Origin of the sequence: Chitinophaga sp. NPDC101104 (assembly GCF_050277495.1) — a bacterium.
Lineage (GTDB): Bacteria > Bacteroidota > Bacteroidia > Chitinophagales > Chitinophagaceae > Chitinophaga.
This window is the reverse complement of the sequence record NZ_JBNNSF010000001.1, coordinates 3,146,401-3,204,071: the sequence shown is the minus strand read 5'-3', so window position 1 is coordinate 3,204,071 and position 57,671 is coordinate 3,146,401. Positions and strand designations below refer to the sequence as shown.

Below are 57,671 nucleotides of genomic sequence, written 5' to 3'. Positions count from 1 at the left end.
TTAAAGTCTTCCTTCAGCTCCCTCAAGTTGCCGATGGCGTTGTTAAGCGCAGAAATGGCTGCGCTGATGGGCTGATCGTCGGGGATCTTGTTCCGGAAGCCAGGATAGGCGTACCGCGGATAATCGAGCCGCATCCGCTGCCAGGCTGCGGCGGCGAAAGGATTGTATTCGTTCCCGAACACCTGCGTTCCGGCGAACGAGACTTTGATGTTCCCTCCGGACGTTTGAACGCCGGTCACTTCCGCATAACAGGGCACCCAGTCGAAATGATCGAGCTGGTCGCTGTGGGGCTCGTCGGTCAGGTTCACGAACACTTTGCCATACAGGTATTTTCCGCCGTTGAGATATTTCTCCCGGAAAGACGCGAGGTCCGTAGCGTTCGCGGTATTCTCCATGACCAGCTGTTTCATCTCGAGGAGGTCTTGCGTAACGGCGTTATTACTATCCAGCATTTGTACCTGCGACCAGCTCCGCATTTCCATGGCCTGCCGGTTTTGCACGAATCGGTAGGAATCCGGCTCGTATTCGATCTCGATGGTGCTGCCCGTCGGCAATTCGATGGCAGACAACTGGAACAGCCCGGGCTTGGTGTTGCGGCTGTAGGCGAACTCGTCGTTCAGCATCCCGCCGGGGTTATCGTCTTTCGACTTGTAAGTACCCCAGCGGTCGGCCCCCAGAATCTCGTAATTGCCTTTCCCGTCCTGGGTTTCGTTGTACCGGAATTTGTACGGGAAATTCTCTCCCATTTTGGAGGAGCCGTAGGTGAAGTGGACGGATTCCAGCGTCAGCTTCCCTGTTCCGCCAATACCGGTATGGTTCGGCACGCCTTTGCAGAGGTTGTAGTTATGCTTGAGGTAAACCGTTTTAATGGGTGTTGTCAGATCGCTTTTGCTGTACAGGCGGATTTCCCGCAGCCTGCGCTGCTTCACGGTCGTGCTTTTGTTGCCGTCTATCCCGTCTACGCCCAGTGCGTCTTCGCGCACGTCTGTGATGAAATAGGCGATCTTCGTTTTGGTTTCGATGGAATGGAGGTACCATATCTCCTTCTCGCCGTAAACGATGCTGGCCTTGTCGTCGTCCGGGTCCGCGAGGTTGCCCTGGTTCAGGGTGGCCATATTGGGAGCGGAAGCCATAGGCGAACGCCATTTGAATTTATCAGACAGCCGGGAATAGTTGAACTTCACGGCCGTGCCGCGATCGTCTTCCGTTATTCCGTTGTTGGTAACGTCTACATAATCCGGCGACAGGATAGCCGAGAGCAGATACGACGTCGCGTATCCGGGCTGGGTCTGCTCGTTGTAATATTCGTCGGTGCCGGCGTGCCTGTGCTTGATCTGCCCGCCGGTTTTTTCGTACGTCACGAGATTGCTCGTCCTGGTTGCAGGCGGTGCGCCTTCGGGCTTCTTGTACGCGAACGATATTTCCGTCTGGAAATTGTTGTACACCGGCACGCCATACACCAATCGTTTCCCATCATTCCCCATCACGCTGATCTCGGAAATATGGTGCCCCATACGTGCGCCGCCGACCCGGTTTACAGAGTCGAACGGCTGGGCGCAGGGCCCCTGCGTGGAGAACGTATTGATATCGAGGATCGAATAATTGGGGATCCTCGTATTCAGGCTGCCTCTCGACGCCTGGCTGGCCGTGAGGTACTGGATGGTATTGTTGCGGACCTGGCGGCCGGAACGCTTGTATTTGCCGTCGGGCACCAGGTTGTTGTCTGTTTTTTGCAGCTTGCTGCCCGCGGATTTCTGGTGAATGGGCACGCGTACCGGCTCTTCGCCGTTGATCCTGCTGGCGAAAGTGGCGTCTTCCATCGTGTTTTCGCCAATAGACTTGAAATAAGTCTGCTCTTCATCTACCGTTGCAGGCTCCGGAAAATCGCCGTTGGCGAGGAATGCGTTGTCACGCTCCCATTTCTGGGAACGGTCGTCGATTTGCTGGTTGTATAACGATACCCCTCCATGGAAGAGCGCGCCGACGCCGAAGTCGCTGCCGAACGACGTATTGTGGGATTCATCTACTTTCCGGTTATTGAAAAACACGCCGGACCCGCCGTTGTAAACCTTGAACTGTCCGCCGCCGGCCTGGCTGCTGTAAGTAAAATTATCCGGAGTTGCCACGGGCAGGGCGATGTGCTGCATATCAGGTACCACGATGTTATCCTTCTCCCGCATGAAATCCATCAAAGCGTCCCCATTATTTTTCGCATTGGCGCCATATAGCGATCCGTACGCCAGGTGGGTCATTTCCGGCTGCTTCACTTCCCGGGTGCTGCGGTAGCCCGAGAACCCCGCCGCAACGCTCACCGTGTATGCCGTAGCGCCCAGGTCAACGGAAAAGGTATGGCTGGCGTTTTTGAAAGGAATTTGGGCGGAAGGATAGAACACCGGCGTATTCAGCTCAAATGTAGCCGAAGAGCTCAGTCCCGATTTGCCCGAGGTATTCCCGTAAGACACGCCCAGGGTCAACGATTTCATGCCTTCCCGGCTGTTATAGCTTTGCGAGATATTGGCGCCGATCGAGTTGCTGCCGTAATCGTTCATTTTCGAGCCGATGGAAAGCGAAGCGCCCAGTGTTTTGGATACGCCCGACGAGGTGTTCGAGCTCACGTCCGACCGCAGGCCCACCGTCAGCGATCCTGAGTTGGAGGATGAGAGCGACAAACCGGCGTTGTATCCGTATCCGGCTTCTGCTCCATATCCTGTATAGTTATCGTAAAACAGGCCTGCAGATATCGATCCGCCTACCTTCAGCACTTCCCAACCGGTCAGCTCCAGGCGGCCGGAAACTTTAGCGCCCGTCGTCACCTTTTTCTTCATGTGGTATTTGGTGGTCACCTTGTCGCCGTTATGATCGTCGGGAACACCGCGCAACTGCCGGGTAACCGAGCCAATGTTCAGGTTCCAGCCCAATCCCACCCAGGATGCTTCGTCTTCCATGCCTGAACCTTGCGCATACGAAAGATTGACCGGGTAACCGTCTACATCCAGCAGCGGTAAATTGTATTTGAAATCCCCCGTGAATAAATCCACCATATCGCTCATGCCGGCCGGTTGGAACTGGGTCATTTCCGGCTGGGCAGGCCCGCTGGTCAAAGCCAGGCCTTTCATCGGCAACAATGTTTCCAATGTCATGAGACAGAGAAAGAAAACGGCAATGTGCTTCTTTGTTGCGGCTCTTCTAATCATATCCGGGTGTAGATTGAATCAAGTTGATAAATGGAAGCTACGTTCAGGGGAAAGTACAGATCGCGCTGCGAAAACAGCCAGTCCCTGAACCGGAGCTGCACACCGGTAGACGGGCGCAGCTTTGAACGGTCGAACGTCAGCAGGTATTCCGCCCCGTCCGTTTGTCCGTTCGCCACGCGCACCACCATCAGCGGCGCCAGCGTATCGCCCGGAACGATCACTTCGAAAAGACTGTCGGTCCCGTAACTGAACCGGGGATCGTTCAGCTCCCGCTGCGGCAGTTTGCTGACATGTTCCACATGCAGCACGAGCGTCCAGGCGCTGGTGTCCCTGTTTTGCGCGGGTAAATAGCGCAGGCGCATGTTCCAATTGCCGGCGCTCTTTTCATCGAGCAACGACAATTCTTTCATTTTCTCCACCCGTTGTTTACGGGAGTTACAGGCTATCATCACTACTCCGGCAAGGAGCATCACGACCATTCGCATGGGCTATTCGTTTTCGGTTTTGTACAGGAATCGCAATTGTTTCGTTTCGCCGCCGGGCATGCGCACGGAAAGCAGGTAATAATGGCCATCGGTCATACCTTTCACGCGCTCCAAATCGATGAGAATATGGTTGCGGCCGGTTGCCAGCGTGAGTTTCGGGAGTTTTTTCAGTTTCGCGTCCGGGGCGGAAATGCTGACGATACTGTATTCCAGCGGCTGTCCATTGTGGGGGTTGTCGATCGCAAAATGGATGCTGCCTTCGGCGATGTAAAAGTTCCCTTTTGCGAGGTCGTCGATATTCCGGTAGCTGTCGGCGGGTTTCTGCGGCACGGTATCTTCACATTTCACCGTAAAATCCCACACCTCGCTCCTGGCCAGCACCATTTCGTTGCGAACGGCCGTCACCTGCCAGGCGTATTTCTTTCCTTCGGTAAGCTCCCGGCTCAGCGGCGGGTACAGGAGCATCGGCGCCTGGATGCCCGCCTGGCGAATGACGGGCATATTGTAGTGAAGGGCTTCGGCGCGCGCCTGGCCTTCTTTCACTTCCACGAGCAGCAGCCGGTATTCCATGCCCGGAATGGCCGGCAGCAGCGGCTGCCAGAAGAGCGGCGGCCGTTTATCGCAGATCTGGTCGCCTTCGTAGGGCTCCGTGAGCATAAGGGGGCTCAGCGGCTGCAGGTCGTAATCGAAGCACTGATCGGCCACCAGTTCTCCCGGCGCGCCTTTCACGTTCTCGTACAGCTCGAAACAGTATTCATATTCGCCTTCGGGGAATTGGTGGCTTTGCTTCACCACTACTGCTACTTTCCCGCTCCCGAATTTCCAGGCGGCGTTATAGGCCGCGTGTTGCGGGATGAGGTTCATGCCGGGCTGTACGTCGAACGCGGGAGTTTTGGCTTCAGCAACCAGTCCGCCGCCGGCAACGGTGATGCGGACCACCATATAGCAGCTGCGGCGCTGCTGGCTATTCATCAGTTTGGCCGACATCACGCCTTCCAGCGTCCGGCCCTGCACTTCCGGCATAAAATTGACCGTCAACTGGGCATGTACCAACGCGGGAAACACAAGTATCAACAGCAACGAAAAATATCTTTTCATAAGGCTTTAGTTCAACATGTAAAAGAATGACACCTCGCTCCGGAAGTTCCCGTAGAGATAATTCTGCGGAGAATCCATGAAGCTTTTGCGCGCGTCCAGGCTCAGGTTCACCTGGCAGCGGCGGAGCAGCGTGGCGGCCACCTGCTGCCGGATGCCGGCCTGGCTCACGACGTTCCTGTTATCGAGGAAAGTGAGGCTGCTGCCGCATTGCAACACTTTCAACAGGCGGTAATGATACCCCGCATCTATGGTGAGCAGGTTACCATAAATAGCCGCATTGCGCACGTCGCGGTTGTAAAATATGTTGGCGGAGATCATCCGTTCGCCGATGGGTATGGTGTGACTGACCTGCGTATTGAGGAACAGGCTCTTCAGGGGACCGGCGGCGGTGAGGTAATGCAATTGCTGCATCCCGAGGGCGGATTGGTTGAAAAAGCGCAGCCCGCCCATTTTCGCGTTCCATTGGGAATTGAAGGAAACCTTCCGGTTCACGAATACTTCGTCGCGGCCATGTTCTCCCGTGGAGCGCATACTGCTCTCATGGATGCGGGCGCCCAGCGTGAGCTTCTTCGACAGGCGGTAACGCCCGTCCAGCGCCAATGTCCGGTTCTTCCACTGGCTACCCGACACGGCGGAGCGGGCCATGTCCCGGAAATCAGTGCGCAACTGCACGCTGGCTTTGTTTTTCAGCCAGGAACGCTTGAGCTGGAGGCCATAGGCCAGCATGCCCCTGCGGGCATACGGGTTCCCGGGGTTGTTGTAGCCGAGGCCGGAATAATTGAAATATACGCTGTGTGTGGTGCCCCAGTCCTGCACCTCGCCGCTGTAGCGAAGGCCTGTGGAAAGCGTCACGAAGAAATCATCGAAGAAATGCGCGATCGCGGCTTTGGATATGGCGGCATGGTCGCCCGTGGGCCCGGCGCCGCCGGTGGAGCTGTTCGATTTGGAGATTTCGAAATCGAGCTTGCCGTAATCGCCGAAGGAAAACTGGTTCGACAGTGCACCGGCGAATATATTCTGTTTGAGGACGCGCACGTCCGGCATGCGGGGATCGCGGCGGGTGTTCGCGTTCACCATCGACACGTGTTGGTGCGCGGCACCCAGTTCTCCCCTGCCCATCCGGAGGAATTGCAGGCTGCTGGACGGAGCGTTCAATCCACCTTCCAGCCCCATATCGTATGGCAGCGCCTGCCGGGTTTTACCGGCTCCCAGCATGAGGAATTTGTCTTTGTTGAGCATCGAGCCGGCGGCACCGGTCATGAACAGGTCGGATACGGAGCCTTTGCTGGCGTTGGCGGCGATGTTGCCCACATTCAGTTCGCGGATCTTGAGGAAGAGGCGCTGCAAGCCGCTCATGGGGATGAGATTACCGGCCATGTCGGCCACGGAAGCGGGATTGTCGATAATTTGATCGATCTGGCCGCGCACCGCGTGCTGGCGGTTCAGCATCGAATTGACGTCCAGGCTGCCGCCGAGCTCTTTTTGCAGCTGTAATAATTGGGAAAGATGCGCGTCCAGGTCTTTTTCAGCGAAACGATGGAGGCTGTCGGCCGCCGCGTTTGCCAAGAGCTGGTTGCGGAGCTGGGCGCTGTCGAAATAGATGAGATCCTCCGGCCGGATGAGCCTGGCGAGGCTGTCGCCCGCACCTGCAAGGGATTTCATGCGGGTATCTGCGAATTGTTTGAGTTGGGATTTGAAATCGATATCGTCGAGGAAATATTTCTTCAGGTCGTAGTTTTTGCGGACGTGGGCCGAGACCTTTTGCAGATACGCCTCCCGGTCGAATTTAAAGTTGCCCAGGTTTTCGCCCGACAAATCGTGACCGAACCGGCTGTATCCCGAAACATTGGCGTATTGGAGATTGACGGGAATGGAGCCAAGTGCGAAACGGTCCCGCACTTCCACGTTAGACCACCATCCGGAGGAATTGCCGGTGGTATCACCGAAAGACGTTTGTGCACCGGCTTTCTGAAGTTTATTCTCCGGTTTGCCAGGGAGCTTGAGCTGGCTCGCGGCGGGATGGTCTTTGACCAGGGCGTAGAAGCCGCGGAGTTTGTTATCGAGGAACTGTTCCATGCGGGCGGAGTCTTTCAGGACGCCGAATCCCTGTTGGAGCTGGTTGAACTTCGCGGTGCCGGAGGAAGCCTGGATGTAAGACAGGAATTGCCCGCGGAGGGGGTCTTTGATATCCTTGAATGCGGGCGATGGCAGTTGGCTGCCGGGAATAGCTGGCAGTTGCCTGGCGTTCGCAGGAAGGCGGTTCAAAGATTCCACGAGGGCTTGCCGGATGAGGGGGCTGCTATTACCAAAACCACTTTTGAGTGAATCTTTGGTAAGGGGTAAACGGGCGGGTACCTGTTGCGCGCGCGCAAAGGTGACCAGACCGAGGCAGCAAACGGCTGCAAACAATCGGTACACAGGCATAAGGACTCCTTAAAAAGTCTTGAAGATGTGGGAATAACTGTCTAATGAAAATCTGCACTCACCGGGTCAACTGGGCAGGGATTCCCCTATTTTACTCATGTCGATCGAACATTTCACATTTCATAGGTGGAAGCGGTTCAATTCTGTTCAAATATAAAAGTAAATTTCAAATTACAAAAACTGTTTTTGCTAACTTTTTTCGCAAGAAGTGAATTGAGGGTGAATGGGTTGATGCGTTCTGATACAAAAATCCCCGTTAAAACTCAGAGCTGCAAATGAAGTGGCAATCCTGTTTTAAATCCAAATCAGCCAGGCAGTTTTCATAACTATTCAGATAATATGTGCACTTACTCCACGACATCAGGACAAAGTATTTGAAAAATCTTTCCCAAAAGTTGGAATCAAGCCTAAAAATCAGGGCCCCTGCTTCGTCGAAACAACCCGCTTCCCTGGCGCCCTTTTCCGTGGTGAACATGACCTGCAAGCCTTCACCCACATTTTCAATATAGTCGAGTCGAAGAAGATCGATCGCAGCACTATCTATCCCGCCTGTCAAACCTACAACATCTCCGGCCAGCCGCCTGAAATCCTGCTCATTGCCCAGCAGACAGAGATTAGGCCCGGTGAAGCCGAAAATCATATTATTTGTGAATTTGAGTTTCATTGCTATTTCGTATAGTCATAAAAATATTTAAACACATTATCAGTCAGTCCAGCGGTATATCTACCGTGTCACTATTAACGTAAGTGCCCATTCACTCTCCGTTTAAATACCATCTATTCAAAAATCGATTATTTACTGGAAGCACTTCATGCCCTTTGAAATGCTCAAAGAACTTTCTCCGATTCAATTCCTTAATTGCATTAATAATTTTACCGGCTGATATTTCATGATAGCCTCCTTCATTTCATATTGGAATTTAATGATTATCAATTATGCAGATCGACTTATCTCCCGACAATCGAAACCCGGAACAATTCCCGCGGAATCCTCAAAGTCACGATATCGCCTACTTCCAGCATCCCAACCTGCTGCGAAAAAATAATGATGCAATCCGGCGAAAGCCGCAGGCATACATCTTCATCCTGATCGATTGATTCCACCCTGCCGCAGATGATGTTGTGCTGCCCATTCCAGTTGATGGAAGGATCGGGATGGCCCTTGCTGATAAAATGCTCGGCAATACTCAATACCACATCAACATCAAACTCGACGCTATATGTACCACCTACTTCGATTCCTGCATCCTGGCACCTGGCTACGCCATTCCCCAGGGGCGAATTGAAAGCGGTGTATCCGTCGGCGATAGCTGTGATCTGAATATTCATAAGGTTAGATGATGCGATAAATTCGGATTAATCATTGGATATATGGTCAATTGCGCAATATAAATATCCCAAAACATCGGCTTCGCCTCCCACCTGACGATCGCTCTTAATGATCAGTTTCAATGCCGGGAATATCGTTTCTTCATGATCGGTCACCCGAGATGCGTCGATCGTCAATAACTTGTTCGACACCTCATCGAACAGGTCGTTAAAAGTAAATCGAACACCGGAAACAGCCACAGTTTCACATTGATGCAGCTCCAGCGATTCCAGCTCATCGTTTGCATTGTACCCGGTAAAAAAATAGTTCGTAGTTCCATTGATGTCGCGGTAGATGTCCCGCCGCTGAACAATAGTAATATCCTCGAACTCAAATTCCAGATCATTAGCCGTAAATCTCTCACCAATCATTTCGCGTACGCTGGCCCTTTCCGTTCCGAAATTTATAGGAATGCCGTTTAGGACAATTTTCTCGCCAGGGAAATATTCAAAATTCATAGGCTAATTACTGGATTGATAGTTTATCATATTGAAACCTTTCAGCTGATAACCTGTTCAAAATCGATCTTATTCAAAGCGGAAAAGATAGCGCCTTTGCCCGGATTGCCAAACCCGGGCTCGAAGAGCCCGGCTAGCGTCATCAGCGCCACGGATTTCCAGTCCTTTGCAACGGCAAAGCCGTCTATTTCTTCTAAGTTGTCATATCGGGCTCCGACAAAATCATCGCCAGCAGGAAATACAATTCCAGTTCCGGCGAGCCGCTCAGCTCCAACTGATACTCGAACGGCGCGAAAAACTTTCGCATGTTCATGTCTGCGAAACCCATTCTTTCGCCATTGAGCCAGAAAGTCCGGACCGGGTTCCTGAGCACCGCATGCTTCACTTCGATCACCCCCTCCGGCACCCGGAACTTCCCTACCCCATTGCCTTCCCGGGCAATGGAATAAGCAGGGTCAAGGTAGGTGATCCGCAACCGCCACGACCAAAGGAACTCCGACAGGCTGGCCGCCATGATGCGCTTTTCGCCCAGGAAGTATTCCGAGCGCAGCACAGTGTCCCACCCGCGCCGGCGGCGGACCGTCAGCAGCAGCACATCTTCCCGGTACACCAGGAAGCTTTCATCAGAGTGGTGCTCCATGTAGAAGTGGGCCATGTTATTGTATCACACTTACAAGAATTATTAAAGACATGGTTATCATAAACAGCAGCAAAGTCTACCATTTCAACCGCTTCACGAGCTGTATCTGCCCTGGCAGCCATGTATCCCGGGGTAATCGGCCAGTAATACCCGGTAATCTATCCGTTTGAACAGCCATAAGAACCCGTAATTGGAAAACGCATCCCACGGGCTGAATGGAATGTCCCGTTCGATGTACCGGTGATATAATTTCCCGATCTCATACCTGAACCACCAGCAACTAAACTTGCTCCCGATAAACGCAAGCCCGCACGAAATCGTCAAAACGGCCTTCAACATGCTATTCGGATAAAACGCGGCTGCCGCAGCCTTCGGTCAGCAAAACGATGCCGGCAACTTCCAGCGCGAACGACACAGCGAACAGCCAGCGGGCTTGCGTGTTTTCCGGGTTTCTGCGCACCTTCCGGAACGTAATGAACCATAGGCCCAGCCCGGCGAGCAACAGAATTAATCCAACGAGTTTAGCACCTGTCAACATGATGATATCCAGTTAAAATGGTAATTTACAGTAAAGCAAACTTCCAGCCCATGCCCGCCGCCAAATCACTCCGCACCTGCCCGAAAGGGCACCGGTACTACAAATCGTCCGACTGCCCCACCTGCCCCCAATGCGAGGCCGAAGCGCGGCCGCACGACGGGTTCCTGGCAGCCTTTTCCGCCCCGGCGCGCCGGGCTTTGCAATCACTTGGCATCGATACACCCGGAAAGCTTTCGAAATATACGCAAAAGGAAATAATGTCGTTGCATGGTATGGGGCCGGCTTCGCTACCTAAAATGAAGGCGGCGCTGCAGGAAAAAGGGCTCGATTTCAAAAAAACTAATTCGCGTATTTGATCAGCCACAATACCCCGTTGCTCCAGAGGCTCACCGTTTTGAACTGAGTGGCCAGCGACACGGAAGTACCGCCATTGATCTTGTCGCTCCCGCTGGCGACTACCGTTACCGCTGCGGCAGACGAGGAAGTTTTCACGATCGAATATTCCCTTCCGCCGCAACTGTTTGCCAGCGGCAGGGTGATCGTTGCCGCTGCAGCATTGTCTACCGCCACGTTGCAATGTTCCTCGGTAAGACTGAGGCTGCCGGTAACCGTGGTGGACCTTGGCGCGAAGGAACCCATCAGCTGCAAAGTGGAATGCGGGACATTGGTAGCGATGCCGACGCGCCCTGCGCCTGTGATCCGCATCCTTTCAGGTTGCTGCGCGCCGTTGATGACAATGCCCGTATGGAATGTAATCCCGCCGCGGGCGGTACTGGCCGTATCTCCACCGCTATGCAGGTTGATCTGGCCACCCCTGGCAGACACTGGCCCTGTTCCTCCGCCGATCAATATCAACGTATCTTCGGAATTGTTCCCGCTGATGACCAGGCCCGACGAATCGCCCCAAATGAGGTCTGTCCGGATGCGGTCCTGAACGGTCAACACCCCTTCACCTGTAAGTTTCATGGCTTCCCGGGTACCGCCATACCACTTGAACCCCGTATTGGCAGCAGCCGTCGGCACACTTTGCCATAAATGCTGGGTTTCCAGGCCATATGCAAATTCCGTATTGGCGGCATTCAAGGCACTGTAAAACACGATTTTTGTACCGTTGCTCCGGGTAGTATAGGCAGGTGGTGCGATGCCCCGGTTCGGGAACACCATGAAATTTCCCGTATTCCCCAACAGGCTCAGCGTCGCAAACTCAACGCCCTGGCCCATGCTAAAGCTTCCCGTAGCGGAAAGATTACTGTAAAAGCTGGAATTACCGATAGGCCCGATCTCCATCCGCTTCACCCACATCGCGCCATTGTTGACGTACATCGCCACCCCGGCAGTATCTCCGCCGGTCAATTGTAGATTCGCGCCACGGGTACCCGTAGTGTCCAGCAGAATAAAGCTGTTCATGAACCCGTTGGATCCGTTGCGGATGACCGAAAAACGGACAGACGTCCTCCCCTCGCCGCTGATATTGAACGAAGCCTGCTGCGGTATGCTCATCCTGTTCAGGATGTATCCTTCCGGCGCTGGCAATGGCGCGAAAAGACGCGTTATTTTCCCGCCTTTTTCAAAACGGAGGCTGTCTCCCGACCGGTAAGCCGTATCAATCCCGACGATGTTCAACGTTCGGAGGTCGATCGTGTCCTGGCCGGCGATGGCCAACCGCGATCCTCCAACATTCAGCAGCTTGAGTTTACGGAATTCCGTACGACCGTTCCCTTTGTTGAACAGATAGCCATTCACCTGGCTCGTACGGTTTTCAAGAATAAGTTCCGCCGTATCGCAGACATTGTAAATCCGGACACTGTCGGCGCGGATCTGGTAAACATTTTGGGCGAAAAGCGGGCAAACAGAACAAAACATCAACAACAGCAGTAACTGTGTTTTCATAGGTAATACTTCGGTTTAGGAATAAATTCTCACGGGGACGGCAAACATCCATTCCCTCGCGCAATATACGATTACTTGCTTTTATGTTATTTGAAAACAACCATCTGGCTCAGGCCCTGATCACGCCCAATTCCAGCTCCGCTTCCGGGATCTTCTTCGTGCGCTCCTTCAGGAACGCGATCACTTCCTCATCCGAAGCGAACCGGTCGCCGATGTTCACGTAATGCCGTGCGAGCTTGTCGTACCGCCGCGTCACCAGCCAAAGGAACACATGCAGGAAATGGATCCCGTCGAACACGATGCCTTCGTTATCGATATACTCCTGCAACGTCTGCCGGAAGTAAACCGGGTGCTCCGTCCAGTGCATGTTGGGTTTCACATGGTGGCTGATATGATAGCCGTCGTTCCAGCATTTATGGTTGTATTTCGTATTGATACAGGTGATGGAGTTTTTGTAATGGTTGCCCGGATCGCTGGCGTCGATAAAGGCATGTTGCGCCCAGTTGCCCATCATCATGATAATACGGGAAATGACGAACGGGATGATGAATACCACCAACGTGGCCGGCCAGTTCACGAAACTCAGCCCCACGCACATGGCGATGAACAAAAACTCCCCGCGCACCGAGCGGTACAGGAGCCGCTTCCGGTTCTTCCGGTAGAAGTAAGTGCACAAATGGTACACCCCCGCAAAGAAAAAGGAACCCAGGTACATCGAAAACCCGCGGAAAGAATCGCGCTGGAACTTCATGGTACTGCTCTCGTCTTCCGGCATGTTGTTTTCCGCATGGTGCATCCCGATATGATGGCTGTAATACGTTTCCGGCGTCTGCCCGAACAACGGTCCCAGCACCCAGGGCAAATAGTGGTTCATGAAACCGTACTCCTTCCTGAAAAACGCCCGGTGCGACGTGCAGTGCAACATCAACCCGAACGGCCCCTTGAACACCGCGTTATTGAACACCAGGTACACCGCAGCAATAATACCCCACAGCCAACCGTCGATAAAAGGCATATACAGCAGCAATGCCGTAATGCCCAGTACCAAAGTGATACGGATAGACAGGTACACGAACGGCAAGTCTCTCGGGTCGCGGATAAAACGCTCGAAAAAACTCGGTTTGGCCGGCTTCGTGTACACCGGATCTGTGATGGCCTGGAGAGTCAGCATAGAAATCGTTGTGGATGAATGAAAAAGATAACCTTTTTTCCTGATAAATCGGCGGATTCCAGCCCTTTAATGGAAAAATAGGCCATTATCGTGCTAAATCAACCATATCAAGCGGCTATCCGAATGTCGGACAAAAAAAATCCCGGCCATCGAAAAATGACCGGGAATATCTCAGTGTGAGAAGAGAATTTCTCCGAAATCCGGAGGATCAGAAGCCATCGCCGCCCATATCGCCTCCACCTTCTTCACCGCCACGTTTCTTTTTATTGAAAATCTTCGCGTCCATCTTCCCGAAGCGCCAGCTCACATTCACCCGCAATTCCCGGGAAACCCGCTTGCGGTACCGCTCGGATTCGGAAAACGAGGTCTTCGTCCAGCTCAAATCCCGGTCTGTATTGAAAATATCGTTGAGCCCCACCATCACGGAAAGGTTCTTCTTCTTTAAAAAATCCTTCTTCAGCCCCAGATCGATCTGGTACTCCGGCGCCTCTTCCCCCTGCGGCAGGATCTGCTTCGATTCGTACTCGCCGGTCACCTGCAACGTGAGGTTCCAGGGCAGTTTCGTGTTGCTGTTGATCTTGCCGAACCAGATAAACCCGCTGTTGTCCAGGTCCTGCGCGCTCACGCTCGTTTGCGCCATGTTCACGTTGGTCGTAATGTCCCAACCCTTCGTCACCTGCGTGCGAACGGTCAGCTCCGCGCCATAGGAATTGCGATGGTCCGCATTGATGGGATAGTTCAGCAGCACCTTGCGCTCCTGCCCGTCCAGCACCAGCGCGGTATCGAGGTAAAAATTCGTGATCGCGTTATTGGTGTTGCGGAAGTATAAAGACGCCAGCACATTGACTTTCCGGTTGAAATCCTTCAAATAAGACAACTCGAAGGAATTCGTGAACTCCGGCGCCAGCGAAGGATTGCCCCTCCGTGCCGAATTCGCATTATACTCGATATTGGGCAGCAGGTCGCGGAACCAGGGCCGCTGGATGCGGCGGCTGTAATTCAATTGCAATTCATGGTCGCCCTTCAGTTTCTGCGACAGGAAAACGCTGGGGAACAGGCTGATGGGATAATCGATTTCGTAAGATGCGCCCTTCACGTTCCGCAATTCGCCGCTATAAAACGACTGTTCCGCCCGCAAACCCGTCTGGAACCCGAAGTTCCCGTATCCACCCGTATAACTTACATACGCCGCATTGATCTGCTCGGTATAACGGTAGTCATTGGAAAGACTGGAATCATACGCGAATTCCCCGCTCGTAAAATCCTTCCCGAAAGTGCTCAGCACATTGTTGAACCGGCGGTTGTTCGACCGCAAGCCCGCTTCCACCTTCGATTTCTCGGTCAGCGGCGTCACGAAATCCACCTGCGCCGTGAGGTACGTGGTATTCCCGCTCCCGGTGCCATACCGCGTTTCCGGCCGGTTCGGCGAATTGCTCGGCTCGCCCGCCAAATCGAAATACTGGAGGCTGTAATCATTGTTGTTCCGGTTGTTGGCACGGTTGTAAGTCACGTCGGCCGTCAGTTCACGGCCTTCTTTGGAGAACGTCCGCTTATAGCCCACCTGCGTGGCGTAGTTCCGGAAATTATGCTTGCTGTCGTTCCGCCCCACCCCGCGCTGGATGCGCTCTTTATTGCCGTTCAGGTCGAAAATCTCCTGTGTGTTGAGGTTATTGAAATCCCCGGCGGTAATGCCCTGGGAAACCGTCAAGGTATTACGGTTGTCGATAAACCAGTCGAACCCGAGCCGCCCGTTCTGGAAACGGCGGCCGAACTCACCGTCCTGGTACTGGTCCATATAGCTCACGTCGTTCCCGTCGATGTTCTTGCGGAACATGTGCTGCTTCATGGGCGAGCGGCGGTCGCGCAGGCTATAGTTCAGGAACAGGTTTATTTTCCCCTGGCGCGCGTTGAGATCGACGCCGGCGTTGGAACTTTTAGTAGTAGAATATCCGCCCTGGATAAGGCCGTTGATGCCGGCTTTCCGGTTCTTTTTCAGTACGATGTTGAGGATGCCGCTCATCCCTTCGGCGTCGTATTTCGCTGAAGGGTTGGTCACCACTTCCACGCTCTGGATCGCATCCGCTGGGATCTGGTCGAGGGTAAGCGTACTGGGGCGGCCGTCGACGAAAATGGTCGGGCTGCCGTTCCGCACGCTCACATTCCCGTCGATGTCCACGTTCACGGATGGCACCTGCCGGAGCACGTCGGTGGCGGTGCCGCCCACGCTGGCGAGGTTCTTTTCGACGTTGAACACGCGTTTATCGATCTCCATCGTGAAAGCCGGCTTCTCGCCCACCACTTCCACGCCTTTCAGCGCCGTGGCCGTGGTTTTGAGGCGCACATTGCCGACGTCGCTGCTCTGGCGGACGGTCACGGGCTTGAAGAACGTCTCGTACCCGATAAAGTAAATTTTCAGGATGTATTTACCCGGCGCAATGTTCCGGAAGTCGAAATCGCCGTTGCCTTTCGACAGCATGCCCGTTACCACAGACGAGTCCGTGGATTTCAGGAGCGCCACCGATGCATATTCAACCGGCTTGCCGGTTTGATCGTCGATCAGTTTGCCGAGTATTTCCGCCTGCTGCTGCTGGTTGCCTTGTTGCTGCTGTGCAAATGCCGCCGTTCCCGCGAACATGCCCAAGCTCCATATCAATAAGCCTAATTTCCTCATCACTATTAAGTCCCGATTTTCAAAGTTATCGTGACAAAATAGGATAATTGTCAGTCAGACATCGATTATTTGGATGAATGGCAACGGGATGTTATTCCCCGGCGTAGAAATCCTTGAAAGCTTCCGGCCGGTATCGCACTTCGGATACATGGAAGTCCATCCCCTCGCCTTTGGGCGACTGGGCATAGAACCCGACCCGCAGCCCCTGTGGCCGGCGGTAGCGGAACGTGCGCAGGATCTGCCACTTTTTGCCGTCTTCGGAGAAGTAAAAACCGTAGATATTGCCCGAGCGGACCACCTTCACATACACTTCCGCGGCATTGACGGCCCGGTGATAGCTGTCGTCGGTGACGCGGTCGGTAATGAGCGAGGAGCCCAGCATGATACGGCCGTCGTCCATCCGTTCCACGAGCAGTTTGGCCCAGTTGGAGGAATCGGTGTAGAGCAGCAGGGCGCCGCCATCGAACAGTGCCTTCGGCTCCGGCCGGACTTTAGCGGAAAAGATGAATTTCTCATCCGCCGCGAAGGTGGCCATGGGTACCTGGTGCACGTAAAAACTGCTGTCTACGAAGGAATACAGGTCGGTATTCCTGTTGGCGTGAAGGATGAAAGCATCGTTCCCCGTGGCTTTCAGGCTCCCCTTGGAGGCGTCGAAAGTGAGTGCGCGGGGCAGTGCTTTAATGCGGAGGGAATCTTCGGATGCAATCGATTCCTGATGAGCGGCAAACGCCGGGAAGGCGAAAGCGGCGACTAGGAGCGTAAAAATGGGTTTCAGCATGGAAAATAGTCAGGTGAGTGAGGAAGACGCGTTACTGCCGCTTCGGTACTATGCATTGTCGATCTTTTTTATGAGATGGTGGTAGCGGCCTCCGGCAAAGGGCATCGTGTATTCGACCTTGAAGCCCATCCTTTCGTAGAGCCGCTGTGCGGCGGGGTTATCGGTGCTCACGAGCAGCCCCGCCTTCCGCAAGCCTTCACCCGCCGCGCGCGCTACCGCTGCGTCGATGAGCTGGCCCCCGATCCCTTTGCCCTGGTTCCCCGGGGCCACGGCGATGCTGTCGAGATAAAACTCGCCCGGCTGCGTTTCGTCTTCCGGACAAACCCCTGCGCCCGTTTGCCAGCGGATGTAGTCGAGCACGGGCTTGCGGAGCTGGTGCAGCTTGCCGCCGTCGTACCCCACGATCATACCGGAAACGCCGTCGCCGGCGTCGTACAGCAATGTATTCTCGAAACTGTACTGGTTGCCCGGCTGGCGGAACAGGTGCTCGAAAATATGGGTCACCACCTGCATGTCGTTGGTACCGGAAATCTTGCGGGCAATGTCTTCCATGGCGAGGAAGAGCAGCTGGATGGCCGCGGGCGCGTCGTTGGGGGTTGCAGGACGTATCATGTCACAAAGTTAACGGGTTTACAGGCAGGGAAGCAACAGGAAAAAGGGCCGGCATGGGCTGCCGGCCCGGGAATATACTGGTCAGACGTTGTAGATATTTTCTATCATGTCTTTGTATTTATCGAGGATCACTTTGCGGCGGAGACTGAGCTTCGGCGTCATTTCCCCGGTATCCACGCCCCATTCGGCAGGCATCAGGGCAAATTTCTTCACCTGCTCCACGTGGTTGAAATTGGCGTTGTAACGGTCCACCGTTTTCTGGAACATATCCAGCACCTGCGGATTCTTCACGGCTTCTTCGTTGGTGGTGAAGGGCACGTTGTTCTGGTTCATCCATTGTTTGAGGAGGGAGAACGAGGGAACGATGAGCGCGCTCACGAATTTGCGCTCGTTGCCCACCACCATGATCTGTTCGATGAAGGGGCTTTCCTTCATTTTGTTCTCGATGGGCTGTGGCGCCACATATTTGCCGCCGCTGGTCTTGAACAGTTCTTTCTTGCGGTCGGTAATCTTGAGGAATTTCCCTTCCACCAAAGTGCCGATATCTCCGGTATGGAGCCAGCCGTCGATCACCGTTTCCGCGGTGAGATCGGGGCGTTTGTAGTAACCTTTCATGACGGATGCGCCGCGCACGCAGATCTCCCCTTCTTCCGTGAACTTGAGCTCCACGCCTTCGAGCACGGGGCCCGTGGTACCGAAGCGCGTCAGCCCCGCCGGGAAGCGGCGGTTCACGCTGATAACGGGACTGTTTTCCGTTGGCCCGTACCCTTCGTACACCGGGATCCCGGCCGCGTTGAAAATGCGCAACAGGCCTTCCGATGCGGCGGCGCCACCGGTAACGATGAACGAGATCTTGCCACCGAGGGCGTCGCGCCATTTATTGAAGATGAGTTTATTGGCGATCGCCAGCTGAATGTTGTACCACATGCCGTTGCTGACCACGTTGTCGTATTTTTTACCCAGGGCCACGGCCCAGAAAAAGAGCCCGCGCTTGATGCCGGTGAGCTCGTTGCCTTTGCTCATGATCTTCTCGTATACCTTTTCCAGGAGGCGGGGCACGGTGGTGAAACCATCGGGCTTCACTTCGCGGAGGTTATCGGCGATCTTGTCCATGCTTTCCGCGTAGTAAATGCTGATGCCGCTGAAAAGATAAATGTAGGTAACGGTTTTCTCGAAGATGTGATTGAGCGGGAGGAAGCTCAGGACGCGGGTTTCCGGCGCATCCGGGAAGGGGAAGCTCGCTTTGGAGAACATGACGTTGGAGACGATGTTCTTATGCGTGAGCATCACGCCTTTGGGCGTGCCCGTGGTGCCGCTGGTATAAATAATGGTGGCGAGATGTTCTTCGGGAATGCCCGCGGCGATCTCTTTCACTTTCGCTTCCAGTTCGGGCGTGGCTTTGGCCGTCACTTCCGACCAGTGCGGAACACCGGGCAGCTGGTCGAACGAATAGATGCCTTTGAGCGAGGGCACTTCGGGCATCAGGTCCCTGATCTTCTCGTACATCTCCTGGTTGCTCACGAAGATGTATTTCACCGCGGAATCGTTCAAAATGAATTTTACTTCGAGCGGATTGGTAGTGGGATAAAGCGGCACCAGTACCGCGCCTGCCTGTTGCACCGCCAGATCGGTAAATATCCATTCCGGACGGTTGTTGGCAATGATGGCGATCTTGTCTGCACCTTCGGCCGTAAAGTCGTTCCCGCCCACGCCCAGCGCCAGGAGCCCTGCGGCCAGGCGTTGCGCATTTTCCTGGACGGCCGCCGTGGAATACGGCTTCCAGTTGCCTTCCACCTTGGAGGCGACCATATCCGGTTTAGGGAATTTTTCCTGCTGGTAAGCTACCGCGTCAAATAATCGTTTTGGCTGTATCATCATGGCCAATATAATAAATTTCACTGGATGAAACAAGTCATCGGCGTGACTAATCGTCACCAATTTCGCCAAGTTGTCACCCCGCCCCTCCCGGCATTTTCCGTACCTTTGTGAACGCTATCCAACCCTTAACCCCGCTGATATTCAAGCCCTCTGCGGCTTTTGAAACATATTCTATCACTAAAAACACTGATAATGATCCTTGCCACCGATTTAGATGGAACATTCCTGGGAGGAAGTCAGGCCCACAAAGAACAACTGTATGCCCTGATCCGGCAAAACGCTGACTTCCGGCTCATTTTCGTAACAGGCCGCGGCGTGGAAACCGTCCTCCCGCTCCTGAAAGACCCTGTCATCCCCACGCCCGACTACATCATCTGCGATGTGGGCGCCACCATTCTCGACGGCCATACGTTATTGCCCGTCCAACCCATTCAGAACAACATCGAACTGAAATGGCCCGGCAAACAGGCCGTTATGGAACAGATGAACGAAGTGAAAGGCCTGCGCCTCCAGCCCGTGCCACAGCAGCGCCGCTGCTCCTTCTTTTTTGACGACCCTTCCATCCGGTCGGAAATCACCCGGCTGGAAGAAGCCCTCGGTTGCGACATCATCCTGTCGGCCAACAAGTTCCTCGACGTGCTGCCCCCGTCTGTCAACAAGGGCGCCACATTGCGGCAACTGGCAGACCTCCTGCAGGTCCCCGACAGTGAGATCCTCGTAGCCGGAGACACCCTCAACGATCTTTCGCTCTACGGCCGCGGGTTCCGGGGCGTAGTAGTAGGCGCGGCAGAGCCCGCGCTCGTGCGCGCCGTGTCCGGCCGCGAAGACACTTTCATCGCCAACGCGCCCGGCGCCGGCGGCATCATCGAAGCCATCCGGCACTGGAAAGATTTCCGGCCCTTTTACACCAAAGCGGAAAAAGCCGCAGAATCCGCGGAATCCACCCAGCTCGTCATGCTCTACCATCGCTTCCCGTTCGAAACGGCGGTGGAAGACGGTGAGCTCGTGCGCCGCAAACCCAAATCACCCAACGGCATCCTCCCCACCCTCACCAATTTCTTCAAATCCGGCCGGCCCGGACTGTGGATCGCGTGGCAGGAAGCGGACGAAGAAAATCCAGCACCGGAAGAAAACTTCTTCATCGACCCGGAAGAATATCCCAACCTGGAAGCGAGCCCGGTGATTTTGCAAAAAGACGACATCAACCTGTTCTATAAAGTATTTTCTAAGGAAGCCTTCTGGCCCGCGATCTTCTCCTTCGTGGAAAAAGCCCAGTTCAACCACGAACATTGGGAACATTACCTGAAAGTGAACCGCGTGTTCGCCGAAAAAGCCGCGAAGGAAGCCGCGCCCAACGCCATGATCTGGATCCACGACTACAACCTGTGGATGGTGCCCGGATTCCTGCGCCAGCTGCGGCCCGACCTTAAGATCGGTTTCTTCCATCACACCGCTTTTCCGGCGGCCAATACCTTCAACATCATTCCCTGGCGCTCGGAGATCATCCACAGCCTGCTGCAGTGCGATTACGTCAGCTTCCACATTCCCCGCTACGTGGAGAATTTCGTGGACGTCGTGAAAAGCCTCATGCCCGTGAAGATCACGGAAACCGAAAGCTGCGCCCCGCGCTTCCTCACCTACAGCTCCGCCATGGGCACCGGCACCATGACCCGCGAGATCGATACCGGCCGCCGCAAAGTAAGGCTCGGCGCCAATCCCGTAGGCGTGCATGTGGACTATATCGGCGAACTGCTGCAGCAGGACGGCACGAAGGAAATGATCGCACAGTTAAAGAAAAACACCCTCGGCAAGAAAACCATCCTCAGCATCGAAAGGCTGGATTATGTGAAAGGGCCGCTGGAGAAGATCAAAGCCTTCGCGCAGTTCCTCGAAGAACATCCGAACCTCCACGGCAAAGTGGAACTGATCAATATCTGTACGCCGCCGGCGAAAGGAATGAAGATCTACGAACAGGTGCAGCAGGAACTGGAACAGCTCATCGGTATGATCAACGGGAAATATTCCACGATTGACTGGGTACCGATCCATTTCTTCTTCCGCTCGTTCTCGTTCGAGGAAGTGGTGGCGTACTACGCTATCGCCGACATCGCATGGATAACACCGCTGCGCGACGGACTGAACCTCGTTGCCAAGGAGTACGTGGCCGCGCAGGGGCAACTCCCGAATTCGGACGGTGTGCTGGTACTTTCTGAATTCGCCGGCGCATCGGTAGAACTGGGAGATGCGATCATGACCAACCCGTACGACAATGTTTCCATGACCGAATCGCTGCTCCGCGCCATCGCCATGAACAAGCAGGAACGCCAGATCCGCATGCAGCGCTTGTTCGAGAACGTGAACCATTACAATATCGAATTCTGGGCAGATGAATTCATGCAGGAGCTCAGCGGCATACACGCCTACAACCTGAGCCTGGCGCAATCTTCGTAACTTCCGGATGATTGAAGAATGAAAAATAGAAAAGGCCGCCCTGTTGTGAGGGGCGGCCTTGTTTCTTCATTGAATGATATTTTAGCGAATCGGCTTCAAACCGCGCTCGATAGCGTCTTTCAGCAAGAGATAGTTGGAAAAGGCCGGCTGCAAAACAGTGATAACCTTTTTACCATTCGTCCAGATCACGATTTCCTCTACCGCCCCGCTACTCCTTATCCATCGCGTGCGGATCGTATAACCAACCAGCTCATCAAGCCGCCATGTGCATTCGGCGCCATATCCACCTAGTCTTTTCTGCTTAATGCAGTCTTCATCGATTTCCAGCCAAACGAACTGCCGGTTAGTGACTTTACCCCAGTAAACAAGCGTCCCGGCGGCCGCCGCTATTGTTCCCATGCAGAGCAACAGCGAAATGCCGTCGAACCTACCTGCATCCGATAGCAACGCAGCACCAAACAAGAGAAAGATAAAAGGGATCAACAACCCCAGCAGCGCTGATATATAAACAGCCGGGCGGATTTTCGATGTTATGGTCCTCATGCCTCCTTAGCGTTATCGTTCACCTAAATTTTTCAATTTGGCGGACACCGCTTCCTTTATTTCGAAGTAATTATCGAAATAGGAATCATTGATCCGCAGCACCTTTTTCCCATCTTTCCAAAGGATCAAAAATTCCACGACACCCTTGTTCTTAAGGTCCTGCACTTTAATGGAATATCCCTCGAGATGGGCGAACAACCATTCCTTTTCCTGTCCATATCCATAAAAATTTTTCGCCTTGATGCCATAGTCGGAAATCTCCATGCGCACCAAACGCGTCAGCAGCAGAAAGACCGTCACACCTACCTGCGACAATATCGCCACAACAAACAGCGCCAGCGGCCAGGATATTTTACCATTGTTCGTCAAAAGCCCCCTGGCAATAAACTGGGACCACATCACGACCAAAATGAACGCCGGAAGCAAAACGCCGGCCAAAAGCGGCATGTAGGCGCCCCATTTGAACCTGGATTGAACGGAAATGAACATAAGTACGGGAAGATTTTATAAAACGGGAAAGAGCCCCCGGGCGGGGGCTCCTTTTCAATATCATCTGTATAACTATTAACCCATCATGGAAGCGCCGGCGATAAGGCCGCCGATGAACGCCAGCACCATGATCGCCAGGATTACAATGGTATAAATACCGTAGAATTTGAACAGCGATTTCAGGTTGCTGAAAGATTCGGTCAACGTGTGCTGGTCGTTATTCTCCAGCGCCACTTTCAAACGGGAAGAAAAGCGGTACAGGTAGATAACGGGGATCACCATCAGCACCACGAAGAGCAGGATGAAGATCAGGCCTGTGCCGGTAGCCAGCATCATGCTCATGGGGTTGGCACCGTATGCGTTTTCCATCACCGGACCGCTGGCCCTTTGGCCCACCAGCAACATGATCAGGACGCACAGCGCGTAAAAGCCGAGCACGATAAAAGCGAGGATGGACAGGAACCGGCCCCATTTTGCGGTTTCTTTGAGAAAACGGGCGCTTGATTCGTCGATGTGGAGGTCGAACAGGTTTTGATTTTCCATTTTTGTAGGTTTTAGATAGATCAGTTTCCGGATAAGCTTTTGAGACCGGCTTCAAATTGCGCCCTCATTTCTCTGAACACGGTTAACAATGCGCTGTGGTCGGTTTCCAGCGCGGGCCTTTGCGCATCCCTGAACTGCGCGCCCTGCTGCAGGCGCGGCCAGAAAATGAAGCGGTAATAATGGGATATGTACGATTCGATCACGGGGTTTTCACGGAACGCCTGCAAGTGCGAAACGTTCTCCAGGCTATTGGCATAATCGCCGAAAAGATCGATGAAGTTGGACAGGGCGTCCATCGCCTTGAGGCTGAGCTTCCGCTTGCTGCAAAGCGCCTGTTCGATATAATCGGCATCGTATGCGTTACAGACCGTCGGGGTCAGTTCCACTACCCTTTCCAGCCACTGCGGGAACCGCGGATGGTACACCAGCCCTGGCAACTGCGCATCCGCAGCAGGCGCCACGCTTTCCGGCGTTTCCGCCGTGAAAACCGGGCCATTCCGGTGCATGAGCAACCGGTCGCCACTCGCCCTGTCCGTATACCAGACGAGGTATACCGGCTGAGGGAGCGTAGCCGACTGATAGCTAACGATCCAGGTGTCGCAGGCTACACAGCACGATTCGAACCGCTTCTTGGTGGACTGTTGAGGCATATGATTCCGGGCCGAATATATATATTATTTTTGTTATTTCGTAACGAAAAGATAATTATTATTTTACTGCCGGCTGTTTCCATTTCAGCCAACGCCATTCAAATCCGCCTTCGTCTGCATGCACCCGGAGCGAATGCGCGCCTCCAGGCAGCTTGATCGTGCCGAGCAGCACGTCCGTCCAGTTGGCCCCTGCAGGCACGGAAACGCTTGCCAGCAAAGGCTTTCCATCCACCCACAGCGATACCTTCCCGCCCTTTTCGCCACCGCGGGCCGTCAGCCAGAGGCGCACCGGCTTGTTCGCCGGGAATGGCATCGTATACTGCGTCCACTCCCCGGATTCCACCTGGGTGATGTAAGCCCCGGCCGAATCCCGGGCAATGTCTACCCCGTCGTTCCTCGACGCCCCGCCCCGGTTGCCACCGGTGCGCTTCGGATCGGAGACCCGGTAATTGGCGGTATCGGTATCATAATAGGCAAATCCGTTTGCGCCCAGGTCGTACAGATCGGCAGCTATCTCCATGGACGGCGCCGGTCTTATATGTTTGAACGGTTTCGCCGAGGGATCGGCCGGCTGCCGCAGCATCGCGTCCACCACATCGCGGTGCGGAACGTTCCGGCGGATGTTCGTGGCTTCAGCGAGGTTTTTCAGGGCGGTCCAGGCTTCTTCTGCATCGGGGCGCGGCGCAGCACTGTCTGCCCAGTATCGCAGGATTTTCGCGTAGCCCTCCGGCGCCACGATCTCCAGCGGATTATTGATCCCGATTTTCTTCAGCGGCCACCATGCCCAGCCGATGCCATGATTTTCCAGTAAACGGATTGCTTCCGTGAACCATACGTTGGAGTTCTCCCCCGTTTCGCCCACCCACACCGGGATGTTATATTTCTCCCGCGCTTCGAGCATATGTTTGATGCTGGACGGGTCATTGAAGTTCCAGTATTTGTGGTAGCTGAGTACCATGTTGCTGTCCCACGGCGGGAAAACGCCATTGTAATTATTGCCCCAGCCATTCCCTTCGATGATGACGATGTGTTTGCTATCTGCTTCCCGTATGGCCGCCGTGATCTCCATCATGAGCTGCCGGAGCGGGGCGTTGTGCTTTTCCTTTGTGCCGTTGCGGTCGCCGGCCGGGTCGGTAAAGCCCCAGTTTGGCTCATTGATGATGTCGTACGCGCCGATCCAGGGCTCGTTCTTATATCGTTCGGCCAGTTTGCGCCACAGTGCCACGGTTTTCCGCTGGTTTTCGGGGGATTCCCAGAGCGAGGGTTTGGACGGGTCGCGGTCGGAAATATTGAGATCGTTGCCCTGACCGCCGGGCGCGGCGTGGAGGTCGAGGATGAGGTACATCTGGTTGGCTTTGCACCAGGCGAGGAGCGAATCGGTCATCGCGAAGCCTTTGTGGAGCCAGGTGTCCTGCCCTTTCACGGGCTCCTTTTCGGCGGGCAAGGTATACAAATTGAAATGCATGGGCAGGCGGACGGAATTGAATCCCCATTTCTTCAGCACCAGGATGTCTTCGGCCGTGGTATGGTTGGCCAGCCAGCGATCATAAAACTCCGCCGTCCGGGCAGGCCCAACCAGCGCTTCGATGCGCTCGCGGATGCGGTATTGCTGGCCTTCGCGGTAGATTTTGAGCATATATCCTTCCTGGAGCATCCATCCGCCGAGGCCGATGCCCCGCAGGATCACGGGCGCGCCGTTCCCGTTCACGATCTGCGTACCCGATCTTTTGAGGAAGCCCTGTGCATGGGCGCAGATCCCCGCCAGCAAAAGCCCTAACGATAAGACAAACGTTTTCATAAGTAATAACATGGAATGAATGATCCCGTCAAATTAGGCAATTGTTTTATGGGATGCAACCGTCCATCCCTTCATCCATTCCCTTTTTCGCGGCGCCGTCCGTTTCGTTCCGATTCCGGAAATTCTGTCCGATATCGAACGCTTTTTTGAAAGCGGATTTTCGCATCTTATTGAATGTCTGATAATTACGTTTGGCATTTGGATTGGAAAGGGAAAGACAAATTTTTCAGATTTACCTATGGACAGATCGCTTCCATCCACATTCACACAAAACCGCCTGCGCAAACGCTGGGCTGTGGCCGCCGGCATCATCGTCATCGTGGCGGTGGCCGTATTGTGCATCCGGTTTTTCTTCAACGCCAGCGTGCCGCGCGCATCCATCCAGACCGCGCAGGTAGGCACCGGCGATATCGAGAATACACTGACCGCGTCTGGCGAAGTATTGCCGGAGTTCGAAGAGGTGATCACCAGCCCGGTAAACGCCGCCCTGCTGGAAGTATCCATTGCCGCCGGAGCTACCGTGAAAGCCGGCCAGCCGTTGCTGAAGCTCGACAAGGCCACGGCAGAAACGGAATACGAGAAAGGCAAGTTTCAACTGGAATCCAGCCGCAACAACATCAAAAAACTGCGCCTCCAGCTCGATAAAAGTTACTTCGACCTGCAGACCGGCAACAACATCAAGCAGCTGCGCATCCAGGCGCTGCAGGCCGACGTGGAGAACGCCAGGCGGCTGTTCAAGGCCGGCGGCGGCACCCGGGAAAGCGTGGAGCAGGCGGAAACCAATCTCCGCGTGGCGCAGCACGAAAAAGCCCAATTGGAATACGAGATAAAAAACAAACAGGAAGCCATGCAGGTAGAAATGCGGGAATCCGAGATCGAATCCGCCATCCAGGCGCAGGCGCTCACCGAGCTGAAAAGGAAGCTCGACGGCGCCGGCATCGTGGCACACCGGAACGGCGTGGTTACCTGGGTGAACCGCAACATCGGCACTACCGTGCGAGAGGGAGAGCCTTTGGTGCGCATCGCGGACCTTCAAAGTTTCAAGGTGACGGGCACGATCGCCGATAGTTATTCCGACAAGCTCTCGGCCGGAATGCCCGTCATCGTCCGCATCCAGGACCAAAGCATCCGTGGGCGGGTCCAAACCGTTCACCCCGCGGTGCAGAACAGTACGGTCACATTCGACATACAGCTGGACCAGGGCCATCATCCTTCCCTCCGCCCCAACCTTAAAGTAGACGTGTACCCCGTGACCGCATCGGGGCGCGGCGTGCTGCGGGCACCCAACGGCGCGGCTTTCAACGGCGTATCGCCCATGGCGGTGTACGTGGTGGAAGGGAACAGGGCCGTGAGAAGAATGGTGCAGACCGGCATGGCGAATTTCGATTTCGTGGAAATCAAATCCGGCCTGAAAGCCGGCGAAACCATCATTATATCCGACATGAGCGGGTTTAAGAACGCCAAAGAAATCGACATCCAATGAAATTGATCCCGATCCTCATATTCAGCTGTCTGCCAGGGCTCCTCCCCGCCCAGGACACCCTGCAGCTTTCGCTGGACCAGGTGGTGGACATGGCGCGAAAAGGCTCCATCGCCGCCAGGCAGGCCATTACCGTCCGCAAAACGAAATACTGGGAATGGCGCACCCATCGCTCCAACTACCAGCCCCAGCTGGCGCTGGAAGGCACTTTGCCGGGGTTCCAGAAAACATTCAATCCTGTTACACAGCCGAATGGCACCATCAAATTCGAGCCGGTACATTACAACAACTCCGCGCTCAACCTCTCCTTCAGCCAGGGAATTACCGCAACGGGCGGCCGTATCTACGGCGCCACGCAACTGCAGCGGTTCGATGATTTCAGTGCCGGCACCAGGCTGTACAATGCCATCCCTTTCACTATCGGGTATACGCAGCCGCTGTTCCAGTTCAACCAGTTGAAGTGGGACACCCGCATCGCGCCCATCAAATTCGCCGAAAGCAAGCAGCAGTTTATCGCCGACATGGAATTCATCGGCGTAAAAGCCGCCGATTACTTCTTTGACCTGCTGCTGGCGCAGGTAAACTTCCAGATCGCCGTCACCAACCTCGAAAACACCCGCCAGATCCAACGCATCGCCGACGAAAAATTTGCGCTGGGCAAAATATCCCGCAACGAAATCTTACAATTGCAGCTGGAATACCTGAAAGCCGAAAAATCGGCCGGCACGGCGCGCCGCGATATGGAGATCGCCGCCATGAACCTCCGCGCCTATGCCGGCATGCAACATGCCGGGAAAATCAGGCTCACGCTGCCGCCGGCCGTGATCGCCATGCAGGTGAGCGCGGAGCGGGTGCTGGAGGAAGCGTATGCCAACAACGCCGAATCCATCGCCTATGAGCGCCGCATCCGCGAAGCGAAAAGGGACGTAGCGAAAGCGAAAGGTGAAAACGGATTGAACGCCGCCCTGAACGCGAACCTCGGCTATTCCAACAGCGCGGCCGACCTGGGGAAAGTGTACCGTGACCCGCGCAACCAGCAGCTGGTGGAACTGAAATTCACCATCCCTGTGCTGGACTGGGGCCGCCAGCGCTCCCGCACCAAAACGGCGGAAGCCAACCTGGAATTTACGCAATACGCGGTGGAGCAGGACAAGCAGAATTTCGCGCAGTCGGTCACCACCCAGGTTACGCTCTACACCATGATGCAGGAGCAGGTGCAACTGAGCGCGGCGGCAGACAGCATCGCGTCGGAGAAATACGAGATCGCGCGGCAGCGGTACGTGCTGGGCAACCTGAGCATTACCGACCTCAGCATCGCCTTTTCGGAGAAAGACCAGGCCAAGCGCGATTACATCCTGGCGCTGCGGGACTTCTGGGTCGCTTATTATGAATTACGTTATTTATCCCTATACGATTTCGAACAAAACAAAAAGATCAGTTATGATACAATTGAAAAAGATTGAAAAAGTGTACCGTACCGATACGGTCGAAACACAAGCCCTCAACGGCATCAACCTCGACATCGCCAAAGGCGAGTTCCTCAGTATCATGGGCCCTTCGGGCTGCGGCAAAAGCACCCTGCTCAATATCATGGGCCTGTTGGATGCGCCCAGCGGCGGACAGGTGACCATCGCCGGGTCGGACACCGTTCACCTGCGCGACAAGCAGCTGGCGCACTTCCGGAACCGGAGCATCGGGTTCATTTTCCAGAGCTACCATCTTATCAACGACCTGCGGGTGCTCGACAACGTGGAGCTGCCGTTGCTGTACCGTAAATCCACCGCCAAAGAAAGGCGGGAGCTGGCGGCGGAAGCCCTCGGCAAAGTGGGCCTTGGCAACCGCATGAAACACTTCCCCACACAGCTTTCCGGCGGACAGAAACAACGCGTGGCCATCGCCCGGGCGATCGTGGGGCGGCCGTCCATCATCCTGGCCGACGAGCCCACCGGGAACCTCGACAGCGCCATGGGCAACGAGGTGATGGACATCCTGCTGCGCCTCAACAAGGAAGATGGCACCACCATCGTGATGGTGACACACGACGAACAAATGGCCCGTAAAACCCACCGGCTCGTCCGCCTCTTCGACGGCGCGCAGGTCCAATAATCCCTCAATCCACCCATATGCTCACGAACTATTTCAAAATCGCCATAGCCGTGCTGAAGCGCAGAAAGTTCTTCACGTTCATTTCGCTGTTCGGCATCAGCTTTTCCCTTACCATCCTAATGGTGCTCACGGCCGTGTCTGACCACCTGGTGAGCAGCTCCTACCCCGACGTGTACCGCGACCGCAGCCTGTATTCAATGACGCTCAAGCTCACTGACCCAAAGGAAAAGGGGCAGCGCACTGGTCCGTTCAGTTATCACTTCCTCCATACCTACGTGGAAAGCATGAAAACGCCCGAAGCTGTGGCCATTTCTTCCATCTTCAGCCCTTCCAATACTTATGTCAACAACCAGAAACTGGTCATAGACATCAAGTATACCAATGCCGGTTTCTGGAAAGTGCTTCAATTCCGGTTCCTCGAAGGCAAGCCCTATACACAGGCACAGATCGACGCCGCCGAGCGGGTAGCTGTGATCACGGAGCACACACGCGACCGTTATTTCGGCAAGGGTTCACCGGCCGTAGGGAAGATACTCGAGACAGACAACGTGCAATACCGCGTGGCCGGGGTGGTGAAGAGCGTTCCCATTACGCAGGTGTTCGCGTACGGCGATATGTACCTGCCCTGGACTGTTTCTAAGCAACACACCGGCAACAAAGGGTACAACGGCCTGTTCACTCCTATATTGCTGGCTCACTCAAAGGCCGACCTGCCAGCGATGCAGGCGGAATATGCACACCAGATGTCCAAAGTACCTATGCCGCACGAGCATTTTACCGAACTGGAGAGCCATGCCAAACCTTACCTCACCACGTTCACCCGAATGATGCTGGGCAATCACAAATCTGACGCCACCTCCAAACTGATGATATACATCGGGGCGTTCCTGCTGTTTTTCCTGCTGCTGCCTACCCTTAACCTCGTCAACCTCAACCTGAGCAGGATCCTCGAAAGAGCGTCCGAGATCGGGGTGCGCAAAGCGTTCGGCGCTTCGTCGCGCACGCTGGTGGTGCAATTCATCGTGGAAAACGTGATCCTGACGCTGATCGGCGGGCTGATCGGCGTGGTGCTGTCTTTCGCCGTAATTGCGATACTCAATCAGGTGGAACTGTTGAGCCACGTCCAACTCGCGCTCAATTACAAGGTATTGGGCATAAGCCTTGTCATATGCCTGTTCTTCGGATGCATGTCCGGCGTATATCCCGCCTGGCGGATGAGCCGCATGCAGATCGCCACCGCTTTGAAAAACGTCTAAAACATCCGTATGCTGCAACATCTGCTCACCCTCATCTGGAATAAAAAACGACAGCATTTCCTGCTGTTCCTGGAGTTATTCGTCTCCTTTATGGTACTGTTCGCCGTTTTCACCATGCTGGTGTACAACTATAACAACCTCCGCACGCCCCGCGGCTTCGAATACCGCAAAGTGCTTTCCATTACCGCGTCTGCCCGCATGCCGGACGGCGCGCCCCGCGATTCGCTGACCGTGGTATCAGAACAACTCAAACGCTCATTGGAGACAATGCCCGGTGTCGCCGCCGTAACATATGTCAGCTCCAACAGCCCGTATACCATCAGTTCGATGAGCGACAACATCTCCTACAACAATATTTCAGCGCAGCCCGAAACGTACTGGGCCGACGACGATTTTGCCAAAACCGTGCAGGCGGAAATGCGCAGGGGAAGATGGTATTCCAGGCAAGACGCGGCCAGTGGCCGCCGGCCAGTCGTCATCAATGAAGCGCTGGCGGAAGTGTTCTTCGGAACGGAGGACCCGATAGGCAAGATTCTCCCGGGCGACCGGCTGATCGTTGGCGTGGTGGGTAACATGAAAGACAAGGGCGATTACGCGGAAGTCTCGCCTGGAATGTATCAACGCATCGACAGCGGGTTCCAGGACAAATTCCTGGTGAAACTGTCGGCCAATGCCGCGCCTTCCACCGAAAGCCAGATCTACAAAAATATCATGCACCACCTGCCTGGTTCCAGCACGGAGATCGAAAAACTGGAAGACAAGCGGGTGGTACGCAACCGCCTGGCACTGGTGCCAGTAATTCTCATGCTGGTGATCAGCGGTTTTCTCGTACTCAACGTGGCTTTGGGAATTTACGGCGTAGTATGGTACAGCGTAAGCAGGCGCCGGGGCGAACTGGGCCTCCGCAAGGCCGTGGGCGCCACCGAAGGCGCGATCACCTGGCAGATCGTAGGCGAAGCCCTCGTGCTGACGAGCCTCCCGCTCCTGCTGGGTGTCATCCTGGCCGTGCAGTTCCCGCTCCTGCACCTGTTCGACATTTCCGCGTCCATTTACATCGTATCCATCCTGCTGTCTATGGCATTCCTGTACCTGCTCGTCACCCTCTGCGCGCTGTACCCCGGCAGGCAGGCCGCCAAAATCTATCCGGCGGTGGCTTTGCATGAAGATTAATAAAAAAACGTGTTGTGCCTGCAAAGGCGCAACACGTCTGAATACGGATCAACGTTCACCTCAGGCCATGCTCCGTACGTACAGCCCTTCTTCCTTTTGCCGGTTCCTGGCGGCATGGATCTTATGCCAGCTGAAATAAGAGCCTGCCAGTACCGCCATTACGACGATGGGCATGAGGATGTAAGCGATATTCCCGTCTACCACCACGTGGCTGATCACGGCAAACACGAGGTTGAACGTGAGCCCTGCATAAGCCCACTCCTTCAGCCGGGCCGGGACCTGCGGCAGCAATATGGCCAGCACGCCCGCAAGCTTGAAGAAGATCAGCGCAACGGCGAAGTAGTCGGGATAGCCGAGGGGGCGCGTGCCAATGTAAGTGTACTCCGGTGTAAAAATGAGGGAGCTGATGGGCATAACACCTTCGAAAAGGAAAATAGCGATGGTCGTTATCCAGAAAATAATTTTAGTTGTTTTCATTTTTTGATGGTTTTATATATGAACACTTAATATCCAACAGATGCGGTACATGTCTACGATATTGACGAGCGGGTTCGTGTTTTCGATGGAACAGATATTCCTGTTGATGAGCTTGTTGATCAGCCTGGTGCGCTCGGTAAAGGACGCGCATTCGATCAGGATGCTGACGTTGTTGCCGGGAACGATGCTGGCATCGTCCGTAAGATCGGTGCCGACCAGTTTGAAATATTCATTTTCCAGGGTAGCCCAGACCACGGCGTTCCGCATTTCGGGCTGTAGCCCCGTACCAAGCGGGGTGTCCGCCAGCGTTTGCACCGTCAAGGCTCCGCCGAAGCATTTGCTGTAATAGTGGAATGCCTGGCTGCAGTTCCCGTTAAAGGAAAGGTGCACCGCGAAAACTGATCCTGCACGTATCATGCTTAACCAGGGTACTTGCTCATATCCATAAACAGGACCTCCCATTGGTTGCCATCAGGATCGCTGAAGCTCCTTTGCTGCATAAACCCGTAGTCTTTCGGGGAAACGGGCTCGCTGCCGCCGGCCTTCAAAGCCGCATCGGCCATCGTGTCTACCTCTTCCCGGCTGTCCAGCGAAAGGGCGTTGATCACGCCGATGCCTGTTTGGGCGTCGATGATCTTTTTGTCCGTAAACTGGGAGAACTTGTCGTGGGTCAGCAGCATCACATATATTTCATCGCTCAGTACCATGCAGGCCCCGGTTTCGTCCGTGAAGGCCGGGTTATTGGTAAAGCCGGTTTTAGTATAGAAATCCATCGACTTTCCAAGGTCGGCTACGGGTAGATTGATAAAAATTTTCTTTGCCATGTTGTGTGTGTTTTTAGTTTTTCGTTCGTTGAAACAAAGGTGGTGCAAATACCCGAAACCGATACAGCATGAATGCGTCAAATTAAGGGGGTGAAAATGACAGGCATGCCGTATCTTTACTTATAACATTTTCAAGTCTATGCGAGTAACAGTTTTCGCACCCGAAAAAGGTGTCATAGAAGCGGTAACGCCTCCCTACCGTGCCTTCAAGGCAGCGAACGACTTTCTGATGGCTTTGGGAAAAGAGCCCGTATTCGAAGTGGAATATGCCGGACTTACCCCGTTCGTATCTGCGAACGACGGCGAATATACCATTAAGGCCGACCGGCTGCTGCAGGACGTGGGCACAACCGATCTGCTGATCATCCCGCCCGTGTACGGCGACCTGGATGACGGCATCAGGATCAATGCCGAAGCCATTCCGTACTTCAGGCAGTTGTATGAAAAGGGATGCAGCGTGGCCAGTCTTTGCCTGGGCGCTTTCCTCTTGGCCGAAACCGGGCTGCTGAACGGCAAGAAATGCTCCACGCACTGGGCGTACCTCGACGAGTTCCGTGTACGCTACCCGGGAATTGCGGTGGTAGACGGCGCCATTATCACGGAAGTCGGGAATATCTACAGCAGCGGCGGCGCCAGCAGTCTCTGGAACCTGGTGCTATACCTGATCGAGAAGTTTTCTGACCGGGAAACAGCCGTTCTCATCTCGAAAAACTTCGCGCTGGATATCGGGCGCAGCAGCCAGGCGGTTTTTACGGTCTTCAAAGGCCAGAAAAGGCATGCCGATGATGAGATCATCCAGGTGCAGGACTACATAGAGAAGAATTACACCGAAAAAATGACGATAGACGAACTGGCGGCCATCGTCAATTCCGGACGCCGGACCTTCGAGCGGAGGTTCCGCCAGGCCACCAACAACACCCCTCTCGAATATATCCAACGGGTGCGCATCGAAGCCGCCAAACGCCATTTCGAAGCTTCCAGGAAAAATGTCAGCGAAGTGATGTTCGACGTGGGATATACCGACACCAAGGCTTTCCGGGATACTTTCAAAAAAGTGACCGGGCTCACGCCTCTGGAATACAGGAACAAATATGCCCGGGTTACCGCAGAAGCGTAACCGGAGGGTTTTCTTTACCATGCGCTGTTTTTAATGGCACAACCCGATAATTTTTAGCAAAGGCGTATGATCCTGATCATTGACGACGATATCGCAGTCCGCACTTCCCTCCTGCTGCTTTTACGACAGGAAGGTTTCGAAGCTTCCGCCGCCGGCACGCCAGAACAGGCCATGGAAGCCATTTCCCAAACGAGGCCAGGCCTCATCCTCCTCGACCTGAATTTTTCCAACCGCACCACGGGCGAGGAAGGCATGGCCTTGCTCGATCGCATCAAAACCTTCGACCACACGATCCCCGTGATCCTCATCACCGGCTGGGGCAGCATAGAACTGGCCGTTCAGGGCATGAAGCGCGGCGCGGCCGATTTCATCACCAAGCCCTGGAGCAACGACGCCCTCCTCCAATCCGTACGCACCGTGCTGGCGCTGCAGGACAAAAAGCCCGTCCGCGGCCTCACCCGCAAGCAGCTCGACAAAGACTTCGACTTCCGCCAGATCATCGGAGAAGACCCCGCCATGCTGCAGGTCCTCGAAACGATCGGGCGGGTGGCCGCTACCGACGCGTCCGTGCTCATCACCGGCGAAAGCGGAACGGGCAAGGAGCTCGTTGCCGAGGCCATTCACCAGAACTCCCGCCGCAAATTGCGCCCCTTCGTGAAAGTGAACCTCGGCGGCATCTCCGCCTCCCTGTTCGAAAGCGAAATGTTCGGGCACGTCCGCGGCGCCTTCACCGACGCCCGGTTCGACCGCACCGGCCGTTTCGAGCTGGCGAACAAAGGCACCATCTTCCTCGACGAAACCGGCGACCTTGAGCCCTCCAGCCAGGTGAAACTGCTGCGCGTACTGCAGGACCGGACGTATGAAGTGCTCGGCAGCAGCCGCACCAAAACGGTGGACGTGCGCGTGGTATGCGCCACCAACAAGAACCTCCACCAGATGGTGGCCGACGGCACTTTCCGGGAAGACCTCCTCTACCGCATCAACCTCATCACCATTCACCTCCCCGCGCTCCGTGAGCGGCCGGGCGATATCCCCCTGCTGGTCAGCCACTTCATCCGCAACCTCCGCGAAATATATAACCGGCCCGCGCTCACCGTTTCGAAAGAAGCGCTGAAATGGCTGCAATCGCTGCCGTTGCCGGGGAACATCCGGCAATTGAAGAACCTCACCGAACGCACGATGCTCGTACACAACGCCGATGTACTGGAAATCGAACATTTCAGGGGGCAACTGGAGCTTTCGCCGGCCGCGAAGGGGCAATTACAGCTTCCCGGCGTGGGCACCATTACGCTGGAAGACCTGGAAGTGGAAATGATCCGCAAGGCCATGGCGTTCCATCAAAACAAGATCGCGCGGGCGGCGGCGGCGCTGGGGCTCACGCGGAGCGCGCTCTACCGCCGGCTCGAAAAATACAATATACCTTACGATGAAGCTGCGGACTAAATTCCTGTTGTTCGTGATCGTCCTCCATGGCGTGGCGCTCACGCTGTCGTGGTTCGTGTTCAGGGAAAACAAATGGCTTTTTCTCGCCAGCGAGCTGTTCATATTATTGTCCCTCTGGTTTTCCCGGAGCCTCTACCTGCAACTGCTCCGGCCGCTGAAGATGTTGACGCAGGGCGCGGAAGTGTTGAAGGACAAGGATTTCAGCGTACGGCTCATCAAGACGGGGCAAACGGAAATGGATGCCTTGATCGGTGTCTACAACCAGATGCTCGACCAGTTGCGGCATGAGCGCACCTTGCAGGAGCAACAGCATTTCTTCCTCGAAAAACTTATTTTCACCTCTCCCACCGGCATCATTATCCTCGATTATGACGGAGCTGTGCAACAGACCAATCCCAAGGCGGAAATCCTGCTACTGCAACTGCCCCGGCTGCTAGAAGACGTGCAGGAACTGGGGAGCGGCGAGTCGCGGACATTGACCATCAACGGTGTAAATACTTTCAAGCTGCAGAAATCCCATTTCATCGACCGGGGATTTGCGCGGCATTTCGTTATGATAGAAGAACTGACGACGGAAATCCTCGCGGCGGAAAAGAAAGTCTACGGTAAAGTGATCCGCATGATGGCGCATGAAGTCAACAACACCATCGGCCCTGTCAACAGCATCATCGGCTCCACGCTCAAGGCCCACACGCTCGACCCCGCGCACCAGGGCGCCCTGGAAGTGGCCGTGGAACGCAACCAGCACCTGAACGGGTTCATGCGCAATTTCGCCGACCTCGTCAAATTACCGCCGCCGGAACGTAAGCCCCTGTCCATCCAATCCCTTCTCCGCCACGCCGCGCAACTCCATGAAGCCCGCGCCGCCGAGAAAAATATCCGCATCCACCTCGAATTCCTCCCCCACGATACCACGGTTTCCGGCGACCGCCTGCAACTGGAACAAGTCCTCATCAACGTCATCAAAAACGCCATGGAAGCCATCGGAACGGATGGCGACATCCGGATCTCCCAACTCCAGGACGCCGTCCGGATCAGCGATACCGGCCATGGCGTGGAGGCGCCGGCAGACGTGTTCACGCCGTTCTTTTCCACAAAACCCGACGGACAGGGCATCGGGCTCATGCTCGTCCGCGACATCCTCATGGCGCATGGCTGGCAGTTTTCCCTCGAAACGCCCTCGCCGGGAGATACACGGTTTACCATCCGGTTCGCGCGCTGATGTGCGGACCACGCATTCCGATGCCGGCTTCATTTCCCGGACGTCCGCAATTCGTTGATAATAAGTATCTTTAAGCAAACAGCGATTTTACCGTGACCATCCAGGACCTACAACTGTTCGATGCCCTCAAAGACGTGCCCGTAGCGCAATTGCAATGGCTGATCGACAACAGCGAAACCGAGCGCTTCGCCGAAGGCGATTACCTGTACAAGCCCGGCGACGAAATCCGCGGCGTTCATTTCATCCTTTCCGGGACCATCGAATTCTACCGCATCCAGGCAGGCAACAAAGTGCCGATAACCGAGACGTCCGCGCACCAGGTGACCGGCATCCTGCCCTATTCCCGCGCGCGCGGCTCCATCGGGTATTCCTGCTGCAAAACGCCGGTGGAAATGATGACGTACCCGAAAGCGAAGCTCCGGGAAATGATGGCGCAGCAATACGAGCTGACGCAGGCGCTGGTGTTCGTCATGACCAACCGCGTGCGGGATTTTACCATCATCACGCAGCAGAACGAAAAAATGATGGCGCTGGGGAAACTGGCGGCCGGGCTGGCACACGAACTGAACAATCCCGCCGCGGCGATCGTGCGCGGGTCGGACACCCTGGGCGAACATTTGCGCGGCGCGCCGGAAACCTTCCGGAAAATGATGCTGACGCGGCTTTCGCCGGAAGAAGCGGATTTCGTGTGCGACCAGATAAGGGAATCGCTGTCGGCCGCCGACCGGCCCGTGCCCGGCATGCTGGAACGCAGCAGCCAGGAAGATGCCATCAGCGACTGGCTCTACGATCACCACATCCCGGAAGTGCCCGATATGGCGGAGAATTTCCGGCATTATGGCCTGCATCCCGCTACCCTGGACGCTTTTGCGAAAAAACTGCCGGCGGAGTACCTCGGCACCGTGCTCTCCTGGATGAGCAGCCATTTCACCACGGAACGCATGCTCGCCGACATCCGCGAGGCCTCGCAGCGCATTTCCGGGCTGGTGAAGTCGGTGAAGATTTTCACGCATATGGACGGAGGCGCCGACAAACAGTTCATCGATATCCATACCGGCATCCGCAACACGCTCGTAATGATGCAATACAAGTTGCGAAAAGGGAAGATCGAAGTGAAAGAAGCATTCGACGACACGCTCCCGCCCGTATTTGCCCTGTCGGGAGAATTGAACCAGGTCTGGACCAACCTCATCGATAACGCCGCCGATGCGCTGGAAGCCCAGGGCAACGGGGTGCTGACCATCCGCACCGCGCGCGACGGCGAATTCGTAAAGGTGACCGTGAGCGACAATGGCCCCGGCATCCCGCCAGAAAATCTTTCCCGTATCTTCGACCCGTTTTTCACCACAAAAGCGATCGGCAAAGGCACCGGCCTCGGCCTGGACGCGGTGATGAACATCGTACGGCAGCATCATGGTTCCGTGAAAGCCACGTCCGAACCGGGGAATACCGTATTTACCATCTGCTTTCCCATCAATGGCGAAGCCAATACCAACAACGCATGAACCAGCCCATTATATTTTTGATAGACGACGATCAGCAGGTGCTCCGCGCCATCAGCCGGGATTTACGCAACCAGTTCCGCGACCGGTACAAGGTTTTGTCTACCGCTTCCGTGGCGGAAGCACTGGGGAGCCTCACCGAATTGCAGAATAAAGGCGAAGAAGTAGCCCTCTTCCTTTCCGACCAGCGCATGCCCGAAATGGACGGCGTCCATTTCCTCGAAAAGGCCATGAAAGTGTTCCCCGAAGCCAAGCGCGTGCTGCTCACGGCGTATTCCGATACCGAAGCGGCCATCAAGGCGATCAACGACGTGAAACTGGATTATTACCTTATGAAACCCTGGGACCCGCCGGAAGAAAAGCTCTACCCCGTTATGGAAGAGATCCTGGGCGACTGGCAGGCCAATTACCGGCCCGATTTCAAGGGCATCCGCGTGATCGGGTACCAGTTTTCGCCGCGCAGCCACGAAATCAAGGATTTCCTGGCCGGCAATCTTGTTCCGTACCAGTGGATGGATGTGGAAAGCAACGAACAAGGCAAGCTCCTCGCCGCCGCTAACAACCTCGGCGCACAGGAATTGCCCGCCATCATATTCGAAGACGGCGCGCTGTTCGCCAAACCGGCGTTGAAAGACATCGCTTCGCGCATCGGGCTGAACCCCACCGTTCGCAACCAGGTGTACGACGTAGCCATTATCGGCGCGGGGCCTGCGGGACTGGCGGCTTCGGTCTACGGCGCGTCTGAAGGCCTCAGCACCTTGCTCATCGAGCGGCGGGCGCCGGGCGGGCAAGCCGGTACCAGCTCGCGGATCGAAAACTACCTGGGATTCCCGACGGGATTGAGCGGCGCCGATTTGACGCGGCGCGCCATCACGCAGGCGACCCGGTTCGGAACGGAGTTTTTGTCGCCGCAGTCCGTTGCCGGCATCCAGGTGAAAGACCAGTATAAAATCATTTCGCTGGACGATGGTACCGAGATCTACAGTAAGGCCCTCGTGATCACGACGGGCGTGGACTACCGGAAGCTGGAAACCCAGGGCATCGGGGATTTTACGGGAGCCGGCGTGTATTACGGCGCGGCGAGCACCGAAGCGGCATCGTGCCGCGATAAAGAGGTGTTCGTGCTCGGCGGTGGGAATTCTGCGGGCCAGGCGGCCATGTACCTGTCGAAATTCGCCAGGAACGTGCATATCGTCATCCGCAAGCCCGACCTGCGCTCGTCCATGAGCGCCTATCTCATCGACCAGATCGCGCAGACGCCCAATATTCACCTGCTGCCCTGCGCCGAGATCGCGGAGGGAACGGGGGAAACGAAGCTGACCAACCTCCGCCTGCGCGACCTCAACTCCGGCACCGAAAGCGACATGCCGGCGGACGCGCTGTACATTTTCATCGGCGCGCGGCCGTATACCGACTGGATCGGTGACGGCATCATCAAAAACGACAAGGGATTCATCGAAACGGGGCGCGACCTCCAGCAATACCCTGCTTTCCGGCAGCTGTGGAAGCCCGCCCGCGATCCGTATATCCTGGAAACGAGCATCCCGGGCATCTTTGCCGCCGGCGACGTACGCGCGGGCGCTATGAACCGCGTGGCGGCCGCTGTGGGCGAGGGTTCCATGGCGATCAGCTTCGTTCATAAATATTTAGCCGAAACCTGATAAAAACTTTCTTATGGCCGATAAACCCTGCCAGCACATCCTGCAACTGGAAACGCTGGTACACCCGAAAAAACATGAATGTGAAGAATGCGTCAAAACCGGCGGCACCTGGCTGCACCTGCGCACCTGCCAGACCTGTGGCGGCACTTTTTGCTGCGACAGCTCCCCTTCCCGCCACATGACCGCCCATTTCCATGCTACCGGGCATCCCGTGGTGATTTCCGCGGAGCCTGGGGAACGGTGGATCTGGTGCTACGAAGACCAAAGTTTCGCGGAATACTAGCGGCCACTTGCATATGTTATTTAATTAACATATATTTAAGACAAATCCTATCCTATGAAAAACGTATCCGCTACTTTTCTCGCGGTGACGCTTTTGTTTGCCACCGTTTCCAATAGTTTTTTCTGCGGGATCCTGGCCTATAACTGGATCGATCCGTCGACCGTGAAAGGCGCGCTGCTGTTCCTTTTCTCCTGGGGCGCGGCCAGCTGCGCGGGGTATCTCATCTTATCAAGTATCATGAAATGGGTGTTCGGAAAAGTGGAATGAAGGTGGGATAAAAGATTGGCAGGATGAGTTTACTTTTGGCGTTCAAATAATTATCCCGCATGAAAAAAATTTCATCCCTGACCTATCTTCTGTTTGCCGCCCTTGTGTTTACCGGCTGTAGCAAAAAAGACGATGAGCCCAAGCCCACGGGCACGCTGAATGGTACATACCAGTTCGTGTCCATGTACCTGAAAGCTAAAACGGAGCAATCTTTTGTTGAAGCCGGCGTAACCAACCGGACAGTTTCGGACATAGAGTACACGACCACCGAAAATACCGGTATGATGATCATCGAAGGCAATACCATGACATCGACCGGCCTCGGTTACAAGATCAACGCTACCATGACGGTGGAATCCTTTACCGGAACGACGCCTGATTTTGACGAGCCGTTCCAGGTGCCGTTCAATTTCACCGTGCCCAAATACAACAGCACGGGCACATTCAAATATGTGGGAACGGATTCGGTATTGGCCGAAAAAGGGCTCATCCAGTTCCCTTCCACCGGCCAGGAAATGCCGGTAGTTCCCAATGCATCGAAATTTGCGATCGTGAATGGCGAGTTGATTTTCACGTCTGTGATCAATCAATCTTCCTCCGAGGTAATCCAGGGAGTGAGAATGCAGAAGATACAGACGGGGCTTGCCATCGGGCGTTTCAGAAAAATGTAATCGAACGGAAACGTTGCACATAAAAAAGAAAAGGGCCGGTCAATAGACCGGCCCTTGCCCTATTCCGCACCTCCGCCCAAGGCCCTGTAGAGCGCTATCACACCGTCGAACACTTCACGCCGGTGCTGCGCCAGGGCCAGTTCTGCATCGAGGACGTTTTTCTGGGCATTGATCACTTCCAGATAATTGGCGTACCCCGTGGCGAAGAGATCGCGCGCGGTGGATACGCCGGATTGCAGCATGAGCACTTCTGCTTCCTTGAGCTTATATGCCTTCTCGCTGTTGCCGACTTTTTGCAGCGAGGTGGATACTTCCTGGTATCCGTTCACGATGGCCTGGCGGTACGCGTAGAACGCGCTCATGCCTTCGGCCGTTGCGATCCGGTAGCGCGACCGGATCTGGTTTTGATTGAACACGGGCGCCGTGAGCCCGCCCAGCGCCGTATAGGCGATGGAGGCCGGGCTTTTGAACAGCAATCCCGGATCGAACGCATTATACCCGATGGATGCGCTCAATGTCAATGTAGGGAAGAACGACGCGCGCGCCGCATTCACGTCGGCCTTTGCGGCAACCAGCTCCAGTTCCGCCTGGCGGATGTCTGGCCGCGCCAGCAACAGTTTTGCCGGAATGCCTTCCGCCAGCTTCGCCGGGATGGGCGCTTCCAGCAGATTCTTCGAGCGGGGCACTGCCTGCGGGAACCGTCCGGCCAGGGCGTTCAGCTGGTTTTCGATTTCCGTGCGTTGCTGCCGGATGCCGAATGCCAGGGCTTTCGTGTTCAGGAATTGCGCGTGGAACTGCTGGACCGCCAGCGCCGTGGCCCTCCCCGCTTCCTGCTGGATCTTCACAGTCTCCAGCGCGGATTCCTGCAACAGCACGTTCTTTTCGATCACGGCCAGTTCGTAGTCCAGCTCCAGCAAATGATAATACAGCGAGGCGATCTGGGCCGTCAGTTGCGTATATACGAGCCGGCGGCCTTCGGCCGAAGCGAGGAACCTTGCGTACGCAGCCTCTTTCTGCCGCTTCAGTTTCCCCCACAGGTCGATCTCCCAGGCACTGCGCAGCCCCGCGAAATAATCCGGCACCGCCGGCGTGGGAATGCGCTGGTCTTTATCGATATTGGGCGACAGGTTCGTATCGAAATTGCCGACCCCGTCGATGGTATATTTCCCGAATTTCTCTGTTCCCGCGTGCACGCCGGCGCTCAGCGCCGGCAGCCAGGCTTTGCGCGCCATGGCCAGCTGCGCCTGTACGGTTTCCATTTTCTGCACGGCGACGAGCACGTCGGCATTGTTGCGGAACGCGGTATCGAGCAGTTGCTGGAGATACGGGTCGGTGAAGAACGATTTGACGGGAAGGAGGCTCACCGGCGCGAGGGTATCCTTTTCCGCCTGCGGCACCGCCGGCAGCTCCGGGGTTTGCAGCGGCCGGGGCGCCTTACACGCGCCCAGGAACACCAGCAACACAGCCACTGCGATCACGGCGGGTTTCGGCTTTTTCCGCTTCACCTTTATCCTGGAAAACAGTACATACAATCCGGGAATGACGAGCACCCCGAAAACGGTCCCGATCAACATCCCGCCCGCGGCGGCCGTACCGATGGAACGGTTCCCCATGGCGCCGGCACCGCTGGCGATACACAGCGGGATCAGCCCGGCGATGAACGCGAAGCTCGTCATCAGGATGGGCCGTAAACGGCTCACACCGCCTTCTATCGCGGCCCTTACCACCGTAAGGCCCTGTTTCTGCCGCTGTACCGCAAACTCTACGATCAGGATGGCGTTCTTGCCCAGCAATCCGATCAGCATCACCAGCGCCACCTGCGCATAGATGTTGTTTTCCAGTCCGGCGAGCTTGAGGCAAAGGAACGCCCCGAAAATCCCTGCGGGCAGGGAAAGCAGCACCGGCAGCGGCAGCAGGAAGCTTTCGTATTGCGCTGCCAGCAGCAGGTACACGAACAAAAGGCAAATCCCGAAAATATAGATCGCCTGGTTGCCGGAAAGTACCTGTTCACGGGTCATCCCGCTCCATTCGAACGAGAATCCGCGCGGCAGGGTCGCTTTCGCCGTTTCCTCGATGGCCTTGATGGCATCTCCGCTGGAGAAGCCCGGCGCCGCGTCGCCATTGATCATGGCAGACATGTACATGTTATAGCGCGTGAGGGTTTCGGGCCCGTACACCCGTTCCAGCCGCACGAAGTTGGAGAAGGGCACCATTTCACCGTGGTCGTTCTTCACATGCAGCAGCAGCACGTCTTCCGGCTTGGTACGGTATTGCGGCGAGGCCTGCACCATCACCTTGTACATTTGTCCGAAACGGATGAAGTTGCTCGCGTAGAAGCTGCCCAGCAGGGTTTGAAGGGTGCTCATGGCATTGTCGATGCTCACGCCCTTTTTAGCCGCCATGGCCTGGTCTACGTGGATCATATATTGCGGGAAAGCCGGGTCGAAGCTCGTGAAGGCGCTCCCGATCTCGGGGCGTTCCTCCAGCGCGGCGATGAATTTGTTCGTGACTTCGGCTACCTGTTCCAGGTCGTCGGCCCCCGTTCTGTCCAGCACGCGCAGCTCGAAGCCGGAAGCGTTGCCGAAACCGGGCACCGTCGGCGGCGGGAAGTATTCGATGGATGCGTCGGCGATGTTGCGCGTCCGCTGTTTCAGGTCTTCGATGATATCGTTGACCGACTGTTCGCGGTCGCCCCAGGATTTGAGGTTGATCATCCCCATTCCGTAAGACGCGCCCGCTACTTCGTTCACGAGGCTATACCCCGCGAGGGTCGACACCGATTCTACCGCATCCATTCCCGCGGCGGCGGCCTGCACGGAATCGAGCACTTTTTCGGTACGCTCCACCGTGGCGCCGTTGGGCGTGGTCACGTTCACGTAGATCATGCCCTGGTCTTCACCGGGAATGAACCCGCCCGGCAGAATGGCCGCCGCGCCCCAGGTGAGCACAAAAAACGCGATGAGCGTGATCAGCGTCATCAGCCGCTTTCCGGCGATAGCACCCACGATGCGCTTGTATTTGTTCTCGGTTTTGTTATATCCGCGGTTGAACATATTGAAGAACCGTTGCAGCGGATTGGTGCGCATATGCCCGTTGGGATCGTGCTTCAGCATGAGCGCGCAAAGCGCCGGCGTCAGCGTGAGCGCGTTGATCCCCGAAATGATGATCGCGAAGGCGAGCGTGAGCGAAAACTGCCGGTAGAACACGCCCACCGGCCCGCTGAGGAACGCCACCGGGATAAATACGGCAGACATCACCAGCGTGATGGCGATCACCGCCCCGCTGATTTCCTTCATCGACGCCAGCGTTGCCTGCAGCGCGGGCAAATGCGTTTCGGTCATTTTCGCATGCACCGCTTCCACCACCACGATCGCATTATCCACTACGATCCCGATCGAAAGTACGAGGGCGAAAAGGGTGAGCAGGTTGATGGAAAAGCCCATCAGCTGCATGAACGCCAGCGTACCTATCAGCGCCACCGGGATGGCCAGGATGGGGATCAGCGTTGAGCGCCAGTCCTGCAAAAACAGGAACACCACGATCCCCACCAGGATGAACGCTTCAAACAGCGTGCGCAACACCTCGGCGATAGACGCGTCGAGGAAGCGGGACACGTCATAGTTGAAGTTGTACGTCATGCCCGGCGGGAACGACGATGCCTTCAGTTCTTCCATCCGCAGCTTCACGTTTTTGATCACATCCTGCGCATTGGAGCCCGGCCGCTGCTTAAGCATGATCGAAGCGGAAGGTTTCCCGTCCGTTTTCGACACCATCCCGTACGTCAGCGCCCCGAATTCCACGTCCGCTATTTCTTTCAGCCGCAGCACCGACCCGTCCGGGTTGGCGCGGATGATGATATCGGCGTATTGATCAGGCTCGAAGTACTTGCCGGTATAGCGAAGCACATATTGCAGCAATTGGGCCTGCTTGTCGGAGCTTTCGCCCGTTTTACCGGGAGCGGCTTCGATGTTCTGCCGGCGAATGGCCTGTACCACTTCATCGGCAGACACGTTGTAGGCCAGCATCCGGTCGGGCTGCAGCCACACGCGCATGGCGTATTCCTTGGCGCCCATGATCTCGGCGAAGCCCACACCGTCGATTCGCTTCAATTCCTTCAGCACGTTGATGTCGGCGAAGTTGTAGATGAAGTTCTCGTCGAGCGTGGAGTCTTCGCTCATCACGTTGAGGTACAGCAGCATGGAGTTCACTTCCTTTTCGGTCGTAACCCCGGCTTTGATCACCTCTTCGGGCAGCTCGTCGATGATGGTGGATACGCGGTTCTGCACGTTCACGGCCGCCTGGTCGGGGTCCGTTCCCACCTTGAAAAAGACGGTGATGAGCGTGGTGCCGTTGTTGGAGGAGACAGACGTCATGTACGTCATGCCCGGAACGCCGTTGATGGCCCTTTCCAGCGGGATGGCCACGGCGTTGGCGCACACTTCGGCGTTGGCGCCGGTATATTTGGCCGATACCGTAACGGATGGCGGCACGATATCGGGGAACTGGGTGACCGGCAACCCGAAAAGCGCCAGCAGCCCCAGTAACACAATAAACAAAGAAATCACCAGCGACAGCACAGGCCGCCTGATAAAAGTATCGAACATTACGTTTGGTTTCTGGTTACGATTCAATCTGTCTTACAAAGCCTTCACCTGGCCGGTAGCCATGAGTTTGGGACTGATCTTCATGCCTTCCCGCAGATTGCGGACGCCTTCGAAAACGATCTTTTCGCCCGGCTTCAGCCCTCCTTTCACGAGGTAGGAATGCGAGATCCGCGCTCCCGGCTCAAATGCGCGCATCTTCACCGTATTGTCCGTATCCAGCACGTATACATAGTTTTTGTCCTGCATCTCGAACACCGCTTTCTGCGGCAGCAGCAGGCAGCTATCGATCCGGTTGGTGAGCGTCACTTTCCCGCTGGCGCCGTGCTTGAGCACCTGTTGCGGGTTGGGGAAGCGCGCCCTGAAAGCGATAGACCCCGTATTTTCCTCGAACTCGCTTTCCACGGTTTCGACGTGGCCGTCGTGATGGTAATCCGAACCATCGGCCAGTACGAGCGATACCCTCCGGCGCGCATCGCTGCCGCTGCGGATGAACTCGAGGTATTCGGTTTCGGACACATTGAAGTAAGCGTACACTTCGTGGATGTCGGACACGGTGGTGAGGAGGTTCCCTTCGCTCACGAAGCTACCTGTTTTGAGGGGGATCCGGTCGATGAACCCGTCGAACGGCGCGCGGATGCTCGTGTACGACAACTGTGTAGCCGCGTTGAACTCGGCGGAGCGGGCCTCTTCGACCTTGGCGTTGAACGCTGCGAGCTTGGCCTGGGCTACTTCCAGTTCAGTGGCGGAGATCACTTTTTTGGTGACGAGGATGTTGACGCGGTCCACTTCGAGGCTGGCGGCTTTGGCTTCGGCGATGGCGCTGCTGAGCGCGGCTTTGGCACGGGCCAGTTCGGCGCGGCGCTCTTCGTCGTTGAGGCTGAAGAGCAGTTGGCCTTTCTTCACCTGCTGGCCTTCGTCTACATAAATTTTATTGAGAAACCCGTTGATGCGGGCCCTTACGTCTACGTTGCGCACGGCCTGGATATCGGCCACGTAATGGCGGTGAAGGACGGTGTCCGTTTTTTCGAGCTTGAGGACGGGGAACGATTGCAGGTCGTTTTCCTGGTTGCCGGAATCTCCTTTGGTGACGCAGCCGGTCAAAGACGCGGCTACAAGGGCAATAGCGATGCCTCCTGTTATCTGGTGCATAATAGGTAAAAAAAGATTTATGGGGCCGGAGGAACGTACGTTTCCGGCCGCGTTTAGGAAAATGCAGAACTGGCGCCCGTGGCGGGCGCAGGTGTGATCAATGTCGTAAAGTCAGGGGAAGGAATGGCTCAGAATAGCGTGAACCGGAAGAGGAAATTGTAATAAGCCGGGAGGAAGGCGTCTTGCTGGAGATACACGCCCGTCTTCTTCTCCTCCATTTCCGGCCGGAAAGCCCTGTCTGTCTGGTCCGGCGCCGCCTGTTGGGTAAAGTTGAATTGTTTGGAAGCAGCGCTAAGGTAATATCTTCCACGGCGGCGCGATTGCTTCGCCCGAACGCTGGCATCGTCGTCTTCCAGGTTGTTGACCAGGAAAGCGGACGGTACTTCTACTTCGGGCTGCAGATCGATTTCGATCATGTGCACGTCAACAGGCATCGCCCCGGCCTGCGCCGGAATAACGAATCCGGCGAGGTGCTGGATACAAACAAGAAACAGTAAGAACAATATTTTTCTGTTGATCCTCATGAGTATGCGATACAATTCATCCAACCGCAAAAATATACAACGCGTTTGTAAAACCTATCAAAAGAGGATCAACGGTCGGGCTTTTAACAAAAAGTTAAAATGACCATATGTCCAAAACCCTCCACAGCGGCGGATTCCACAACACATAGCACATTCGTCCCGCATCAGGATGATTGGCATCGATAAAAAGTACCATTACTATTGCATGGAAGCGATGAATGCGGCCAGGTACGGCGCGGTTTTGCTTTTTTTGGATGATGCCACGGCAGACGGTGGCCCTTCCGCGACGATGTTCCCTCCTTTCTCGCCCGCGCCCGGCCCCATATCGATCACCCAATCCGCCCCGGCGATCACCCGCATATCGTGCTCCACCACGATCACCGTGTTCCCCGCTGCCACGAGCCTTTCCAATTGCAACATGAGCTTGTCTACGTCTGAAGGGTGCAAACCGGTAGTGGGCTCGTCCAGCACGTACAGCGTATTTCCCTTGCCCGTGCGCTGCAATTCCGTCGCCAGTTTAATACGTTGCGCCTCACCACCGGAAAGTTCCGTTGCCGGCTGGCCCAGGCGCAAATAACCCAGTCCCACGTCCCGGAGCACCGACAGCGGGCGCTGCACGCTATCGTCCCCGGCGAAGAACGCATGCGCCTGGTCGACCGTCAGCCCCAATACTTCGGCGATATTTTTATCGCGATAGGTCACTTCCAGCGTTTTTTCATTGTAGCGTGCGCCATGGCAGGTGGGGCAAGGCGAATAGACGCTGGGCAAAAACAGCAGTTCAACCATCACGAACCCCTCGCCCTCGCAAGTTTTGCAGCGGCCTTTGGCCACGTTGAAGGAAAAGCGGCCGGCATCGTACTTGCGGCTACGCGCCATGGGCGTTTCCGCGAAAATCTTCCGGACATGATCGAATAACCCGGTATACGTGGCCAGGTTGGAGCGCGGCGTCCGCCCGATGGGCGCCTGGTTCACCTGCACGAGCCGGGCAATGTGCTCCATGCCGGAGGCGATCTGCCCGCCGGCCGGGACTTGCGCCTGCGGCGTTTCCTCGTGCTCCGTTTCCGGCGCGTGGCCCAATGCGCCCGCTACCAGTTCCACGAGCGCCTGGCTCACGAGGCTCGACTTCCCCGAACCGGAAATCCCCGTCACCGCGGTGAGCATGCCGAGGGGAAAATTCGCGTCGAGGCCATGGAGGTTGTTGCGGGAGATACCTTTCAGCTGCAACCAGTCCTTCGGTGTATATGCCGGTCTTTCGGGGATGGATTGCCTGCCGAACAGGTAATGGCGCGTTACGGAGCCTTGTACGCTTTCGAGCCCCTGGGGATCGCCACTGTAGAGGATTTCACCACCGTTCGAGCCTGCGGCCGGGCCTACGTCCACGATCCAGTCCGCCTCGCGGATGACATCCGTTTCGTGTTCGACTACGAAAAGCGTGTTCCCGGAGGCTTTGAGCCCTTTTAGCGCCCGCAGGAGCGCCTCCGTGTCTGCAGGGTGCAAACCGGCGGAAGGCTCGTCCAGCACGTATACCACGCCGAAAAGATTGCTCCTCACCTGTGTGGCGAGGCGAAGGCGCTGCAGTTCCCCGGGAGACAGCGTGGGCGTGCTGCGGTCGGGCGTCAGGTAGCCCAGGCCGAGGTCCAGCAGTACCTGCAGGCGGGCGCAAATGTCTGCCGTGATGCGCTGCGCCACGATGTTGCGCTCCGGGTGCGCGGGATCGGCCTTTTTCTTATTGTTGGCGAACGGCGCCAGCGTATCCGCGAGCTTTTCCAGGGAAAGATGGGCGATTTCGGCGATGTCGTACCCCGCGAACTTTACCGACAGCGATTCCTTGCGGAGGCGCTTCCCCTTACAGGTGGGACAAGGCGCGCTTACCATATATTGCTGCACGCGTTTTTTCATCATCGCGCTTTGCGTATTGGAAAATGTATGCAGCAGGTAGCGCCTGGCGCCGCTGAAAGTGCCCATGTAGCTGGGCTCCATTTTTTGCTTCACGGCCCGTTTCGTTTCTTCCGGGGTAAAACCGGCGTATACGGGCGCGGTGGGCTGATCTTCTGTAAAAAGGATCCAGTCGCGGGTCTTTTGGGGAAGGTCTTTCCAGGGCTTGTCGACATCATACCCCAAGGTCACGAGGATATCGCGGAGGTTTTGGCCATACCATGCCTGTGGCCACGCGGCGATGGCGCGCTCGCGGATCGTGAGCGAGGGATCGGGGACCATGGAGGCTTCGGTGGCGTCGTACGTCATGCCCATGCCATGGCAGGTGGGGCAAGCTCCTTCGGGGGTATTGGGGGAAAACGCTTCCGCGTGGATGATAGGCTGGTGGCGGGGGTATTCCCCGGCGCGGGAGTACAGCATGCGGAGCAGGTTGCCGAGGGTGGTGACGCTGCCGACCGACGAGCGCGTAGTGGGCGCGCCGCGCTGTTGCTGGAGGGCCACCGCGGGCGGCAGGCCGTCGATCTCGTCTACGTCGGGAACGGACAGCTGGTGAAAGAGCCGCCTGGCGTAGGGGGACACAGATTCGAGGTAACGCCTTTGTGCCTCGGCGTACAGTGTGCCAAATGCCAGGGAGGATTTCCCCGACCCCGAAACGCCGGTGAAAACCACGAGCGCATCCCTCGGGATTTCGAGGTCTACGTTTTTGAGGTTATGTTCCCTTGCGCCGCGGACGGTCACGAACCCGGGTTTCGGTGTATGATGATGAGCCATATCAAATGTATTCACCGCAAAAATACGAACGGGCCGGGAGATCGTCCCGGCCCGTTCAATTTTATCGGCTAATTCAGCTGTGACTGCTGCAATCGCTGCGTGGCTACAATGATGCGCATCATGCGGTATTCCGGTATTTCCAGCAGTTCCGACAGCTGCTTGACGTCTTCGACAGAAACACTGCCGATGTCCGTAAACCATTCGCGCAGCTGCGATTCCGAAATATGGGTGTCGCGGCTGAGCTCATGCAGCGGAACTGCAAGGTATAACTCCTGATACGTCGTGATTTTGTTTTCCCAGATTAGGTTGCGGATAATGGTATACTGCTCGTGTATCATAAGGTTCAGCGTTGTGTTGTGCGTTTAATAACAAATAGTAGGCCTGAATGTTGGGGTGAATATTTAAGTACTTGAAAATTAATCGGTTAACTTTTTCACAATAGACATTTTGACAGGGCCCCAGGTGGGAAATTTCATCCACACTGTAGCCACTGAATTAAAAATAGAAAATCTTTTCTGCAAATCATAGCCCTTGTTTTCCGAGGTGCGGAAATAGTTTCCCGCAAAGAAAAAAAGACCGGCGGAACGTGCGTCCGCCGGTCTTCTTCGTTATTCTTCGCTCCTGAAATCCTTACCTGATCAAGGTTCCATCCAAACGAGATGTACCTGCTTGGCCTGGTGGATATCGAGGCGAAGGGTCACAAAGATATTCTGGTCTTCGTTGAAGTCCGAAATGGGCGTCAGCGCCAGGCGATGGTCTTTGCGGCCGGTGCTTTCCCCAAACAGGAACGTCCGGGCGGGGATCATTTCTTTTTCCAGGGGGAAGTAGAACGCATCGCAGGCCTTGAGGCCTTTTACCTGTTGGGGGTCCTTCCCTTTCTCGATACGTTTGTCATTTTCCTCCACGTCGTTGTACAGTACAAATTCCTTGCCTTTGGAGCGCAGCAGCGTAAAGGTTTTGTATTGATCGCCGTCGTTCAATACCACGGCACGGCCTTCGCGCTGGCGGTGGTAGAAGGTCGGCGGGTGGGCAGACCACATGTGATGATCTTTTGGCAGGTACCAACTGTTGGCCAGCTTGCGGTCGGCGGTGTAATGCATCAGGCCGAGGTGTTCCACGATAGTGTAGGTCCTGCTGGAACCGCCGCTCATGCTGAAAGAACCGTTGGCGCCTGCAACGGGCGTGCCCATGGAGGTATGTGTCACCTGGCGGATCTCTTCCAAGGCAATGGTATAGCTGCCGTCTTTATATACGAACATGTTTACCGGGGTGCCTGTAAACTTCTCCCTCCGTCCGAAAACGGCCGTGGCCTTGTTCTGGATGGCGATGGGATAGATTTCATCGTGCTCTTTGGCGCTCAGTTTGGCGGGGTCCATATGGAAAAGCCAGAGCTCGCCGCGGCCGTCGCTGTTTTTATAGGGCGCGAATGCGAGGAGCATGATCTTGTTGGTAGTGGCGTTGTAGCGCAGCATGCCTTTCCTGAGGTCCTGGTCGTGGGTGAACTTCAGTTCCGTCAGCTTCACATCAGCGTCTCCCGCCTTCAGTTCGGCCATGATTACCGTGTTCTCCTTTCCGCCGCTGGCACGGGTATTACGTGCATAACCCAGGCAATAGACCGTATTGCCTACGAAGGTCATGTCCATATAATTGATATACTTGTACTTTTCTTCCGGTGATTTATAGAATGCACGGGCCAGCTCTTTATGGTCGCCGTCGTACATCACCAGTTCCAGGCGTTTGCTACGGTCGCTTTCAAAGCTGTTGAACAGGGCTACGGCGTACTGATCGCTGTTCGGGTCTTTTTCCGAATAGAAATCAGGCATCGCAACGCCTCCGAAAGCCATGGCATACCCATGTCCCATATTCATCTTCTTCAGTTCGCCGATAGTTTCCTCATTGATAATATTACCTTTCTCGCCATCTACCACGAGCCGGTGCAGCACGGGCGTTTTGTCCTGGATTTCGCGGACGAGGAACACCACGTTCCCTTTGGTCTCGAACATGGCTTCCACATTGCCGGCTTTCAGCCTGCCGAATTTGGGACGGATGTTTTTGGCGACCTTCTGTTTATGTTTTTCGTCGTAAATCTTGATGTCGATCCCTTTTTTCAGATCGATAACGGCCAGCACGGTATATCCATTCTTCATCTGGATGACGCGGGCGAAGCCATCTTCCGGCTCCTGGAACGATTTACTGGTGGCTATTTCCTTGAATTGCGGGAAAGCTGCCAATTGTACCAGCATAAGCAGGCTGGTTAAGAAACATTTCATATGTACGGGATTATTTGTTGAACATTCAACCGGGTTAAACGTTCCGCAAAGATAATCAGCAACTTCCAATCCAAAAGAAACTTTTGTGTTAGGCGCCACGGCATTTCGCGGAATGACCGGCCGCCGCCACGCCCCCTCGGGGCCGCATCCCCCGAAAATCCATCCCGTCCTCCGAACTATTTCAATTTCAAACTGTTATTTACCCGGCACACATTTCGTTTCCCACCCCCAAAACCATCTTTCACCATGAGCCATAAAAACGATAAAACGGTCGATTACGCTGCCGACCCGCACCTGACCCCTGAAGTCAAAAAATTCCTGGACATCCTCAACGCCCCCGGCGGCAAGCCCGTGGAAAGCCTTTCCGTTCCGGATGCGCGCAAAGTCCTCGTGGATGCGCAAAAATCGGTAAAGGTGGACCTGTCCGGCGTAAGCGTCACGGAAAAGACCATCACCGCGGGCGACTACACGCTCCTGCTCCACATCGTGAAACCCGACGGCGCCGCCCCGCTCCTCCCCGGCTTCCTCTTCATCCACGGTGGCGGCTGGGTGCTGGGCGATTTCCCCACGCATCAGCGCCTCGTGCGCGACCTGGTCGTGCATTCCGGCGCCGCCGCGGTGTTCGTGAATTACACGCCCACGCCCGACGAGCATTATCCCCGCGCCATCGACGAAATTTTCGCTGCCACGCAATGGCTGGCGGAAAATGGCCGGGAAATCGGGGTGGACGGTTCCAACATCGCCATCGTGGGCAACAGCGTAGGCGGCAATATGAGCGCCGTAACGGCGATCCGGTGCAACGAGAAAGGCGCACCCCGGCTGAAATGCCAGATACTCATGTGGCCCGTCACCAATGCGGATTTCGACACCAAATCCTGGCGCAGGTATGGGGAACAAAGATTCCTCACCGCATCGCTCATGCAATGGATGTGGGGTTTATATACCACGAACGACGCCCAGCGACTGGAACCCTACGCCTCTCCCCTCCAGGCCACATCCAATCAACTGAAAGGCCTCCCGCCCACGCTCATCCAGGTGGCGGAAAACGACATCCTGCGCAGCGAAGGCGAAGCTTACGGCCGGAAGTTGTCAGATGCCGGCGTTCCCTGTACTACCATCCGCTACAACGGCGTCATTCACGACTGGGGCATGCTCAACGGATTAGCCCATCTCCCCGAAACCCGCTCTTTGATTTTGCATGCGGCGGCGGAACTGAAATTCCATCTCGGTTTATAAACTATCCTTCCAGCTATAAAAAAACGGTTGCCATGTGGCAACCGTTTTTCGCTATGGGCGTAACAGGACGATGTTCGTTCGCTTGACCGGCCCGTTGATGATCATGAGATGGTAGACCCCATCAGGTACGGAAGCCGGGATATCGATCCGGATTTCGCTGGTGTTGGGTTCCACTTCCAATTTATGTACCACGTCGCCGTTCATGCTTACCGTTGGTGGCGAGGTTGATTTTCACTTCACCATCTCCCGAAGGGGTTACGGTGAAAGTGTAGTTGATGCTATCGCTCGTTGCGAAGTTGGTGATACAGCTATTTTTCACCTGGCCGGCAGGTAAACAGCTTTTCGGGGAATAAACGCAAAACTTGTGGGGTTGATTTACCGCCAAAGGGAAGTCAGCTCCTCTATCAGGTCGGTGGCTTTGCGGTGATGGAGGTTTCCGGCATTTTGTCCGGCCCATACGGCGGAATATTCCAATTGCCCTGAATCGAGCGCCGCATTACGGACAGGCGCCATCAGTTGGGATTGCAAAGGGAAAGGCGCCAGTTCCTGTTCCATACCGGCGAAGCGCGCCGGCAGCTGCGTGCGCACCGCGCGCGCCAGGCGCCCCGTGTACACGCGCGTCAATTCGGTATGCTGGGCAGCGGGAGAAAACAACCTGTCGCGATACGCGGCCGACGCCCCCGATTCCTCGCAGGCCAGGAAGGCCGTTCCTACCTGCACTGCGGATGCTCCCAGCCGAAGCGCCGCTTCCACGCCCGCCGCATCTGCGATGCCGCCGGCCGCCACAATGGGCTTGCGCACTTTCCACCGCAGCTTTTGCACGAGGGCGAACGTTCCGTGCAACGAATCTTCCGCTGGCTCCAGGAAGCTCGGCCGGTGCCCGCCCGCCTCGAAGCCCGCCGCCACGATCACGTCCACATCCGCCGCTTCCAGCGCCAGGGCTTCATCGAGCGTGGTGGCCGCTCCGGCCGTTACGATCCCCTGCCGGCGGCATTCCCGCAAAACAGCTTCGTCCGGCACGCCGAAAACGAAACTGAAAACAGCAGGCTTCAAGGCCAGCATGGCCTCCGCCTGGAGCGCGAATTTACTTTCGATGGAAATCCCGGGGGAAGGAACGGGGATCCCCAGTTCGTCGAACACGGGGCGGAATAACGACTTCACCATATCGAACTCAGCATCAGTATAATTCCCCAGCGCAGGATCGATGTCAGACACCCAGAGGTTGAGGTTCCAGGGCCCGGCGGTCAGTTGCCTCACCTGTGCCCCCAGTTCCCGGATTTCCGCCGGCTGTAAAGTATACGCCCCGTACCCGCCGAGCCCGCCCGCGTTCGTGACGGCCGCCACCAGTGCGGGAGTCGACAGTCCTGCCCCCATGGGGCCCTGGAATACGGGGTACCGGATCCCCAACATATCGGTAATGGTATTTGGTCGCATATGCTCCGTTTATCCTGCCAAGTTAGGCCCCTTTCGCCAACTTGTATGTGAGGGAAATCACGAATTCGTCCCTGCGAAGTTTCGTTGCGGCGGATTGCGTATTTTTGTACAAATCTCGCCCCATGAAAGATGTTTTCTCAGAACAGTCCGGGGATTATGTCAAATTCCGGCCCCATTACCCCGACGAGCTCTTTCAATTCATCCTGTCTATCGTGCCCGGCACGGAAAGCGCCTGGGATTGCGGCACCGGCAACGGCCAGGTCGCCGAAAAGCTCGCGGCCGACTTCAAACGCGTGGAGGCGACCGACATCAGCCGCCAGCAGCTCGACAAGGCCCGGCCGCGCCCCAACATCCGCTATACGCTGCAACCTGCCGAGAAAACGGATTTCCCGGATGGTTCGTTCGACCTGGTGACGGTTGCGCAAGCCATCCACTGGTTCGATTTCGACGCGTTTTACCGCGAAGTGGGCCGCACGCTGAAACCTGGTGGCGTCCTGGCCGTGATCGGATATGGATTGCTGCATATCACACCCGCGATCGATGCGGTCGTCCGCCGGTTATATGTGGATCTGCTGGGCCAATATTGGGACCGCGAGCGGAAATACGTCGACGAAAATTACATGACCATCCCTTTCCCCTATCCCGCCTTCCCGACGCCTTATTTCGAGCATACCGAAACCTGGAGCTGGGGGCACCTGGCCGGGTATCTGTCCACCTGGTCGGCCGTGCAACATTACATGAAAGCAGAACAACACGATCCCGTGGCGCTTATCTCCGCCGACCTGAAAGCCGCATGGGGCGAGCCCGCCGAGCGCGAAGTGCATTTCCCCATCCTGCTGCGCATCGGGAAAGTCTGATCCCGGAAAGCGCCGCATGTCTTGACTGCGCCGAATAATACAAACAGGAAGGACGCCGCTAACGGGCGTCCTTCTTTCATTATCAGGGTTTCCATTTTATCCAGTCATCGAGCGGCGGCACCCTGCGCGGGGCTGTGGCGCCTTCCGGCAGCACATGCACCGTGAATGCGCCGGCGAATCCCTCCGGCAATACGGCTTCAAAGCCGGTAATGGTGCTGCCGGGATTAGGGGCGTCGTAATCATGTACCGGCACGGCGCTCCAGGTGCGGAGGTGCACGGGAACGGGGGCTTCGATCACCAGGCGCAGCGTTTTACCATTCTTCCGCAGTACGATCACGTTATCCGTGCCCAGGGTCACTTCGGCCTGGGTGAGCCAGCGCCATTGCAGGGTATCCGGCCCGCTGCCCGCCGACACCTCATCGCGGATAACGGCGCGCCCGCCCTTCAGCAACGCCACGCCCCGGCGCGATCTGTCCAGCTGGGCTTTATAAACCGGCGTCATATCGATCACCGCGAACTGCGTATTTCGTTTTCCCGTTGCCGTTATATCCGCATGGCCGTTTACCTGCTGGTAGGCGCCGTTTACCGTTAAAGTATTGTGCACGAGATTAGTGTACCGCATCACCTCCCACCGCTGGCTGTTCTGCGACTTGTTCCAGATGCTCAGGCCGCGGGATTCGAGGGAGTTGTAATCCTGCATGCCCAGGTCCGCCGCCCAGCGAACGCCGCCCCAGTCGAGCACGAACGAGCCCACGTCCATATGCGCATGGTTCACGCCGGGCGAGCCGCCCTTGATACCGATGTACATAACGGAACTATCTCCCCAGGCGCTCCGCATCAGCGCTACGGGCGTTTCGCCGCCGCCGGTCCAGCAGGTGGACGAAGGCGGCCGCACGGCGTTCATATCGATATCCTTTCCCCACAACAGCATGGCCGGCAACAGCCGGTTGCCGGTGGAAGGCTTTTCCAGGCGGAGCTTTTCCGTAAACAGCAGCGACGGGTCTCCACTGCGGGCGGCGAACCAGCACATCGCGGGCTCCAGGCTGCCGCCGGTACCTGCATCGGAGAAGTTGAACGGGAGACCGGTGGGGCCGGCCATATGCTGGTAATAGGCGGCCGTTTCCATGAAACCGGGCATTTTTTGCAGACCGAAATCGCCGCCGGTCAAGGTTTCCAGCGCACTGATGAAGAGCACGTTGAAGCTGGTGCCATATCCCCAGTAACTATACCCTTCGGGATAAGCGCCCGCCGGCCTGTACGCTTCCATGGGCAGCACAATGCTGCGGATACCGCGGTTGATGAGGTGCAATCCCAGCTCCGGCGCGTCTTCGAACACCGCCAGCGATCCGAACAGCATACCGGCATTGCATACCTGGTTCCAATTGTGATGCTCGCGGAGCCAGTTGCTGTTTTTCTTTTCCAGCGAGGGGCGCATCCCCTTTTCGAGGATCGCGGCAGAGATCACCCGCCGCTGTTCGGGCGTGAGGCGGCCGTACAGCCAGTCGTACCCGATCGCCACGCCCATCGTCATTTCCGCGACGTCGAGGAAGTGGGAAGGATTCCAGTCGGGAAACGAACAAACGGCCATCATTTCCCCGATAGCCCTGTCGGCATACCGTTGGTCTTTTTCCATTCGCCAGGCATAAGCGAGGAAAAACACCCGGCGGAGGCATTCCCGTGAAACGCCCAGCAGCCGCCTGCCGGTCAATTGCCGTTGCAGTACGGGCATGGA

The 57,671-nt window shown here is 55.9% G+C and carries 49 protein-coding genes (2 of these 49 only partly in view); 17 read left to right on the top strand and 32 right to left on the bottom strand.

Going from position 1 to position 57,671, the window contains the following annotated elements; translation table 11 throughout:
* The 9 genes from ACQKLP_RS12940 to ACQKLP_RS12900 all read right to left on the bottom strand — a co-directional run.
* A protein-coding gene (locus ACQKLP_RS12940; RefSeq protein WP_427323168.1) for a hypothetical protein crosses the window boundary here: on the bottom strand, positions 1-3,140 show its beginning. 4,099 nt of this gene lie to the left of the window's left edge; 3,140 of the gene's 7,239 nt are visible here — the first part of the coding sequence; the start codon lies at positions 3,138-3,140; its stop codon lies beyond the left edge, outside the window.
* A gap of 50 nt (positions 3,141-3,190) precedes the next feature.
* On the bottom strand, positions 3,191-3,679 hold the full coding sequence (locus tag ACQKLP_RS12935; protein WP_427323167.1) for a hypothetical protein: 489 nt from the start codon (positions 3,677-3,679) through the stop codon (positions 3,191-3,193).
* A gap of 3 nt (positions 3,680-3,682) precedes the next feature.
* Positions 3,683-4,777, bottom strand: coding sequence for a hypothetical protein (locus ACQKLP_RS12930; protein WP_427323166.1), 1,095 nt, complete (start codon positions 4,775-4,777; stop codon positions 3,683-3,685).
* A 6-nt stretch (positions 4,778-4,783) separates the two neighbouring features.
* Complete coding sequence (locus ACQKLP_RS12925; RefSeq protein WP_427323165.1) at positions 4,784-7,051, bottom strand: hypothetical protein; 2,268 nt, start codon at positions 7,049-7,051, stop codon at positions 4,784-4,786.
* Positions 7,052-7,457: 406 nt separating this feature from the next.
* Positions 7,458-7,865, bottom strand: a complete 408-nt coding sequence (locus ACQKLP_RS12920) for a hypothetical protein (RefSeq protein ID WP_427323164.1) — start codon at positions 7,863-7,865, stop codon at positions 7,458-7,460.
* 284 nt (positions 7,866-8,149) lie between these two features.
* Positions 8,150-8,530, bottom strand: coding sequence for a hypothetical protein (locus tag ACQKLP_RS12915; protein WP_427323163.1), 381 nt, complete (start codon positions 8,528-8,530; stop codon positions 8,150-8,152).
* A 27-nt stretch (positions 8,531-8,557) separates the two neighbouring features.
* The gene (locus ACQKLP_RS12910) at positions 8,558-9,028 is read right to left on the bottom strand and encodes a hypothetical protein (RefSeq protein ID WP_427323162.1); all 471 of its coding nucleotides are present in this window, start codon (positions 9,026-9,028) and stop codon (positions 8,558-8,560) included.
* Positions 9,029-9,221: 193 nt separating this feature from the next.
* Complete coding sequence (locus ACQKLP_RS12905) at positions 9,222-9,668, bottom strand: hypothetical protein (RefSeq protein ID WP_427323161.1); 447 nt, start codon at positions 9,666-9,668, stop codon at positions 9,222-9,224.
* 340 nt (positions 9,669-10,008) lie between these two features.
* Positions 10,009-10,206: a hypothetical protein gene (locus ACQKLP_RS12900; RefSeq protein ID WP_427323160.1), complete on the bottom strand. Its 198-nt coding sequence runs from the start codon at positions 10,204-10,206 to the stop codon at positions 10,009-10,011.
* 17 nt (positions 10,207-10,223) lie between these two features.
* Here ACQKLP_RS12900 and ACQKLP_RS12895 point away from each other — a divergent pair, with 17 nt between their 5' ends.
* The gene (locus ACQKLP_RS12895; protein ID WP_427323159.1) at positions 10,224-10,562 is read left to right on the top strand and encodes an RNA polymerase alpha subunit C-terminal domain-containing protein; all 339 of its coding nucleotides are present in this window, start codon (positions 10,224-10,226) and stop codon (positions 10,560-10,562) included.
* Here ACQKLP_RS12895 and ACQKLP_RS12890 read toward each other — a convergent pair.
* From ACQKLP_RS12890 to ACQKLP_RS12865, 6 genes are all read right to left on the bottom strand, one after another.
* Positions 10,546-12,096: a hypothetical protein gene (locus tag ACQKLP_RS12890; protein WP_427323158.1), complete on the bottom strand. Its 1,551-nt coding sequence runs from the start codon at positions 12,094-12,096 to the stop codon at positions 10,546-10,548. The genes ACQKLP_RS12895 and ACQKLP_RS12890 overlap by 17 nt on opposite strands.
* A 109-nt stretch (positions 12,097-12,205) precedes the next feature.
* Complete coding sequence (locus ACQKLP_RS12885; RefSeq protein ID WP_427323157.1) at positions 12,206-13,267, bottom strand: fatty acid desaturase family protein; 1,062 nt, start codon at positions 13,265-13,267, stop codon at positions 12,206-12,208.
* A 208-nt stretch (positions 13,268-13,475) separates the two neighbouring features.
* On the bottom strand, positions 13,476-15,938 hold the full coding sequence (locus tag ACQKLP_RS12880) for a TonB-dependent receptor domain-containing protein (protein ID WP_427323156.1): 2,463 nt from the start codon (positions 15,936-15,938) through the stop codon (positions 13,476-13,478).
* Positions 15,939-16,029: 91 nt separating this feature from the next.
* A complete protein-coding gene (locus tag ACQKLP_RS12875) occupies positions 16,030-16,716 on the bottom strand; it encodes a DUF1349 domain-containing protein (RefSeq protein ID WP_427323155.1) in 687 nt (228 codons plus the stop codon).
* Positions 16,717-16,764: 48 nt separating this feature from the next.
* Entirely contained in the window at positions 16,765-17,328 is a 564-nt protein-coding gene (locus ACQKLP_RS12870; protein ID WP_427323154.1) for a GNAT family N-acetyltransferase, read from the bottom strand.
* Positions 17,329-17,409: 81 nt separating this feature from the next.
* The gene (locus ACQKLP_RS12865; protein ID WP_427323153.1) at positions 17,410-19,137 is read right to left on the bottom strand and encodes an AMP-dependent synthetase/ligase; all 1,728 of its coding nucleotides are present in this window, start codon (positions 19,135-19,137) and stop codon (positions 17,410-17,412) included.
* 261 nt (positions 19,138-19,398) lie between these two features.
* On the opposite strand from ACQKLP_RS12865, the gene ggpS reads away from it, so the two are divergent.
* Positions 19,399-21,657 carry a glucosylglycerol-phosphate synthase gene (gene ggpS / locus ACQKLP_RS12860; RefSeq protein WP_427323152.1) on the top strand — a complete coding sequence of 753 codons (2,259 nt, stop codon included), beginning with the start codon at positions 19,399-19,401 and terminating at the stop codon, positions 21,655-21,657.
* 81 nt (positions 21,658-21,738) lie between these two features.
* On the opposite strand, the gene ACQKLP_RS12855 is transcribed toward ggpS, so the two are convergent.
* The 5 genes from ACQKLP_RS12855 to ACQKLP_RS12835 form a co-directional block, all read right to left on the bottom strand.
* Entirely contained in the window at positions 21,739-22,200 is a 462-nt protein-coding gene (locus ACQKLP_RS12855; protein WP_427323151.1) for a hypothetical protein, read from the bottom strand.
* Between the two features lie 12 nt (positions 22,201-22,212).
* Positions 22,213-22,647 carry a hypothetical protein gene (locus ACQKLP_RS12850; protein ID WP_427323150.1) on the bottom strand — a complete coding sequence of 145 codons (435 nt, stop codon included), beginning with the start codon at positions 22,645-22,647 and terminating at the stop codon, positions 22,213-22,215.
* Positions 22,648-22,764: 117 nt separating this feature from the next.
* Positions 22,765-23,232, bottom strand: a complete 468-nt coding sequence (locus tag ACQKLP_RS12845; protein ID WP_427323149.1) for a DUF5362 family protein — start codon at positions 23,230-23,232, stop codon at positions 22,765-22,767.
* 20 nt (positions 23,233-23,252) lie between these two features.
* A complete protein-coding gene (locus ACQKLP_RS12840; RefSeq protein ID WP_427323148.1) occupies positions 23,253-23,882 on the bottom strand; it encodes a hypothetical protein in 630 nt (209 codons plus the stop codon).
* A gap of 58 nt (positions 23,883-23,940) precedes the next feature.
* Positions 23,941-25,680: a cellulase family glycosylhydrolase gene (locus ACQKLP_RS12835; protein WP_427323147.1), complete on the bottom strand. Its 1,740-nt coding sequence runs from the start codon at positions 25,678-25,680 to the stop codon at positions 23,941-23,943.
* Positions 25,681-25,918: 238 nt separating this feature from the next.
* Between ACQKLP_RS12835 and ACQKLP_RS12830 the strand changes: the two genes are divergently transcribed.
* Genes ACQKLP_RS12830 through ACQKLP_RS12810 form a run of 5 tightly spaced genes read left to right on the top strand, consistent with a single transcriptional unit; the run spans position 25,919 to position 31,692 of the window.
* Entirely contained in the window at positions 25,919-27,163 is a 1,245-nt protein-coding gene (locus tag ACQKLP_RS12830; RefSeq protein ID WP_427323146.1) for an efflux RND transporter periplasmic adaptor subunit, read from the top strand.
* Positions 27,160-28,623, top strand: a complete 1,464-nt coding sequence (locus ACQKLP_RS12825; protein ID WP_427323145.1) for a TolC family protein — start codon at positions 27,160-27,162, stop codon at positions 28,621-28,623. The genes ACQKLP_RS12830 and ACQKLP_RS12825 overlap by 4 nt, the downstream gene beginning before the upstream one ends.
* Positions 28,601-29,266 carry an ABC transporter ATP-binding protein gene (locus ACQKLP_RS12820; RefSeq protein ID WP_427323144.1) on the top strand — a complete coding sequence of 222 codons (666 nt, stop codon included), beginning with the start codon at positions 28,601-28,603 and terminating at the stop codon, positions 29,264-29,266. Before ACQKLP_RS12825 ends, ACQKLP_RS12820 begins: the two co-directional genes overlap by 23 nt.
* Positions 29,267-29,283: 17 nt before the next feature.
* Complete coding sequence (locus ACQKLP_RS12815; protein ID WP_427323143.1) at positions 29,284-30,522, top strand: ABC transporter permease; 1,239 nt, start codon at positions 29,284-29,286, stop codon at positions 30,520-30,522.
* A gap of 9 nt (positions 30,523-30,531) precedes the next feature.
* On the top strand, positions 30,532-31,692 hold the full coding sequence (locus ACQKLP_RS12810) for an FtsX-like permease family protein (protein ID WP_427323142.1): 1,161 nt from the start codon (positions 30,532-30,534) through the stop codon (positions 31,690-31,692).
* Between the two features lie 60 nt (positions 31,693-31,752).
* Here the strand turns inward: ACQKLP_RS12810 and ACQKLP_RS12805 are convergent, their stop codons facing one another.
* The 3 genes from ACQKLP_RS12805 to ACQKLP_RS12795 are packed head-to-tail and all read right to left on the bottom strand — an operon-like array spanning position 31,753 to position 32,993.
* The gene (locus ACQKLP_RS12805; protein WP_427323141.1) at positions 31,753-32,169 is read right to left on the bottom strand and encodes a DoxX family protein; all 417 of its coding nucleotides are present in this window, start codon (positions 32,167-32,169) and stop codon (positions 31,753-31,755) included.
* Positions 32,170-32,181: 12 nt separating this feature from the next.
* Positions 32,182-32,586 (bottom strand): hypothetical protein, encoded by a 405-nt coding sequence (locus tag ACQKLP_RS12800; RefSeq protein WP_427323140.1) that lies wholly within the window; start codon positions 32,584-32,586, stop codon positions 32,182-32,184.
* Positions 32,587-32,588: 2 nt separating this feature from the next.
* On the bottom strand, positions 32,589-32,993 hold the full coding sequence (locus ACQKLP_RS12795) for a VOC family protein (RefSeq protein ID WP_427323139.1): 405 nt from the start codon (positions 32,991-32,993) through the stop codon (positions 32,589-32,591).
* A 139-nt stretch (positions 32,994-33,132) separates the two neighbouring features.
* Between ACQKLP_RS12795 and ACQKLP_RS12790 the strand changes: the two genes are divergently transcribed.
* From ACQKLP_RS12790 to ACQKLP_RS12755, 8 genes are all read left to right on the top strand, one after another.
* On the top strand, positions 33,133-34,110 hold the full coding sequence (locus ACQKLP_RS12790; RefSeq protein ID WP_427323138.1) for a GlxA family transcriptional regulator: 978 nt from the start codon (positions 33,133-33,135) through the stop codon (positions 34,108-34,110).
* Between the two features lie 66 nt (positions 34,111-34,176).
* A complete protein-coding gene (locus ACQKLP_RS12785) occupies positions 34,177-35,553 on the top strand; it encodes a sigma-54-dependent transcriptional regulator (RefSeq protein ID WP_427323137.1) in 1,377 nt (458 codons plus the stop codon).
* Entirely contained in the window at positions 35,537-36,775 is a 1,239-nt protein-coding gene (locus tag ACQKLP_RS12780; protein ID WP_427323136.1) for a sensor histidine kinase, read from the top strand. The genes ACQKLP_RS12785 and ACQKLP_RS12780 overlap by 17 nt, the downstream gene beginning before the upstream one ends.
* 92 nt (positions 36,776-36,867) lie before the next feature.
* Positions 36,868-38,280, top strand: a complete 1,413-nt coding sequence (locus ACQKLP_RS12775) for an ATP-binding protein (protein ID WP_427323135.1) — start codon at positions 36,868-36,870, stop codon at positions 38,278-38,280.
* Complete coding sequence (locus ACQKLP_RS12770) at positions 38,277-39,938, top strand: FAD-dependent oxidoreductase (protein ID WP_427323134.1); 1,662 nt, start codon at positions 38,277-38,279, stop codon at positions 39,936-39,938. The genes ACQKLP_RS12775 and ACQKLP_RS12770 overlap by 4 nt, the downstream gene beginning before the upstream one ends.
* 13 nt (positions 39,939-39,951) lie before the next feature.
* Positions 39,952-40,221 (top strand): UBP-type zinc finger domain-containing protein, encoded by a 270-nt coding sequence (locus ACQKLP_RS12765; protein ID WP_341839381.1) that lies wholly within the window; start codon positions 39,952-39,954, stop codon positions 40,219-40,221.
* Between the two features lie 54 nt (positions 40,222-40,275).
* The gene (locus ACQKLP_RS12760; RefSeq protein ID WP_427323133.1) at positions 40,276-40,488 is read left to right on the top strand and encodes a hypothetical protein; all 213 of its coding nucleotides are present in this window, start codon (positions 40,276-40,278) and stop codon (positions 40,486-40,488) included.
* A gap of 59 nt (positions 40,489-40,547) precedes the next feature.
* Positions 40,548-41,159: a hypothetical protein gene (locus tag ACQKLP_RS12755; RefSeq protein WP_427323132.1), complete on the top strand. Its 612-nt coding sequence runs from the start codon at positions 40,548-40,550 to the stop codon at positions 41,157-41,159.
* 59 nt (positions 41,160-41,218) lie between these two features.
* On the opposite strand, the gene ACQKLP_RS12750 is transcribed toward ACQKLP_RS12755, so the two are convergent.
* From ACQKLP_RS12750 to ACQKLP_RS12725, 6 genes are all read right to left on the bottom strand, one after another.
* On the bottom strand, positions 41,219-45,763 hold the full coding sequence (locus ACQKLP_RS12750) for an efflux RND transporter permease subunit (protein WP_427323131.1): 4,545 nt from the start codon (positions 45,761-45,763) through the stop codon (positions 41,219-41,221).
* Positions 45,764-45,796: 33 nt separating this feature from the next.
* Entirely contained in the window at positions 45,797-46,912 is a 1,116-nt protein-coding gene (locus ACQKLP_RS12745; RefSeq protein ID WP_427323130.1) for an efflux RND transporter periplasmic adaptor subunit, read from the bottom strand.
* Between the two features lie 128 nt (positions 46,913-47,040).
* Positions 47,041-47,436, bottom strand: coding sequence for a hypothetical protein (locus ACQKLP_RS12740; protein WP_427323129.1), 396 nt, complete (start codon positions 47,434-47,436; stop codon positions 47,041-47,043).
* Positions 47,437-47,634: 198 nt separating this feature from the next.
* Positions 47,635-50,142 (bottom strand): excinuclease ABC subunit UvrA, encoded by a 2,508-nt coding sequence (gene uvrA, locus ACQKLP_RS12735; RefSeq protein WP_427323128.1) that lies wholly within the window; start codon positions 50,140-50,142, stop codon positions 47,635-47,637.
* Positions 50,143-50,210: 68 nt separating this feature from the next.
* Complete coding sequence (locus ACQKLP_RS12730) at positions 50,211-50,480, bottom strand: hypothetical protein (protein ID WP_126243436.1); 270 nt, start codon at positions 50,478-50,480, stop codon at positions 50,211-50,213.
* 300 nt (positions 50,481-50,780) lie between these two features.
* Positions 50,781-52,412, bottom strand: a complete 1,632-nt coding sequence (locus ACQKLP_RS12725) for a hypothetical protein (RefSeq protein ID WP_427323127.1) — start codon at positions 52,410-52,412, stop codon at positions 50,781-50,783.
* A gap of 246 nt (positions 52,413-52,658) precedes the next feature.
* Here ACQKLP_RS12725 and ACQKLP_RS12720 point away from each other — a divergent pair, with 246 nt between their 5' ends.
* Positions 52,659-53,648 (top strand): alpha/beta hydrolase, encoded by a 990-nt coding sequence (locus tag ACQKLP_RS12720; protein WP_427323126.1) that lies wholly within the window; start codon positions 52,659-52,661, stop codon positions 53,646-53,648.
* A gap of 181 nt (positions 53,649-53,829) precedes the next feature.
* On the opposite strand, the gene ACQKLP_RS12715 is transcribed toward ACQKLP_RS12720, so the two are convergent.
* Both ACQKLP_RS12715 and ACQKLP_RS12710 read right to left on the bottom strand, forming a co-directional pair.
* Positions 53,830-53,967, bottom strand: a complete 138-nt coding sequence (locus ACQKLP_RS12715) for a hypothetical protein (RefSeq protein WP_427323125.1) — start codon at positions 53,965-53,967, stop codon at positions 53,830-53,832.
* 56 nt (positions 53,968-54,023) lie between these two features.
* A complete protein-coding gene (locus ACQKLP_RS12710) occupies positions 54,024-55,082 on the bottom strand; it encodes an NAD(P)H-dependent flavin oxidoreductase (protein ID WP_427323124.1) in 1,059 nt (352 codons plus the stop codon).
* Positions 55,083-55,204: 122 nt separating this feature from the next.
* Here ACQKLP_RS12710 and ACQKLP_RS12705 point away from each other — a divergent pair, with 122 nt between their 5' ends.
* On the top strand, positions 55,205-55,939 hold the full coding sequence (locus tag ACQKLP_RS12705; RefSeq protein WP_427323123.1) for a class I SAM-dependent methyltransferase: 735 nt from the start codon (positions 55,205-55,207) through the stop codon (positions 55,937-55,939).
* An 82-nt stretch (positions 55,940-56,021) separates the two neighbouring features.
* Here ACQKLP_RS12705 and ACQKLP_RS12700 read toward each other — a convergent pair whose 3' ends face one another.
* Positions 56,022-57,671 carry the 3' portion of a heparinase II/III domain-containing protein gene (locus ACQKLP_RS12700; protein WP_427323122.1) on the bottom strand. 210 nt of this gene lie beyond the right edge of the window, so only the last 1,650 of its 1,860 coding nucleotides appear in the window; its start codon lies beyond the right edge, outside the window — the gene reads right to left on this strand; the stop codon is at positions 56,022-56,024.

Bases quoted from the DNA above. Each gene is read 5' to 3' on its own strand.
- ACQKLP_RS12935 (WP_427323167.1), bottom strand. From the start codon at position 3,679: ATGCGAATGGTCGTGATGCTCCTTGCCGGAGTAGTGATGATAGCCTGT.
- ACQKLP_RS12930 (WP_427323166.1), bottom strand. From the start codon at position 4,777: ATGAAAAGATATTTTTCGTTGCTGTTGATACTTGTGTTTCCCGCGTTG.
- ACQKLP_RS12920 (WP_427323164.1), bottom strand. From the start codon at position 7,865: ATGAAACTCAAATTCACAAATAATATGATTTTCGGCTTCACCGGGCCT.
- ACQKLP_RS12915 (WP_427323163.1), bottom strand. From the start codon at position 8,530: ATGAATATTCAGATCACAGCTATCGCCGACGGATACACCGCTTTCAAT.
- ACQKLP_RS12910 (WP_427323162.1), bottom strand. From the start codon at position 9,028: ATGAATTTTGAATATTTCCCTGGCGAGAAAATTGTCCTAAACGGCATT.
- ACQKLP_RS12905 (WP_427323161.1), bottom strand. From the start codon at position 9,668: ATGGAGCACCACTCTGATGAAAGCTTCCTGGTGTACCGGGAAGATGTG.
- ACQKLP_RS12900 (WP_427323160.1), bottom strand. From the start codon at position 10,206: ATGTTGACAGGTGCTAAACTCGTTGGATTAATTCTGTTGCTCGCCGGG.
- ACQKLP_RS12895 (WP_427323159.1), top strand. From the start codon at position 10,224: ATGGTAATTTACAGTAAAGCAAACTTCCAGCCCATGCCCGCCGCCAAA.
- ACQKLP_RS12890 (WP_427323158.1), bottom strand. From the start codon at position 12,096: ATGAAAACACAGTTACTGCTGTTGTTGATGTTTTGTTCTGTTTGCCCG.
- ACQKLP_RS12885 (WP_427323157.1), bottom strand. From the start codon at position 13,267: ATGCTGACTCTCCAGGCCATCACAGATCCGGTGTACACGAAGCCGGCC.
- ACQKLP_RS12880 (WP_427323156.1), bottom strand. From the start codon at position 15,938: ATGAGGAAATTAGGCTTATTGATATGGAGCTTGGGCATGTTCGCGGGA.
- ACQKLP_RS12875 (WP_427323155.1), bottom strand. From the start codon at position 16,716: ATGCTGAAACCCATTTTTACGCTCCTAGTCGCCGCTTTCGCCTTCCCG.
- ACQKLP_RS12870 (WP_427323154.1), bottom strand. From the start codon at position 17,328: ATGATACGTCCTGCAACCCCCAACGACGCGCCCGCGGCCATCCAGCTG.
- ACQKLP_RS12865 (WP_427323153.1), bottom strand. From the start codon at position 19,137: ATGGTCGCCTCCAAGGTGGAAGGCAACTGGAAGCCGTATTCCACGGCG.
- ggpS (WP_427323152.1), top strand. From the start codon at position 19,399: ATGATCCTTGCCACCGATTTAGATGGAACATTCCTGGGAGGAAGTCAG.
- ACQKLP_RS12855 (WP_427323151.1), bottom strand. From the start codon at position 22,200: ATGAGGACCATAACATCGAAAATCCGCCCGGCTGTTTATATATCAGCG.
- ACQKLP_RS12850 (WP_427323150.1), bottom strand. From the start codon at position 22,647: ATGCCGCTTTTGGCCGGCGTTTTGCTTCCGGCGTTCATTTTGGTCGTG.
- ACQKLP_RS12845 (WP_427323149.1), bottom strand. From the start codon at position 23,232: ATGGAAAATCAAAACCTGTTCGACCTCCACATCGACGAATCAAGCGCC.
- ACQKLP_RS12840 (WP_427323148.1), bottom strand. From the start codon at position 23,882: ATGCCTCAACAGTCCACCAAGAAGCGGTTCGAATCGTGCTGTGTAGCC.
- ACQKLP_RS12835 (WP_427323147.1), bottom strand. From the start codon at position 25,680: ATGAAAACGTTTGTCTTATCGTTAGGGCTTTTGCTGGCGGGGATCTGC.
- ACQKLP_RS12830 (WP_427323146.1), top strand. From the start codon at position 25,919: ATGGACAGATCGCTTCCATCCACATTCACACAAAACCGCCTGCGCAAA.
- ACQKLP_RS12825 (WP_427323145.1), top strand. From the start codon at position 27,160: ATGAAATTGATCCCGATCCTCATATTCAGCTGTCTGCCAGGGCTCCTC.
- ACQKLP_RS12820 (WP_427323144.1), top strand. From the start codon at position 28,601: ATGATACAATTGAAAAAGATTGAAAAAGTGTACCGTACCGATACGGTC.
- ACQKLP_RS12815 (WP_427323143.1), top strand. From the start codon at position 29,284: ATGCTCACGAACTATTTCAAAATCGCCATAGCCGTGCTGAAGCGCAGA.
- ACQKLP_RS12810 (WP_427323142.1), top strand. From the start codon at position 30,532: ATGCTGCAACATCTGCTCACCCTCATCTGGAATAAAAAACGACAGCAT.
- ACQKLP_RS12805 (WP_427323141.1), bottom strand. From the start codon at position 32,169: ATGAAAACAACTAAAATTATTTTCTGGATAACGACCATCGCTATTTTC.
- ACQKLP_RS12800 (WP_427323140.1), bottom strand. From the start codon at position 32,586: ATGATACGTGCAGGATCAGTTTTCGCGGTGCACCTTTCCTTTAACGGG.
- ACQKLP_RS12795 (WP_427323139.1), bottom strand. From the start codon at position 32,993: ATGGCAAAGAAAATTTTTATCAATCTACCCGTAGCCGACCTTGGAAAG.
- ACQKLP_RS12790 (WP_427323138.1), top strand. From the start codon at position 33,133: ATGCGAGTAACAGTTTTCGCACCCGAAAAAGGTGTCATAGAAGCGGTA.
- ACQKLP_RS12785 (WP_427323137.1), top strand. From the start codon at position 34,177: ATGATCCTGATCATTGACGACGATATCGCAGTCCGCACTTCCCTCCTG.
- ACQKLP_RS12780 (WP_427323136.1), top strand. From the start codon at position 35,537: ATGAAGCTGCGGACTAAATTCCTGTTGTTCGTGATCGTCCTCCATGGC.
- ACQKLP_RS12770 (WP_427323134.1), top strand. From the start codon at position 38,277: ATGAACCAGCCCATTATATTTTTGATAGACGACGATCAGCAGGTGCTC.
- ACQKLP_RS12765 (WP_341839381.1), top strand. From the start codon at position 39,952: ATGGCCGATAAACCCTGCCAGCACATCCTGCAACTGGAAACGCTGGTA.
- ACQKLP_RS12760 (WP_427323133.1), top strand. From the start codon at position 40,276: ATGAAAAACGTATCCGCTACTTTTCTCGCGGTGACGCTTTTGTTTGCC.
- ACQKLP_RS12755 (WP_427323132.1), top strand. From the start codon at position 40,548: ATGAAAAAAATTTCATCCCTGACCTATCTTCTGTTTGCCGCCCTTGTG.
- ACQKLP_RS12750 (WP_427323131.1), bottom strand. From the start codon at position 45,763: ATGTTCGATACTTTTATCAGGCGGCCTGTGCTGTCGCTGGTGATTTCT.
- ACQKLP_RS12745 (WP_427323130.1), bottom strand. From the start codon at position 46,912: ATGCACCAGATAACAGGAGGCATCGCTATTGCCCTTGTAGCCGCGTCT.
- ACQKLP_RS12740 (WP_427323129.1), bottom strand. From the start codon at position 47,436: ATGAGGATCAACAGAAAAATATTGTTCTTACTGTTTCTTGTTTGTATC.
- uvrA (WP_427323128.1), bottom strand. From the start codon at position 50,142: ATGGCTCATCATCATACACCGAAACCCGGGTTCGTGACCGTCCGCGGC.
- ACQKLP_RS12730 (WP_126243436.1), bottom strand. From the start codon at position 50,480: ATGATACACGAGCAGTATACCATTATCCGCAACCTAATCTGGGAAAAC.
- ACQKLP_RS12725 (WP_427323127.1), bottom strand. From the start codon at position 52,412: ATGAAATGTTTCTTAACCAGCCTGCTTATGCTGGTACAATTGGCAGCT.
- ACQKLP_RS12720 (WP_427323126.1), top strand. From the start codon at position 52,659: ATGAGCCATAAAAACGATAAAACGGTCGATTACGCTGCCGACCCGCAC.
- ACQKLP_RS12710 (WP_427323124.1), bottom strand. From the start codon at position 55,082: ATGCGACCAAATACCATTACCGATATGTTGGGGATCCGGTACCCCGTA.
- ACQKLP_RS12705 (WP_427323123.1), top strand. From the start codon at position 55,205: ATGAAAGATGTTTTCTCAGAACAGTCCGGGGATTATGTCAAATTCCGG.